53 protein-coding genes (1 of these 53 only partly in view) are annotated in these 57,165 nt (G+C 61.7%); 24 read left to right on the top strand and 29 right to left on the bottom strand.

Annotated elements, in window-relative coordinates; translation table 11 throughout:
- Positions 1 to 154, bottom strand: partial view of a DUF3010 family protein gene (locus C8K58_RS05460; RefSeq protein ID WP_027606005.1) — the 5' portion only. 263 nt of this gene lie to the left of the window's left edge; the window shows 154 of its 417 coding nt (coding positions 1-154); the start codon lies at positions 152 to 154; the stop codon falls past the left edge of the window.
- A 40-nt stretch (positions 155 to 194) separates the two neighbouring features.
- A complete protein-coding gene (locus tag C8K58_RS05455) occupies positions 195 to 596 on the bottom strand; it encodes a lysozyme inhibitor LprI family protein (RefSeq protein ID WP_027606004.1) in 402 nt (133 codons plus the stop codon).
- 221 nt (positions 597 to 817) lie between these two features.
- Between C8K58_RS05455 and C8K58_RS05450 the strand changes: the two genes are divergently transcribed.
- From C8K58_RS05450 to C8K58_RS05425, 6 genes are all read left to right on the top strand, one after another.
- Positions 818 to 1,795: a dipeptidase gene (locus C8K58_RS05450; RefSeq protein WP_010207105.1), complete on the top strand. Its 978-nt coding sequence runs from the start codon at positions 818 to 820 to the stop codon at positions 1,793 to 1,795.
- A gap of 52 nt (positions 1,796 to 1,847) precedes the next feature.
- A complete protein-coding gene (locus tag C8K58_RS05445; RefSeq protein ID WP_027606002.1) occupies positions 1,848 to 2,378 on the top strand; it encodes a DUF5943 domain-containing protein in 531 nt (176 codons plus the stop codon).
- Between the two features lie 15 nt (positions 2,379 to 2,393).
- Entirely contained in the window at positions 2,394 to 4,454 is a 2,061-nt protein-coding gene (gene dgcA / locus C8K58_RS05440; protein ID WP_027606001.1) for a dimethylglycine demethylation protein DgcA, read from the top strand.
- A gap of 156 nt (positions 4,455 to 4,610) precedes the next feature.
- Positions 4,611 to 6,554, top strand: coding sequence for a dimethylglycine demethylation protein DgcB (gene dgcB, locus C8K58_RS05435; RefSeq protein WP_027606000.1), 1,944 nt, complete (start codon positions 4,611 to 4,613; stop codon positions 6,552 to 6,554).
- Entirely contained in the window at positions 6,554 to 7,774 is a 1,221-nt protein-coding gene (locus C8K58_RS05430) for an electron transfer flavoprotein subunit alpha/FixB family protein (RefSeq protein WP_092355610.1), read from the top strand. Before dgcB ends, C8K58_RS05430 begins: the two co-directional genes overlap by 1 nt.
- Before the next feature lie 10 nt (positions 7,775 to 7,784).
- Positions 7,785 to 8,555, top strand: coding sequence for an electron transfer flavoprotein subunit beta (locus tag C8K58_RS05425; RefSeq protein WP_108573349.1), 771 nt, complete (start codon positions 7,785 to 7,787; stop codon positions 8,553 to 8,555).
- Between the two features lie 119 nt (positions 8,556 to 8,674).
- Here C8K58_RS05425 and C8K58_RS05420 read toward each other — a convergent pair whose 3' ends face one another.
- The 14 genes from C8K58_RS05420 to gbcA all read right to left on the bottom strand — a co-directional run bounded on the left by C8K58_RS05420 (position 8,675) and on the right by gbcA (position 21,904).
- Entirely contained in the window at positions 8,675 to 10,600 is a 1,926-nt protein-coding gene (locus C8K58_RS05420; protein WP_092355604.1) for a secretin N-terminal domain-containing protein, read from the bottom strand.
- A gap of 18 nt (positions 10,601 to 10,618) precedes the next feature.
- On the bottom strand, positions 10,619 to 11,110 hold the full coding sequence (locus C8K58_RS05415) for a hypothetical protein (RefSeq protein WP_027605996.1): 492 nt from the start codon (positions 11,108 to 11,110) through the stop codon (positions 10,619 to 10,621).
- A complete protein-coding gene (locus C8K58_RS05410) occupies positions 11,107 to 11,643 on the bottom strand; it encodes a hypothetical protein (RefSeq protein ID WP_092355598.1) in 537 nt (178 codons plus the stop codon). Before C8K58_RS05410 ends, C8K58_RS05415 begins: the two co-directional genes overlap by 4 nt.
- A gap of 6 nt (positions 11,644 to 11,649) precedes the next feature.
- Positions 11,650 to 12,207 carry a hypothetical protein gene (locus C8K58_RS05405; protein WP_166655291.1) on the bottom strand — a complete coding sequence of 186 codons (558 nt, stop codon included), beginning with the start codon at positions 12,205 to 12,207 and terminating at the stop codon, positions 11,650 to 11,652.
- The gene (locus C8K58_RS05400; RefSeq protein WP_256592518.1) at positions 12,204 to 12,929 is read right to left on the bottom strand and encodes a hypothetical protein; all 726 of its coding nucleotides are present in this window, start codon (positions 12,927 to 12,929) and stop codon (positions 12,204 to 12,206) included. The genes C8K58_RS05405 and C8K58_RS05400 overlap by 4 nt, the downstream gene beginning before the upstream one ends.
- A complete protein-coding gene (locus tag C8K58_RS05395; RefSeq protein WP_108573345.1) occupies positions 12,910 to 14,547 on the bottom strand; it encodes a GspE/PulE family protein in 1,638 nt (545 codons plus the stop codon). The genes C8K58_RS05400 and C8K58_RS05395 overlap by 20 nt, the downstream gene beginning before the upstream one ends.
- A gap of 4 nt (positions 14,548 to 14,551) precedes the next feature.
- Positions 14,552 to 15,736 carry a type II secretion system F family protein gene (locus tag C8K58_RS05390; protein WP_108573343.1) on the bottom strand — a complete coding sequence of 395 codons (1,185 nt, stop codon included), beginning with the start codon at positions 15,734 to 15,736 and terminating at the stop codon, positions 14,552 to 14,554.
- Positions 15,733 to 16,197: a transglycosylase SLT domain-containing protein gene (locus C8K58_RS05385; RefSeq protein ID WP_108573341.1), complete on the bottom strand. Its 465-nt coding sequence runs from the start codon at positions 16,195 to 16,197 to the stop codon at positions 15,733 to 15,735. The genes C8K58_RS05390 and C8K58_RS05385 overlap by 4 nt, the downstream gene beginning before the upstream one ends.
- 1 nt (position 16,198) lies before the next feature.
- Complete coding sequence (gspG, locus tag C8K58_RS05380) at positions 16,199 to 16,630, bottom strand: type II secretion system major pseudopilin GspG (RefSeq protein ID WP_074847788.1); 432 nt, start codon at positions 16,628 to 16,630, stop codon at positions 16,199 to 16,201.
- 283 nt (positions 16,631 to 16,913) lie between these two features.
- Positions 16,914 to 18,401, bottom strand: coding sequence for a lytic polysaccharide monooxygenase (locus C8K58_RS05375; protein WP_108573339.1), 1,488 nt, complete (start codon positions 18,399 to 18,401; stop codon positions 16,914 to 16,916).
- A 72-nt stretch (positions 18,402 to 18,473) separates the two neighbouring features.
- Positions 18,474 to 18,980: a hypothetical protein gene (locus C8K58_RS05370; RefSeq protein ID WP_027605987.1), complete on the bottom strand. Its 507-nt coding sequence runs from the start codon at positions 18,978 to 18,980 to the stop codon at positions 18,474 to 18,476.
- Complete coding sequence (locus tag C8K58_RS05365; RefSeq protein ID WP_027605986.1) at positions 18,967 to 19,347, bottom strand: type II secretion system protein; 381 nt, start codon at positions 19,345 to 19,347, stop codon at positions 18,967 to 18,969. Before C8K58_RS05365 ends, C8K58_RS05370 begins: the two co-directional genes overlap by 14 nt.
- Entirely contained in the window at positions 19,322 to 19,816 is a 495-nt protein-coding gene (locus C8K58_RS05360; RefSeq protein ID WP_027605985.1) for a prepilin-type N-terminal cleavage/methylation domain-containing protein, read from the bottom strand. Before C8K58_RS05360 ends, C8K58_RS05365 begins: the two co-directional genes overlap by 26 nt.
- Before the next feature lie 792 nt (positions 19,817 to 20,608).
- Complete coding sequence (gene gbcA, locus C8K58_RS05355; protein ID WP_027605984.1) at positions 20,609 to 21,904, bottom strand: glycine-betaine demethylase subunit GbcA; 1,296 nt, start codon at positions 21,902 to 21,904, stop codon at positions 20,609 to 20,611.
- 281 nt (positions 21,905 to 22,185) lie between these two features.
- Between gbcA and gbcB the strand changes: the two genes are divergently transcribed.
- Positions 22,186 to 23,286 (top strand): glycine-betaine demethylase subunit GbcB, encoded by a 1,101-nt coding sequence (gene gbcB, locus C8K58_RS05345; protein WP_027605983.1) that lies wholly within the window; start codon positions 22,186 to 22,188, stop codon positions 23,284 to 23,286.
- 86 nt (positions 23,287 to 23,372) lie between these two features.
- On the opposite strand, the gene C8K58_RS05340 is transcribed toward gbcB, so the two are convergent.
- Complete coding sequence (locus C8K58_RS05340; protein WP_027605982.1) at positions 23,373 to 24,413, bottom strand: low specificity L-threonine aldolase; 1,041 nt, start codon at positions 24,411 to 24,413, stop codon at positions 23,373 to 23,375.
- Between the two features lie 90 nt (positions 24,414 to 24,503).
- Between C8K58_RS05340 and C8K58_RS05335 the strand changes: the two genes are divergently transcribed.
- From C8K58_RS05335 to C8K58_RS05290, 10 genes are all read left to right on the top strand, one after another.
- On the top strand, positions 24,504 to 25,232 hold the full coding sequence (locus C8K58_RS05335) for a TraX family protein (protein ID WP_108573337.1): 729 nt from the start codon (positions 24,504 to 24,506) through the stop codon (positions 25,230 to 25,232).
- A 175-nt stretch (positions 25,233 to 25,407) separates the two neighbouring features.
- On the top strand, positions 25,408 to 26,661 hold the full coding sequence (glyA, locus tag C8K58_RS05330) for a serine hydroxymethyltransferase (protein ID WP_027605980.1): 1,254 nt from the start codon (positions 25,408 to 25,410) through the stop codon (positions 26,659 to 26,661).
- Positions 26,662 to 26,683: 22 nt separating this feature from the next.
- Positions 26,684 to 27,934 carry a sarcosine oxidase subunit beta gene (locus C8K58_RS05325; protein ID WP_010207084.1) on the top strand — a complete coding sequence of 417 codons (1,251 nt, stop codon included), beginning with the start codon at positions 26,684 to 26,686 and terminating at the stop codon, positions 27,932 to 27,934.
- Between the two features lie 15 nt (positions 27,935 to 27,949).
- The gene (locus C8K58_RS05320) at positions 27,950 to 28,252 is read left to right on the top strand and encodes a sarcosine oxidase subunit delta (RefSeq protein WP_003194855.1); all 303 of its coding nucleotides are present in this window, start codon (positions 27,950 to 27,952) and stop codon (positions 28,250 to 28,252) included.
- The gene (locus C8K58_RS05315; protein ID WP_108573335.1) at positions 28,249 to 31,266 is read left to right on the top strand and encodes a sarcosine oxidase subunit alpha; all 3,018 of its coding nucleotides are present in this window, start codon (positions 28,249 to 28,251) and stop codon (positions 31,264 to 31,266) included. Before C8K58_RS05320 ends, C8K58_RS05315 begins: the two co-directional genes overlap by 4 nt.
- A 123-nt stretch (positions 31,267 to 31,389) precedes the next feature.
- Entirely contained in the window at positions 31,390 to 32,022 is a 633-nt protein-coding gene (locus tag C8K58_RS05310) for a sarcosine oxidase subunit gamma (RefSeq protein WP_027605977.1), read from the top strand.
- 10 nt (positions 32,023 to 32,032) lie between these two features.
- Positions 32,033 to 32,890, top strand: coding sequence for a formyltetrahydrofolate deformylase (gene purU, locus C8K58_RS05305; RefSeq protein WP_065925438.1), 858 nt, complete (start codon positions 32,033 to 32,035; stop codon positions 32,888 to 32,890).
- A 120-nt stretch (positions 32,891 to 33,010) separates the two neighbouring features.
- Complete coding sequence (gene fdhA, locus C8K58_RS05300) at positions 33,011 to 34,210, top strand: formaldehyde dehydrogenase, glutathione-independent (RefSeq protein ID WP_005792122.1); 1,200 nt, start codon at positions 33,011 to 33,013, stop codon at positions 34,208 to 34,210.
- 303 nt (positions 34,211 to 34,513) lie between these two features.
- Positions 34,514 to 35,086, top strand: a complete 573-nt coding sequence (locus C8K58_RS05295) for a DUF2780 domain-containing protein (protein WP_092355568.1) — start codon at positions 34,514 to 34,516, stop codon at positions 35,084 to 35,086.
- Between the two features lie 203 nt (positions 35,087 to 35,289).
- A complete protein-coding gene (locus C8K58_RS05290) occupies positions 35,290 to 36,105 on the top strand; it encodes a hypothetical protein (protein WP_133822108.1) in 816 nt (271 codons plus the stop codon).
- A 22-nt stretch (positions 36,106 to 36,127) separates the two neighbouring features.
- On the opposite strand, the gene C8K58_RS05285 is transcribed toward C8K58_RS05290, so the two are convergent.
- The gene (locus C8K58_RS05285) at positions 36,128 to 37,006 is read right to left on the bottom strand and encodes an acyltransferase (protein ID WP_027605973.1); all 879 of its coding nucleotides are present in this window, start codon (positions 37,004 to 37,006) and stop codon (positions 36,128 to 36,130) included.
- A gap of 173 nt (positions 37,007 to 37,179) precedes the next feature.
- Between C8K58_RS05285 and C8K58_RS05280 the strand changes: the two genes are divergently transcribed.
- The 4 genes from C8K58_RS05280 to creD are packed head-to-tail and all read left to right on the top strand — an operon-like array spanning position 37,180 to position 41,222.
- Positions 37,180 to 37,680, top strand: a complete 501-nt coding sequence (locus C8K58_RS05280) for an ATP-dependent zinc protease (protein ID WP_027605972.1) — start codon at positions 37,180 to 37,182, stop codon at positions 37,678 to 37,680.
- Between the two features lie 9 nt (positions 37,681 to 37,689).
- The gene (gene creB / locus C8K58_RS05275; protein WP_027605971.1) at positions 37,690 to 38,358 is read left to right on the top strand and encodes a two-component system response regulator CreB; all 669 of its coding nucleotides are present in this window, start codon (positions 37,690 to 37,692) and stop codon (positions 38,356 to 38,358) included.
- Positions 38,358 to 39,797 (top strand): two-component system sensor histidine kinase CreC, encoded by a 1,440-nt coding sequence (gene creC, locus C8K58_RS05270; protein WP_108573331.1) that lies wholly within the window; start codon positions 38,358 to 38,360, stop codon positions 39,795 to 39,797. Before creB ends, creC begins: the two co-directional genes overlap by 1 nt.
- A 51-nt stretch (positions 39,798 to 39,848) precedes the next feature.
- Positions 39,849 to 41,222: a cell envelope integrity protein CreD gene (gene creD / locus C8K58_RS05265; protein WP_027605969.1), complete on the top strand. Its 1,374-nt coding sequence runs from the start codon at positions 39,849 to 39,851 to the stop codon at positions 41,220 to 41,222.
- Positions 41,223 to 41,408: 186 nt separating this feature from the next.
- Here creD and C8K58_RS05260 read toward each other — a convergent pair whose 3' ends face one another.
- The 8 genes from C8K58_RS05260 to C8K58_RS05225 all read right to left on the bottom strand — a co-directional run bounded on the left by C8K58_RS05260 (position 41,409) and on the right by C8K58_RS05225 (position 50,294).
- Positions 41,409 to 42,038, bottom strand: coding sequence for a glutathione S-transferase (locus tag C8K58_RS05260; protein ID WP_092355559.1), 630 nt, complete (start codon positions 42,036 to 42,038; stop codon positions 41,409 to 41,411).
- Between the two features lie 169 nt (positions 42,039 to 42,207).
- The gene (locus C8K58_RS05255; protein WP_092355556.1) at positions 42,208 to 42,390 is read right to left on the bottom strand and encodes a hypothetical protein; all 183 of its coding nucleotides are present in this window, start codon (positions 42,388 to 42,390) and stop codon (positions 42,208 to 42,210) included.
- A complete protein-coding gene (locus tag C8K58_RS05250; protein WP_027605966.1) occupies positions 42,387 to 43,490 on the bottom strand; it encodes a PepSY domain-containing protein in 1,104 nt (367 codons plus the stop codon). The genes C8K58_RS05255 and C8K58_RS05250 overlap by 4 nt, the downstream gene beginning before the upstream one ends.
- 62 nt (positions 43,491 to 43,552) lie before the next feature.
- Positions 43,553 to 45,985, bottom strand: coding sequence for a TonB-dependent siderophore receptor (locus tag C8K58_RS05245; protein WP_027605965.1), 2,433 nt, complete (start codon positions 45,983 to 45,985; stop codon positions 43,553 to 43,555).
- Positions 45,986 to 46,071: 86 nt separating this feature from the next.
- Positions 46,072 to 47,052: a FecR domain-containing protein gene (locus tag C8K58_RS05240; RefSeq protein ID WP_027605964.1), complete on the bottom strand. Its 981-nt coding sequence runs from the start codon at positions 47,050 to 47,052 to the stop codon at positions 46,072 to 46,074.
- Positions 47,049 to 47,567 carry an RNA polymerase sigma factor gene (locus tag C8K58_RS05235; protein WP_027605963.1) on the bottom strand — a complete coding sequence of 173 codons (519 nt, stop codon included), beginning with the start codon at positions 47,565 to 47,567 and terminating at the stop codon, positions 47,049 to 47,051. The genes C8K58_RS05240 and C8K58_RS05235 overlap by 4 nt, the downstream gene beginning before the upstream one ends.
- Before the next feature lie 100 nt (positions 47,568 to 47,667).
- Complete coding sequence (locus C8K58_RS05230) at positions 47,668 to 48,375, bottom strand: PolC-type DNA polymerase III (RefSeq protein ID WP_027605962.1); 708 nt, start codon at positions 48,373 to 48,375, stop codon at positions 47,668 to 47,670.
- A complete protein-coding gene (locus tag C8K58_RS05225; RefSeq protein WP_043293577.1) occupies positions 48,372 to 50,294 on the bottom strand; it encodes a putative nucleotidyltransferase substrate binding domain-containing protein in 1,923 nt (640 codons plus the stop codon). The genes C8K58_RS05230 and C8K58_RS05225 overlap by 4 nt, the downstream gene beginning before the upstream one ends.
- 246 nt (positions 50,295 to 50,540) lie before the next feature.
- Between C8K58_RS05225 and C8K58_RS05220 the strand changes: the two genes are divergently transcribed.
- A complete protein-coding gene (locus C8K58_RS05220) occupies positions 50,541 to 50,987 on the top strand; it encodes a response regulator (protein WP_027605960.1) in 447 nt (148 codons plus the stop codon).
- Positions 50,988 to 51,117: 130 nt separating this feature from the next.
- Positions 51,118 to 51,510, top strand: a complete 393-nt coding sequence (locus tag C8K58_RS05215; protein ID WP_027605959.1) for a hypothetical protein — start codon at positions 51,118 to 51,120, stop codon at positions 51,508 to 51,510.
- A gap of 252 nt (positions 51,511 to 51,762) precedes the next feature.
- On the opposite strand, the gene C8K58_RS05210 is transcribed toward C8K58_RS05215, so the two are convergent.
- On the bottom strand, positions 51,763 to 53,940 hold the full coding sequence (locus tag C8K58_RS05210) for a malate synthase G (protein WP_108573329.1): 2,178 nt from the start codon (positions 53,938 to 53,940) through the stop codon (positions 51,763 to 51,765).
- A 266-nt stretch (positions 53,941 to 54,206) separates the two neighbouring features.
- Between C8K58_RS05210 and C8K58_RS05205 the strand changes: the two genes are divergently transcribed.
- Positions 54,207 to 54,719, top strand: a complete 513-nt coding sequence (locus C8K58_RS05205; protein ID WP_027605957.1) for a glycine cleavage system protein R — start codon at positions 54,207 to 54,209, stop codon at positions 54,717 to 54,719.
- A gap of 222 nt (positions 54,720 to 54,941) precedes the next feature.
- On the opposite strand, the gene rarD is transcribed toward C8K58_RS05205, so the two are convergent.
- Both rarD and C8K58_RS05195 read right to left on the bottom strand, forming a co-directional pair.
- Positions 54,942 to 55,826, bottom strand: a complete 885-nt coding sequence (gene rarD / locus C8K58_RS05200; RefSeq protein ID WP_027605956.1) for an EamA family transporter RarD — start codon at positions 55,824 to 55,826, stop codon at positions 54,942 to 54,944.
- Positions 55,827 to 55,948: 122 nt separating this feature from the next.
- The gene (locus tag C8K58_RS05195) at positions 55,949 to 56,923 is read right to left on the bottom strand and encodes a serine/threonine protein kinase (RefSeq protein ID WP_015886213.1); all 975 of its coding nucleotides are present in this window, start codon (positions 56,921 to 56,923) and stop codon (positions 55,949 to 55,951) included.
- Between the last annotated feature and the right edge of the window lie 242 nt (positions 56,924 to 57,165).

Below are 57,165 nucleotides of genomic sequence, written 5' to 3'. Positions count from 1 at the left end.
GGGCGGCAAAGGCTTTGACGTTGGCCGCTTCATCATCGTCTTCAAGGGCGATTTTCTTGGTAGCCAGGGCGACGTGGCCCAGCGCCTGGTTGTCCAGGGAGGCGACAGCGATGATGGCTTCGCTGCCTTTGATTTCGATGCCACAGATAGTCATGAAGGGCCTTGGTTCAAAGAGAAAGTGGCGGGATTGTCGCTTATTCCTGCCCAATCGACTCCAAAAACTCCGACCGCTCATCACTCATCCGCGCCAGGCAGTCATTTTGCGCAATCGCATAGGCTTTGGTGCCGGTCACTGCCGGGAAGGTGTCCACCGCGCAGTCGGCGTCACGCAGTTTTTCCCATTTCTGCTGGGCATCCTTCAGACGAGCGGTAATGTCGGCGAGCTTGGTCTTGTCGCTGCCATAGGTGGAATGCATGCGTTCCAGCAGGCCTTGATAATTATCCTTGAGCAATTGCTCGGCAGTGGTTTTGTTATAGGTGGCGCATTCCAGGGTTTGCTTGTCGTTTTCGATGCCATCGCACGGCGTGCTGTCGGTGTCTTCGGCCGCGTGGACGCCGGTTGCGATGAGTGCCAAAGCCAGGAAAATCGATTTCATTGCGCCGTCTCATATCAGGTGATGCGGGAATTCTGGCTCAAGCGTAAGACAAATAACAGCCGCCAGTCAGACCACTCATAACAGCCTTTGTCGTGGATTGACGCTTTCGGCAATTCCCCTGTCGTTTTTGCACCCGGCTCGGTCGGCCCCTGGGCATATGCTGGCCCCAAAGCGCCGGCAGACGATTCGGCGCATGAATCGCCAAAATAAGGGGACGCCTGATGAGCCCAGCCGAATTGCACGCCGACAGCATCGTTATCGACGGGCTGATCATTGCCAAGTGGAACCGCGACCTGTTCGAGGACATGCGCAAAGGTGGCCTCACCGCCGCGAACTGCACCGTGTCGGTGTGGGAAGGGTTCCAGGCCACGATCAACAACATCGTCGCCAGCCAGACCCTGATCCGCGAGAACAGCGACCTGGTGATCCCGGTGAAAACCACGGCCGACATCCGCAAGGCCAAGGAACAGGGCAAGACCGGCATCATCTTCGGCTTCCAGAACGCCCATGCATTTGAAGACCAGCTCGGGTATGTGGAGATCTTCAAGCAGCTCGGCGTCGGTGTGGTGCAGATGTGCTACAACACCCAGAACCTGGTCGGCACCGGTTGCTACGAGCGCGACGGCGGCCTGTCGGGCTTCGGGCGCGAGATCGTCGCCGAGATGAACCGCGTCGGCATCATGTGCGACCTGTCCCACGTCGGCTCCAAGACCAGCGAAGAAGTCATCCTCGAATCGAAAAAACCGGTGTGCTACTCCCACTGCCTGCCGTCCGGCCTTAAAGAACACCCGCGCAACAAGTCCGATGAAGAGCTGAAGTTCATCGCCGACCACGGCGGTTTTGTCGGCGTGACCATGTTCGCGCCGTTCCTGGCCAAGGGCATCGATTCGACCATCGACGACTACGCCGAAGCCATCGAATACACCATGAATATCGTCGGCGAGGACGCCATCGGCATCGGCACCGACTTCACCCAGGGCCATGGCCAGGATTTCTTTGAAATGCTGACCCATGACAAGGGCTACGCCCGCCGCCTGACCAGCTTCGGCAAGATCATCAACCCGCTGGGCATCCGCACCGTCGGCGAGTTCCCCAACCTGACAGAGACCCTGCTCAAGCGCGGCCACCCCGAGCGTGTGGTGCGCAAGATCATGGGCGAGAACTGGGTCAACGTCTTGAAGGACGTTTGGGGCGAATAAGCCAAGCACCCACGGGCAACATCACAACGAATTTTTCTGGAGTTAAGTTTCCATGGCCAAGATCGCCCCGCAATTGCCTATTGAAGTCGACAGCGAAACCGGTGTCTGGACGTCCGACGCCCTGCCGATGCTGTACGTGCCGCGTCATTTCTTCGTCAACAACCACATGGGCATCGAAGAAGTGCTGGGCGCCGAGGCCTACGCCGAGATCCTCTACAAGGCCGGCTACAAATCCGCCTGGCACTGGTGCGAGAAAGAAGCTGAATGCCATGGCCTGGAAGGCGTCGCGGTGTTCGAGCACTACATGAAGCGCCTGTCGCAACGCGGCTGGGGCCTGTTCAAGATCCAGGACATCGACCTGGATAAAGGCACCGCCAGCGTCAAGCTCGAACACTCGGCCTTCGTCTATGTGTACGGCAAGGTCGGGCGCAAGGTCGACTACATGTTCACCGGCTGGTTTGCCGGCGCCATGGACCAGATTCTGCAAGCCCGTGGCAGCCAGATCCGCACCGTGGCCGAACAAGTCTACGGAGGCTCCGAAGAGGGCCACGATGACGGCTTGTTCACCGTCAAGCCGTTGTAAGCCGAGGACCGTGCCATGGCTTTCGAAGCAATGTTCCAGCCGATCCAGATCGGCAAACTGACCATCCGCAACCGCGTGCTCAGTACCGCCCACGCCGAGGTGTATGCCACCGACGGCGGCATGACCACCGACCGCTATGTGAAGTACTACGAAGAGAAAGCCAAGGGCGGTATCGGCCTGGCGATCTGCGGCGGTTCCTCGGTGGTCGCCATCGACAGCCCCCAGGAATGGTGGAGCTCGGTGAACCTGTCCACCGACCGCATCATCCCGCACTTCCAGAACCTGGCGGATGCCATGCATAAGCATGGCGCCAAGATCATGATCCAGATTACCCACATGGGCCGTCGCTCCCGTTGGGATGGCTTTAACTGGCCGACCCTGATGTCGCCGTCCGGCGTGCGCGAGCCGGTGCACCGCGCCACCTGCAAGACCATCGAGCCGGAAGAAATCTGGCGCGTGATCGGCAACTATGCCCAGGCCGCGCGGCGTGCCAAGGCCGGTGGCCTGGACGGTGTGGAACTGTCCGCCGTGCACCAGCACATGATCGACCAGTTCTGGAGCCCACGGGTCAACAAGCGTACCGACGAGTGGGGCGGCACCTTCGAAGGCCGCATGAAGTTCGGCCTCGAAGTGTTGAAGGCCGTGCGTGCCGAAGTCGGTGACGACTTCTGCGTGGGCATGCGCCTGTGCGGTGACGAGTTTCATCCGGACGGCCTGTCCCACGAGGACATGAAGCAGATCGCCAAGTATTACGACGACACCGGCATGCTCGATTTCATCGGCGTGGTGGGCTCGGGTTGCGACACCCACAACACCCTGGCCAACGTGATCCCCAACATGAGCTATCCGCCGGAGCCGTTCCTGCACCTGGCGGCCGGTATCAAGGAAGTGGTCAAGGTCCCGGTGCTGCACGCACAGAACATCAAGGACCCGAACCAGGCCACGCGCATCCTCGAAGGCGGCTATGTGGACATGGTCGGCATGACCCGTGCGCACATCGCCGACCCGCACCTGATCGCCAAGATCAAGATGGGCCAGATCGACCAGATCAAACAGTGCGTCGGCGCCAACTATTGCATCGACCGCCAGTACCAGGGCCTGGATGTGCTGTGCATCCAGAACGCCGCGACGTCCCGTGAGTACATGGGCGTGCCGCATATCATCGAGAAGTCCACCGGGCCGAAACGCAAGGTGGTGGTGGTCGGTGCCGGCCCTGCCGGGATGGAAGCCGCGCGGGTGGCCGCCGAACGTGGCCACGACGTGACCCTGTTCGAGAAGAAAGAATTTATCGGCGGGCAAATCACCACCGCCTCCAAGGCGCCGCAACGCGACCAGATCGCCGGTATCACCCGCTGGTTCCAGCTGGAGCTGGCGCGTTTGAAAGTCGACCTGCGCCTGGGCGTGGCCGCCGATGCCGAGACCATCCTGGACCTGCGTCCGGACGTGGTGGTGCTGGCGGTCGGCGGGCATCCGTTTATCGAACAGAACGAACACTGGGGTGCCGCCGAAGGCCTGGTGGTGAGCAGCTGGGACGTGCTCGACGGCAAGGTCGCACCGGGCAAGAACGTGTTGGTGTACGACACCATTTGCGAATTCACCGGCATGTCGGTGGCGGACTTCCTGGCCGACAAAGGCTGCCAGGTGGAAATCGTCACCGATGACATCAAGCCGGGCGTAGCCATCGGCGGTACGTCGTTCCCGACCTACTACCGCAGCATGTACCCCAAAGAAGTGATCATGACCGGCGACATGATGCTGGAAAAGGTCTACCGCGAGGGCGACAAGCTGGTGGCGGTGCTGGAGAACGAATACACCGGCGCCAAAGAGGAGCGGGTAGTGGACCAGGTGGTGGTGGAAAACGGCGTGCGTCCGGACGAAGCCATTTACTACGGGCTCAAGGAAGGTTCGCGCAACAAGGGCCAGATCGACGTCGAAGCCCTGTTCGCGATCAAGCCGCAGCCGTGCCTGAGCGAGACGGGCGAGGGGTACTTGCTGTTCCGCATCGGTGACTGTGTGGCGCAGCGCAATACCCACGCTGCCATCTACGACGCCCTGCGCCTGTGCAAAGACTTTTGATGAGGTGAACGCGGTCAAATGTGGGAGGGGGCTTGCCCCCGATAGCGGTGGTTCAGCGACAACTGTACCAACTGACAGTCCGCCATCGGGAGCAAGCCCCCTCCCACATTCGGGCCAGTTTCACAGTAGACCTGTGCGGTCTGTGGGAGCTTCACCATGTTGAACACCTTGCTGCCTATTCTCTTATTTACCGCCCTGGGCCTTGCCGTCCTCGGCGCCCTGCGCCGTGTGAACATGTGGCGCCGCGGCCGAGCCTCCAAGGTCGACCTGCTGGGCGGCCTGCTGGCCATGCCCAAGCGCTACATGGTCGACCTGCACCACGTGGTCGCCCGCGACAAATACATCGCCAACACCCACGTCGCCACGGCCCTGGGCTTTGTGCTGTCGGCGCTGCTGGCAATCCTGGTGCACGGCTTCGGCCTGCATAACCGTATCCTCGGCTACGCCTTGCTGCTGGCGTCAGTGTTGATGTTTGTCGGCGCCACCTTCGTTTACCTGCGGCGGCGCAATCCACCGTCGCGCCTGTCCAAGGGCCCGTGGATGCGCCTGCCGAAAAGCCTGATGGCGTTCTCGGTGAGTTTCTTCCTGGTGACGCTGCCGGTGGCGGGGATCCTGCCCGCCGACTTCGGTGGCTGGCTGCTGGCCGCGCTGCTGAGTGTGGGTGTGCTGTGGGGCGTGTCCGAGATGTTCTTCGGCATGACCTGGGGCGGCCCGATGAAACACGCCTTCGCCGGTGCCCTGCACCTGGCCTGGCACCGTCGCGCCGAACGCTTTGGCGGTGGTCGTTCCACTGGTTTGAAACCCCTGGACCTGAGCGACAAGAGCGCCCCCCTGGGCGTGGAAAAACCCAAGGATTTCACCTGGAACCAACTGCTCGGTTTCGACGCCTGCGTGCAGTGCGGCAAGTGCGAAGCGGCGTGCCCGGCCTTCGCCGCCGGCCAGCCGCTGAACCCGAAAAAGCTGATCCAGGACATGGTGGTCGGCCTGGCCGGCGGCACCGATGCCAAGTTCGCCGGCAGCCCTTATCCAGGTAAACCGATTGGCGAGCACAGCGGTAACCCGCACCAGCCGATCGTCAACGGCCTGGTGGACGCCGAGACCCTGTGGTCGTGCACCACCTGCCGCGCCTGCGTGGAAGAGTGCCCGATGATGATCGAGCACGTCGACGCCATCGTCGACATGCGCCGCTACCTCACCCTGGAAAAAGGCGCGACCCCGAACAAGGGCGCCGAAGTCCTGGAAAACCTGATCGCCACTGACAACCCCGGCGGCTTTGCGCCGGGCGGTCGCCTGAACTGGGCGGCGGACTTGAACCTGCCGTTGCTCAGCGAAAAAGGCAGTGCCGACGTGGTGTTCTGGGTCGGCGACGGTGCCTTCGACATGCGCAACCAGCGCACCCTGCGGGCGTTCGTCAAAGTGCTCAAGGCGGCCAAGGTCGACTTCGCCGTACTGGGCCTGGAAGAGCGCGACAGCGGTGACGTCGCACGGCGCCTGGGCGATGAAGCAACGTTCCAGCTGCTGGCCTCGCGCAATATCCAGACGCTGGCCAAGTACAGCTTCAAGCGCATCGTCACCTGCGATCCCCACAGCTTCCATGTGCTGAAAAACGAATACGGCGCCTTCAACGGCAACTATCTTGTGCAGCACCACAGCACCTTCATGGCCGAGCTGATCGGCGAAGGCGCGCTGAACCTGGGCCAGCACAAAGGCAACAGCGTGACCTACCACGACCCGTGCTACCTGGGCCGCTACAACGGTGAGTACGAGGCGCCGCGCCAAGTGCTGCGTGCCTTGGGCATCGAGGTCAAGGAGATGCAACGTTCGGGTTTCCGCTCACGCTGCTGCGGCGGCGGTGGCGGCGCGCCGATTACCGACATCCCCGGCAAGCAACGTATCCCCGATATGCGCATGGAAGACATCCGCGAGACCGGCGCCGAACTGGTAGCGGTCGGTTGCCCGCAATGCACGGCGATGCTCGAAGGTGTGGTTGAACCGCGCCCGTTGATCAAGGACATCGCCGAGCTGGTGGCCGATGCATTGCTGGAAGACGTCGCACCGGCCAAAGCTCCCAACAAGCGTGAACCTGCGGAGGTGCACTGATGAGCGACATTATCCGCCGCGACCCACGGGCCGAATGGATCGCCCGCAACCGCCTGCACCCGCTGCATGCGGCGATGCAGCCGCTGCAACACAGTTGGATGGGGCCTAACGGCGTCATCCGCAAGAACGTGCATGGTGTCGGTTTTATCGGCCCCAACGGCATCAAGCGCATCGACCGCAGCGGTGCCCAGCAGGGCGGTGCGGCCAAGCGTACGGCGGCGATTGAAGTGCAGTTGCCGCTGCATCAGGTGCCTGCGCCTGCGTTCTACATCAACGTAGTGCCGGACATGGTCGGTGGCCGCTTGAGCAGCCACGACCGCGACCTGCTCGGCCTGGCGCGGCAACTCGCCGGCAACGACGGCGCGGTGCTGGTGGTGGTGTTTGGCGAACACAAGGAAAGCGCGTTTGCCACGGCCGGTGTCGATCGCCTGCTGGTGCTCGACGGCCACGAATTCGACGGTTATTCACCGGAGCAACGCGTGCAGGGTTTGCGCGCTGTGGATAACCAGTTCAACCCGCGCCACTGGTTGCTGCCCGACAGCCGCAGTGGTGGCGGCGAGTTGGGTCGGCGCTTTGCCGCCAGCCTCAAGGAACGCCCGGCCACTCGCGTCTGGCAGATCAAGGGCGATGAGTGCATCGGCCGCGCCGGTGCGGGCCGGGAAGACTTGGCGCGGCCGCTGCCACGCCTGATTCTGGCCGCCGCCGAATGCGCCGATCCGGTCAGCGACACACGCCATGAAGTGCTGCCCGTGGAGTTATCCACAAGCCTGGCGCGCAGCCTGCCGCGTATCGAGGATCTCGGCGCGGTGGCGGTGGACCCGGCGGCGATTCCCATGGCCGAGGCCGAATTTATCTTCTCCGGCGGCAACGGCGTGAAGGACTGGGCGCTGTTCCACCAGACCGCCGCGGCATTGGGGGCCACCGAAGGCGCCTCGCGGGTGGCGGTGGACGATGGCTTCATGGCGCGTGATCGCCAGGTCGGCGCCAGCGGTACCTGGGTGACGGCGCGGGTGTATGTGGCCGTGGGGATTTCCGGGGCGATCCAGCACCTGCAAGGCATTGGCGCCTGCGACAAGGTGGTGGCGATCAACCTCGACCCGGGCTGCGACATGATCAAGCGTGCCGACCTGTCGGTGATCGGCGAAAGCGCCGCGATTCTGCAAGCCTTGATCGCTGCGGTCGAGGCCTACCGCAACGGCGCCAAGCGCGATGCGGCTTGAGGACATGACCATGACCACGAATGTAATCAGCCTGGTGTCCATCGGCGCCCACCCCACCTCCGGCCGGCCACGCCGCGCCGAACAGGATGCGCGCGCCGTCGAACTGGGTCTGCAGGTGGCTGGGGATAAGTTGCAGGTGCTGCACGCCGGCAATATCGCCGAACCGACCTTGCGCAGCTACCTGGGCATGGGCCTGCCACAGTTGCACGTGCTGGAACAACCGGAGGGCAGCGATGCGTTGCCGGTGCTCGGCGAGTACCTGCGCCACGCCGGTGCCCAGGTGGTGCTTGCCGGCAGCCAGGCCGAAACCGGTGAAGGCTCGGGCATGTTGCCGTTCCTGTTGGCGGAGCAATTGGGCTGGCCGCTGATTGTCGGGCTGGCCGAGGTGGAGTCCATCGACGGCGGCGTAGCCCATGTGCTGCAAGCCTTGCCCCGTGGGCAGCGCAGGCGCTTGAAGGTGCGCCTGCCATTCCTGGCGACGGTGGACAACGCCGCGCCCAAGCCTCGGCAGAGTGCCTACGGCCCGGCACAGCGCGGTGAGCTGGCGGCCCATGAGGTCGAGGTTGAAGACGATGAGTTATTCGCCAGCGCGCTGTTGCAACCGGCCAAGCCCCGGCCCAAGCGCCTCAAGGTGATCAAGGCCAAGAGCGGCGCCGACCGCATGAAAGCCGCCACCGCCAAGGCCAGTGGCGGCGGTGGGCAGGTGCTCAAGGGTGTGAGCGCCGAGGAAGGTGCCCAGGCAATCTTCAAGTTGCTCATAGAAGAAGGCGTCGTGCGCTAACCCACCAACACTGCAAAACAAATGTGGGAGGGGGCTTGCCCCCGATAGCGGTGCTTCAGTTAAAGATACTGAGACTGACACATTGCAATCGGGGGCAAGCCCCCTCCCACATTGGATCTTCATTGGGGCGCAGGTTCGGGCGCAGGCTTGGGCACCAGATCCGGCAGCGGTGGCGGCAGGGGTTGCCAGGTGGCATCCGGCTGTTGCATCGGCGGTGGCAGCGCCGGCGTGGGGTCGCCGCCAATCGGCTTGAGGATCATTTTGTCGGTGGTGTCGCGCAGGATCATGCCCTGGGTCGAACTGCGCGCCTCGGTGCCGCTGTGGAAGGTACTGATCTGGGCAATCGGCAGGTCCAGGTTGCGTTCGATCCTCGGGGTCAGCAGCAGAATGATCTCAGTCTTCTGCTGGGTATTCTGGTTGGTGCCGAACAGCTTTTTGCCGATCCACGGGATCTGGCTCAACCACGGCAAACCCGAGCCCTCGTCGACGTCCGCCGTGCGGATCAGCCCCGAGACGATCTGGGTTTCATTGTTGCGCGCGGTCAGCAGGGTCTTGGTGGCCCGTGAGCCGAGTTCGAAGGTGGCCGGTACGTTTTCCGAGCCGGGAATACGCTTGGTGATATGGCTCATTTCCACGTTCAGCTCCAGGTTCACCTCATCGCTCAGGCTGATATTCGGCTTGACCGTAATCTGCAGCCCGACGTCCTGGTAGGACACCGACGAGGTGGTGATCTGGTTGGCGGTGGTGGTGGTCACCACGGGGATCTTGTCGCCGATGTTTACCTGGGCTTCTTCGCGGTTGCGCACCCGCACCCTGGGGTTGGCCAGGGTCACGGTGTTGCCGCTGCGTTGCAGCATATTGATGCGCGCCGAGGTACTGCCCGCGTCGAGCAGGATGTTGTCGCCATTGATCCCGCGCAATGCGCTGAGCGGGATGCCTGCCAGCCCGGCAGGCACGTTGGCCAGGTTGCCCACGGACAGGCCGATGCTCTCCGGGTACTGGATGCCCAGGTTCAACTCGTCGGTCAGGCTGACCTCCAGCACCTGGATGTCGATGGTCACTTCCGATTGTGCGATATCAATGGCTTCCACCAGTTTTTCCACCGCGCTCAGGGTGTCCAGTCCATCGCGCACGATCACCGCGTTCAGGCGTTCGTCCACCAGCACCTCCTTGGGCTTGAGCACCTGTTTGATCTCGGCGGCGATGACCTTGGGGTCGCCATGGCTGAGGTAGAAGGTGCGCACGGCCAACTCGCGGTATTCCCGTTCCTTGTCCGGGCGGCGGGGGTAAACCAGGATGGTGTTGGCGTTGAGGACCTTCTTGTCCAGCCCCTGGGTGGTCAGCAGCAGGTTCAGCGCGTCTTCGGCGGTGGTTCGGCTCGCGGTCATGCTCGCCGAGGCACTGGGATTGACGTCCTTGTCGATGACGAAGTTGACCCCCGACAGGCGCGCAATGGTCTCGAAAATCGTGGTCAGGCTTTGGGCGCTGAACTCCAGGCTCAGGGGTTTGCGCATGGCCTCGGAGAGGTCGGCGCTGAGGTAATCGGCGCTCACCAGTTCACGGGTCAGGGCATTGCGAAAGTCCAGGGCCTCTCGGTAGTTGGGCTTTTGCGCGATGATCCGGCGCACCAGGTTGAGGGCTTCCACCGGGTTGGAACGCTTCATTTCGTAGGCCTGGGCCAGTTGCGGGCGCAGTTGTTTCATCGCCTGGATGCTCTGGATTTCCTGGCGCGCGCCGAGGTTGCTGGGGTCGTATTTGAGGATGGTTTCCAGGGCGCGGATGGCAGCGGCATCGTCGCCACGCATCAGCGCGGTGCTGGCTTCGCGGCTGTATTGGGCCACCAGCAATTCCAGCTTGCTGAAGTTGGCGGTGCGCAGTTGCACATCGTCGGGGGCCTGTCTGGCTTCGGCTTGCAGCACTTCGACCGAACGGATGATGTCGCCCTTCTGGCGCAACTCGTCGCTCTCCTTGATCGCCCGTTGGGTCTGGCAGGCGCTGAGCAGGGCCACGGCCAGGCTCAAGGGTATCCACGTGCGTATGGCCATGATCGTGTCCTGCGCCGGTCAGTGGGTGTCCAGCCGCAAGGTGCTGACATGCTTGAGGGGCATGTAGGTCAGCACCACGGCGGTGTCGGTGAGTTTGTCCAGCCGGTAGTGCGCGTCGAGCATCTTGCCGGGCACGATGCGCCCGGGTACCGAGCAACGGTTGCACAGGGTGTACTGGCTGCCATTGCCGCTGAGCACGACGATTTTCGCCTGGTTCTCGTAGCGCCATTGCGCGCTCACGGTGAAGGGCAGGGGCGGTGGCTTGGGCGCTGAGGTGTCGACCGGTATGGGCGGCGGTGCAGGTGTCCAGGTCTGGGCGGGGAACAGGTCGATGGCTTCGGCCACCGCCGGCGCAGGTGCTGCGACCGGTGCCGAGGGCACCTGTACAGGGCGGGCGATCACTGGCACCGGCGAGGGCGTGGGAGTGTCCGCAGTGTCCTGCCAGAACAGCCAGCCGCAGCCGATCAAGGTCAGCAACAACAGCACGCGCAGATACAGCGGCAGCGTCATTCCACCACCCCCAGCACACTCACCTTGAGGCTGATGTTCAACATGCCGCTGGTGATTTCCTTGCGCTCCAGGGCCAGGCGTTCGATGCGTACGGCCGGCTCGTTGGCGACGTCGTCCAGGGCATCGCGCAGCAAGGCGTAGGGGCCGACGAGGGGAATGTCCACGTCCAGCCGTTGCAGCCCGGTGTCGCCGGGCGCGGAGTAGGCCAGGGTGGTCTGTTCGATGATAAAGCCGCGCCGGGTGAGGACGTCCAGCAGCTTTTCCAGGCGTGGGGCGAAGTCCTGTGCACTGGGCAGGCGTTCGACCACGGCCGGTTCGGTCACCTGCACATCCTGGGGCTGCTCGGCGATACCGGCCTCCAGTTCCTGGCGCCGCAGGCTGTCGGCAATGCCTGCCGGATGAATCACTGTGACTTCGATCAGCAACGTTGCCGCCATCAGCCCTAATGCCAGCAGCCCCCAAAAGCCCAGGCGCTGTTGCCATTGCATCAAGTGCCAGCGCACGCGCGGGAGGTGGCGGGTCAGTGCGTCCATGGGCGACTACCCTGCACCAACCGCAAGTTTGACCTGCACCGGGTGTTGCGGGTCATTGGCCTTGCGTGCGCTTTGTTGCAGGTTCACGTGCACCCCTGGCTGGGCCTTGAGCCGTTCGACAAAGCGAAAGGCATCCCCCAGCACCTTGGCTTCCAACTCCAAGTGAATCAGCCGGGCCTGGGTGTCGACCTCCACGCGCGTCAGCGCGACTTCCGCGGACCAGGCCCGGGCCACGGCGTCCATCAGCGCGAAGGGCGTGTCCTGCTGTCGGGAAAAGGCGGCCAGTTGTTGTTTCTGCTGGGGTGACAAGCGAATGGCGGCCTGGATCAATTGCTCCTGGCGACGTGTCAATTCGATAAAGCGCTGCTCCAGTGCGTCGGTCTGTTGTTGCTGATGCTCCATGCGCTGCCAGTGTTGCCAGGTGACGAAGACAAGCCCGGCGGCGACCAGCCACAACCCACTCACCAGCGGCCGATAGACGGCGTTGGGGTGCAGGAAGTCGACGCCCGGCGCCTGCCGCTGTCGCCAGGCACCGGCGAGTTGTGATTTCAGCTGAGCGATCATGCCAACGGCTCCCCCAGCCAGGGATGCAGTGGCCCCAGCCAATGTTCAGTGGGGTGATTGGCGACGACCCATGTGGCCGCCGCGTGCCGTTGCGCCAGCAGGTCGGCGGTGAACAGGTTGTCGCTCAAGTGGCTGCCGGGTGGGGTTTGCAGCACGCAGACTTGTTGAGCCACACCCCGTTGCCGGTAAAGGCAACTGAGACCTCGCGCCTCAGGTACCGCCAGCACGCAATCGTCAGGCAATTGCTGCCAATACCGTTGGGCCACGGCCGTCAACAATGGCGTGCATGTCACCAGCGGCAGGTGCTGTTGCTTGAACAACTCCCGCAGGTCTTGCAGCAAATTCCGTGGCGTCGCGACCGCCAGGCGTTCATCTCCAAAGGTGCTGTTGGCGACTTGCACTTGCCACTGTCCGGGGTCGATGCCTGCCTGTTGGTTGAAGGTCACTTCGGCCAAGCCTTGCCAGTCGGCCTGGCTGTACAAACCGGTTTGCCACGCCAGCATCAGGTAGTGCACATGGGGGAAGCCCAGCAGCACCGTGGCCGGGTCCAGAAACCCGACGCGGCCGCGCGGCGCCTGTTCCAGCAGTTCGGCACAGGCGGCCAATGGTTCGCCAGCCTGTTGCGCACGCGATACTGCTGCACCGCGCCAGCGCGGTCGTGCGGCCCATTCGGCGCCGTCGCTGTGCAGCCACACCACATGCTCAATAAAGGGAAATGACACGGTGGATCTCCTTGAGCGTGGTGTCGCCCTGGGCGGCGTGGGCCAGGGCGATGTCGCGGATAAACACGTGGCCGGCTTCACGGGCCAGTTCGCGCAGGGTGGAGGCCGAACTGCGGTTGAGCAGGCCCTCCTTGATGCTGTCGGTCAGTGTCAGCACTTCGGCCAGGGCGAGTCGGCCGCGATAGCCGGTGTGACGGCAGGCCTCGCAGCCTTTGCCCACGCGGTAGTGACCCTGTTGGAGTTGAGCCTCGGCGAGTTGGGCGAGCTGGGTGATCTCGGGGTCGGGGGCGGCATCCGTGCCGCAGTCCGGGCAGATGCGCCGCACCAGGCGCTGGGCGACCACGCCGTTAAGGGCTTCGACAAAGCTGGCCGGATCCACGTCCATGTAGGTAAAGCGCTCCAGCACACTGAACGCGCTGTTGGCGTGTACCGACGACAGCACCAGGTGCCCGGTCAACGCTGCCTGCACCGCAATGCCGGCCGTTTCACCGTCGCGTATTTCCCCCACCAGGATGGTGTCCGGGTCGTGGCGCAGGATCGAGCGCAGGCCACGGGCAAAGGTCAGGCCCTTCTTGTCGTTCACCGGGATTTGCAGGACCCCGGGCAGTTCGTATTCCACCGGGTCTTCGATGGTGATGATCTTTTTCTCGCCGGTATTGGTCTCCGACAGGGCGGCATACAGCGTGGTGGATTTGCCGCTGCCGGTGGGGCCGGTCACCAGCAACATGCCATAGGGTTCGCCGGCCAATACACGGATGCGCGCGATGGTCTCGGCGTTCAACCCCAGGGTTTCCAGGCTCAGGGACTCGCCGCGCTGGGACTTGTCGAGAATCCGCAGCACCGCATCTTCACCGTGGATGCTGGGCATGATCGACACGCGAAAGTCCACTTCGCGACCCTGGATTTTCATCTTGAAACGCCCGTCCTGGGGCACCCGCCGCTCGCCGATATCCAGCTCCGACAACACCTTGATCCGCGACAGTGCCTGCTCGGCCATGTCCATGCCGCTGGCCTGGCCCATCTGCTGCAACACGCCGTCGATGCGGTACTTGATCACCAGGCCCTGGGGGGTGGTTTCCACATGGACATCGCTGGCGCGGCTTTGCAGGGCATCGAACAGCATGGAGTTGACCAGGCGCACCACCGGGTTGTCGTCGCGGGCGATGCTGCTCAGGGAAATTTCCTGGGCGGCCTGGCCGACGCGGGCATGCTCGTCGTCCTCACCGAAAGGTTGCATCACCCGTTGGCTGGCTTCGGCCAGGCTCAACTGGGCCTTGACCGCGCCGGGCAGGCTCATGGCCAGGGGCAGTTGACGCAAGGTTTTCGAGGATTGCAGCCAGTGCCGGCTGGCCAGGGTGAAAGGGTCTCCCAGTACCAGGCACGGCTGGCCGTGGTTATCCACCGGCAGCACGTTATGGATCAGCGCCTGGGGCAGTGCCAGCAGGTCGAAGCGCCAGTGTTCACTGAGGTTTTCCGGGGGGATGGCAAGCAGGCCCAGGGGCTGGGCGATCGTGCTTAATTGGTCGGGCGCCTTCTCCAGCACCTCCAGCAGGTAATTGGACAAGCTCAGCCCGCGTTGCTCTGCAAGGGCCTGCCATTGCCGTGTCTGTTCGCTCATCGCACTACCCCTGGATGGAGCCCGCCAGTTCGAAAATCGGCATGTACAGCATGAACACGATCAGGCCGATCAGCCCGCCCACCACCAGCATCAACAAGGGCTCGAAGACCTTGCTGAACAGCTCGATGGCACGCTCCAGCGCTTCATCGTGGAACTGCGCGATGCGCTCGCACATCGCCGCCAGCTCGCCGCTTTGTTCACCCACGCGTAGCAGGCGTTCGGCGACGGCGGTGGTCAATCGATGGCGGGCGAGGGCAGTGGACAGTGGCTGGCCGGCCTGGATGTCGGTCATGGCCTGGCGCAGGTCCGCCTGGTGTTCCACGGGCAGCAGCGCACCGGACAGCTCCACCGCAGTAACCACCGGCATGCCGCCCATCAGCAACATGCCGGCGGTGCGATAAAAGCGCGCGAGGATAAACAGCGTGCGCTGGGCGCCCAGGCTGGGGATCTTCCAGAACAGCTGGGCGATGCGGCGCTTGAAGCCGGCGCTGCGCAACAACAGCACCAGCGCGGCAATCGCCAGCACCAGGCCAAGCAACAACTCCATGCCGTGCGCGTCTACCAGTGCGCCCCACCACACCATAAAGCGTGCCGTGGCCGGCAGGTCGGCCACGGCGTCGAACACCGAGGCAAAGCGCGGGATCACGAAGAACAGCAGGAACAGCAGGATCAACGCGCCAACGCTGAGTACCACCAAGGGGTACATCAGGGCGCCGCTGACGCGCTTCTTCACGGTTGCCAGGTGGGCTTCAAAATGATGGTAACGGCGCAGGGCCACGGCCAATTGGCCGCTGTGTTCCGAGGACGCCACCGTGGCAATCAACAGCGGCGGGAAGGTCTGCGGCTTGAGCAGCATCGCCCTGGACAGCGAGTTGCCCTCATACATCGAGGCGAGCAGCTCGCTCATGACCTGCCGGTTGATGCCGGCGGGCGCCTTGTCGCGCAGGGTCTCCACGGCTTCCACCAGCACCAGGCCGGCATCGAGCAGGACTACCAGCTCCTGGATAAACAGGCCGAGGGCGAACGTACTGCGGCGGCTGGGGAGTTTGAGTGGGCGGCGGGCTTTCAGCGAGATGACCTGGGCGCCGTCGGCCTGCAGTTGCTGGCGCGCCTGGGCGACGTCAACGGCTTGCAGGCGCAGGGTCTGCACATGGCCGTCACGGATGATGCGCACGTCAACGTCGATCATGGTATTTGCCCCGCCCGTTGTTGGCGCTGTTGCAACAACACCGCGTAGTAACGCCACACCGCCAGGGCGTAGCGTGAGCGCCGTGCTTCCCGGTCCGGCTTGGCCCCGGCGTTATAGGCGCCCACGGCCTGCCAGCCATAACCCTGCTCGCGAATAAACCCGGCAAGAATCCACGCGCCCACCATGACGCTGGTGCAGGGCTGGGTGATCAAGTGCTGCTCGGTGATGCCGAACCGGGCCAGTGCGGGCAAGTGGCGGCTGTTGATTTGCATCAAGCCGATATCCTGGCTGCCATCGCTGTTGAGGTTGCGTGCGCTGGGGTTGAGGCCGGATTCGACCTTGGCGATGGCGTACAGCAACAGCGGGTCGACGTGGTAGCGGCTGGCTGCCAGTTGCCAGCAGTTGGCCTGTGCGGTACCCGTGAGGCACAGCAGTATCAGGACCCGCCGCAGCGTGTGCATGTCACAGGCCGTACACAATGTCGGCGTAGGTATTCACCCCGCCGGCCTTGCCGTCACGGCCCAGGCAGATGATCTCCGCATCGTTGGGCGGTGTACCGGGGTTCTTGTAGAGATACGGGTTGCCCCAAGGGTCTGGCGGCAGCGTCTTCACATAGGGGCCCTGCCAATGGCTGGCGTTGGCGGGCCGGGTGGTGAGGGCGTCGAGGCCAAGGGTTTCGTCGGGGTAGTTGCCGTTGTCCAGGCGGTACTGGTTCAAGGCATCGGCAAGGGCTTTCATCTGGCCCTGGGCGGTTTGTACCTTGGCCAGTTCCAGGCGGTCGAACATCTTCGGGCCGACGTAGCCGGCGAGCAGGGCGATGATCAGCAGGACGACCAGCAGCTCCAGCAAGGTGAAGGCACGCTGGGGGCTGTGGATAAATGAGTGAATACGCATGGAAATACCCTGTTGGGAGTGCCAAGGTACGGCGGTTGTGTATAACTCTCCCGGCCCGCTGTGAAGCGGGCACCGCCGGTAGGACTGCTTCAGTTAATAATTGCAAATGCCTGTGAGTGCATAAAAAATGCTAACTGCTAGATCAAATATAGCGTTGCTTGATATGGCTTGTGGAGCAGTCAAATATAACGTTTAGCACTTTGGTTTAGAGGCTAAGAGAATAATAGCCAAAAAAACGCCGCACATTATGTGCGGCGCAATGTGCATTGGTTAATGATGAATACTATTGTTCATCCCAGGCTTCACGCCACGCCAAGCCTTTGCCGGGTTCATAATATTGGACCGAGCCAGAACACCATGATGTGTATTTACACTTATAGTTTTTTCCATTGTGAGTGTAGGTCTGTCCTGCCTCATGTGCGCCTCCAGGTACATAGGGTGGATGTTCCCCACCGCCACTGGAAGGCGTCACGATAAAGGTCTGCTGCGCCAGGCCGGTCTTGCCATTCTGCTCGTCCCGTACCAGCAATCGCACCTCATGCTCCGTTGGCTCACGAACGGTAACCGCCACACCGTTTACAGTCATCTGGTTGTAGGGCTTATTCATCCCGATAACAGTCCAGCTGTAGAGCAATGGACCGTTGTGCCCCACGGACTGACTGGCGCTGAAGGTAAACGGCCGGCCGGATTGCATGGTGGTGGGCCCGGTTATTTTCGCGACAGGCGCCGTAGGGTTTGTCGGGGTTTCGCTGCCAGGGATGATCGCCATTGCACGGCTGTAACCCTTCGCCAATGTGTAAACCGAGTTGGCGCTGGCATCGCTGGTATTGAATACAATATTGCCGGTTTTTTTCTCTCCTACCTTGGCAATGCTTGGGTTGATCTGATTCGCCAATTGCTGGCCCCATATGTTCGGGTCGAGGTTGCTCGCGGTAATGGGCAGGGTAATGTCCACCACTTCCCTGGCCGCCGGTGTGTTGTCGAGGATGCGGAAGTGGACTGAGTCACCCGGTTTGAGGGTCTCCATGACCTGATCGATGAATTGGCCGATATCGACCCACTGCTCCGGGATTCCGGCACCGACGATGTTGATGTCACTGCAGTTATAGAACCCTTCACCCGCTGGATCGATACGCTGCCACTGCACGAACAGCGTGGCTTTGCCCGTTTGCCCCGATGGGATAGGTACAGCGAACTTGAAGTACCCCGTGGCCCCCGCAATGATGGGTGGATCATTGCCCCAGTCGGTTTGCGCGATCTGGAACGGCTGAGTGTGGATGAGTGTCAGGTCATTCCAGGTCAGCGGCGACCTGGTCGGGTCAAAGCCCGGGTTTGTGAGAAAGACCTTTGCGAAACTGGGCACGTGTGGCGCAGTGCCGATGATGCGCACATCCATCATGCCATTGGTGGGCGTAACGTCGGTGCGATGCCACTGGTCCGACACAATGTTCAGGCCATCTTTCTTGCTGTCAGCCGCCGAACAAAGTTTGCCATCGGGCACTTCTCGTTTGACGATTTCAGGGTCGTTGTAACCCGGTTGCCTGATCAAATGGGCCACTTCATTCCATTGCTGGCCTGGATACTGCTTACTCACTTTAGACAGGGCCGCGCACCCTGCATCACTGGGGCTGCCTGACCAGAAATCCGGGAGTGCCCTGCAATAGACCTGTCGTGCGACGGGCGTGTCCACCGCACCGTGGGCCATGACCAGCGTCGGTGCCAACAAGACCGCCGCCAACAACCATTTCATTAAGCGCTGTAAGTTACTCATGCTTGATCCACCTCAATTCAGATAAACAAGTTCCGAACGGCTGGAACGATCAGTGTGCTTATTCAATCGGCATCATTTGCTCAGTTGATCTCCCTTGGGAGCGATGCGGGTTGCAGGGTTGTTCTGCCCAGGGCCAAACAGAAACACCCACCCTTGATAACTGCCTTGTCCTGTAAAACTCTGGTTGATGACTGAAAAGTTGCCTTGTTTGAACGGTGTGCCCTTTGCCGTGCTGAACACACCCATGATGCTTTCGCCGGGCCCGGCCACCACGCCCCACTCGGCGTCGCCGGTCAGCGGGTCGGTATAGGCGCGGCGCAGATAGCGCTGGGGGGTGGGCTGGCGACGGTCGAGCAGCAGGTCTTCGAGGGACCTGGGGTAGGTATTGCCGGCGGCGTAGTACAGGCCGATCGCCCGGCGGATTTCATTGCCCCGCGCCAGCAGTTCCAGCTCGCGTTCGCGCTGCAGCACGCTGGACCACAGGGTGCCGACTTCCATCAGCATCACGGCCACCACCGCCACTGTCACCAACATGCCCATGAACACCGAGCCCTGCTGGCTGTGCTTACCAGTCGGCATAAGCGTTCCCGTTCGTGTCGGTCCCCGTGGCACCGCTGCGTACATCGCCCAGGCCTTGTTCGTCCGAAGGTTGCAGTTGCCAGGTATCACGCCTGCCGGTCAGCGGGTCCATGGGGATCTCGCGCAGGTAGCGGCGGTCGACCAGGGCTTGCAGGGACTCGGGGTTGGCGCCGTGGTCCTCGCGGTATTGGTCCAGGGCCTGGCGAATGGAAGACAGGTTGTGGCGCAGCACGGTTTCCTGGGCCTTGGTGTGCTGGCGGAAGTACTGCGGGGTGACCAGGGTCATGAGGGTGGCGATGATCGCCATGACCACCAGCAACTCAATCAGGGTAAAGCCCCGATCACCATTGGCTGTATGACGTTCCATTCAAGCTCTCCCGGGTGCTTCGGGATGAAACGTCGAATACATCTTCTCCCTCTTGTGGGTTATCCGCAGTGCTCTTGTAGCTGCGCAGTTGCCAGGTTTCTGCGGGCGCACGTTCAGGGCACTCGCACACGGGATCGCGGGGAATACGTCGCAGGAAATAGAGTTTGTTGCCCTGAAGGTTGGTCTTGTCCGTCACCCCCTCGACCAATACGTGCAGGGAGGGTGGATAACCGCTGTCAGTGATGCTCTTTTCAATGCGGCCATCGTCACTGGCGTCTTTGTAGGCATCGATCGCACGCCGGATTTCCCGCAGCGAGCGTTGCAGGTCCAGTTCTCGATCACGTTTACCCATCAATGCTGTCAGCGGATAAGCCACTGTCGCAAGCGTGGCCAGCAGGGCCAGCGTCAGTAGTAATTCAATCAGCGTAAAACCTTTGGCGCAGTGATGGCTGGGCTTGCCCTGCCACATCACCGTTCTTCCTCCCGATCAGGCTGCCAAGGACTTCCGCGTTAACCCAGGCCATGGAATTGACTGCAAGGATGAGTGTAGATGCTGGGTGTTTTTTGTACAGGTTGTGGGTTTACCCACAAACGCTGTGAGCGTAGCTGTGGATAAGATGTTCGTGAGTCTCCACAACCCCCGTAAATCAACGTCTGTAAGCCGTTGTACGAAAAATAACCAAGCTAAGTCACGGTTTTTAGGTGCTTTTTCGTGTGGATAAGGTTGAAGCGGTGTTCGGACTTGCCCCCAAAGTCTGTTGGCGCTTCTGTGGATAAGATGTTTGCTATCCGCTACAGGCCTTATGAATAGAGGCTTTCCGTCGTCTGGTTGTTTATTGATCAAATTGCCGTTAAACCCCAGGAATATAGCTGAAACCCTTGGTATATGAAGGTTTGACGCGGTTTTCCACAGCGCTGCCGAAGTTGCCCCCAAAGTCTGTTGGCGGTTCTGTGGATAAGGTGTTTGCGTACCGCTACAGGTCACGTTCTACGTGGCTTTTAGGGTTTTGATCAATAAATGATCAATATGCCGCTGGAACCGTCAACTTGAATAAGTCACGGATTTTCTTCAATTAATTTTGATGGGATAGCGCAGTTGCCCACAATTGCTGTGGGTGGCTTTGTGGATAAGTTGTTGGGTAAAGGCTGGAGGGCAGGCTGGCAGTGGTCTGCGAGACAGTCGATCAAATATTAAGCAGTGTGAGGTTCAAGTGTGGGAGGGGGCAAGCCCCCTCCCACAGTTTTGAGCTGTGGGTATCGGTTACTCGTGCGCAGCCACGCCTTTCAGGTAAGGCGCCGGGGCTGCGCCGAGGTTGTTCAACATGCGTTCGCTGTACCAGTCCACGAAGTTCACCACGCCGAACTCATAGGTCTTGGAGTACGGGCCAGGCTGGTAGGCGGTGGAGTTGATCCCGCGCTGGTTCTCTTCGGCCAGGCGACGGTCCTGGTCGTTGGTGGCGTCCCACACCTGGCGCATGCGCTCCACGTCGTAGTCCACGCCTTCCACGGCGTCCTTGTGCACCAGCCACTTGGTGGTCACCATGGTTTCCTGGGCGCTGATCGGCCACACCGTGAACACGATGATGTGATCGCCCATGCAGTGGTTCCAGGAATGCGGCAGGTGCAGGATGCGCATCGAGCCGAGGTCGGGGTTCTTGATGCGGCCCATCAGCTTGGCGCAGCCCTGCTTGCCGTCCAGGGTCATCGACACGGTGCCCTTGAGCAGCGGCATGCGCACGATACGGTTACGCAGGCCGAAGCTGGCGTGGGCGTAAGGGATCTTCTCGGCATCCCAGGCAGCGGCCGAAGCGGCGACATGGTCCTTGAAGGCCTGGTCGGCGCGTGGGTCGGTGACGTCGTCCCATTCCAGCAGGGTTTTCAACAGCTCGGGGTGCGACGCATTGCAGTGGTAGCACTCGCGGTTGTTTTCCAGCACCAGCTTCCAGTTGGCCTTTTCCATCAAGGTGGTTTGCACCGCCACCTTGGTGTTCTCCATGTCGTAGGGTTCCATGTAGTGGTTCAGCGTCGACAGGAAATCATCGATGGCCGGCGGGTTCTCGGCCAGGCTGATGAAGATGTAGCCGCCGGCGGTCTTCACGTTCACCGGCTTGAGGCCGTATTGCTTCATGTCGAAATCGGCGCCCATCTCGGTGCCGGCGAACAGCAGGCGACCGTCCAGCTCGTAGGTCCACTGGTGGTAGTGGCACACCAGCTTGGCAACCTTGCCCTTGTCGCTGGTGCACAGGCGCGAGCCACGGTGGCGACACACGTTATGGAACGCATGCACCACGCCTTCGGCGCCACGGATCACGATGATCGGGTTCTTGCCCACTTGCAGGGTCAGGTAGTTGCCCTTGCTGGGGATCTCGCAGGTCATGCCGGCGATCAACCACTCTTTCTGGAAGATCTCCTGCATGTCGATATCAAACAGCCGCTCATCAGAGTAGAACGGCTGCGGCAGCGAAAACGTGCGCTCGCGCTCTTGCAGCATTTGCGCGGTGGCCTTGCGTGCGGGTTCCAGCGGATCGCCCAAGCTTAAGGTTGCGGTGACGTCCATCGTGTGTGTCCTCATGGCCATTCTGTGTGGCCGACGAATAGTGGCTGATCAGGTTTGCAGCAAGGCGTAAAGAAAACGTCGTTGTTGGGAGCGAGTGTGGGGCTGCTGATGCGCCGAACCTTATCCATGAGCGACATGGCCCACTCTGTTCCCGACGCGCAACCCCCGTGGCATGGGGGCTGGTCGCGATAAGTATGTGAATGTCGCAGATAGGTAAATGGGCGGTTCCCGCGTTACGCAGAATCGCCACCATAAGGCCGACGTCGGCGGTGGAGAACAACATGTCCAATAATTTCCTGAATCCGGTAACCACCCAGACCTGGGCCAATGGTCGGCACATCGTCCGTTGCGTCAAAGTCATCCAGGAAACCTGGGATGTGCGCACCTTCTGCTTTATGGCCGACCAGCCGATCCTGTTCTTTTTCAAGCCGGGGCAGTTCGTCACCCTGGAGCTGGAAATCGACGGCCAGCCGATCATGCGCTCGTACACCATTTCCAGTTCGCCGTCGGTGCCCTACAGCTTCTCGGTGACCATCAAGCGTGTGCCGGGCGGCAAGGTGTCCAACTGGCTGCACGACACCCTGCATGAAGGCCAAGAATTGGCGGTGCACGGGCCGGTCGGGCTGTTCAATGCCATCGACTTCCCCAGCCCGAAAGTGCTGTACCTCAGTGGCGGCGTGGGGATCACGCCGGTGATGTCCATGGCCCGCTGGTTCTACGACACCAACGCCAACGTCGACATGACGTTTATCCACAGTGCCCGTTCGCCCAAGGACATCATCTACCACCGCGAGCTGGAGCATATGGCGTCGCGGATCGACAACTTCAGCCTGCACCTGATCTGTGAGAAGCACGGCCTGGGTGAGCCCTGGGCGGGTTATCGCGGTTACCTGAACCACAAGATGCTCGAACTGATGGTGCCCGACTTCCTTGAGCGCGAAGTGTTCTGCTGCGGCCCGACGCCCTACATGAATGCGGTGAAACGCCTGTTGGAAGTCGCCGGTTTCGACATGGCGCGCTACCACGAGGAATCCTTCGGCGCCACGCCGCCGGAAGCCCGCGCCGACGCGGTGGAGCAGGCCGAGCAAGCGGCGGATGCCCCGGAAATCGATCTGGCGGATCTGCACCAGGTGGAGTTCATCGCCTCAGGCAAGAGCATTCGCGTCGCACCTGGCGAGACCGTCCACGCAGCGGCGGCCAAGCTTGGGCTGTTGATTCCGAAAGCCTGCGGCATGGGGATTTGCGGAACGTGCAAGGTGATGAAGCTGGGCGGTGAGGTCGAGATGGACCACAACGGCGGGATTACCGAGGAAGACGAAGCCGAAGGCTACATCCTGTCGTGCTGCAGCGTACCGAAGGGCGATGTGCGCATCGAGTTCTGATCGCTCGAGCAGGCACAACACAATCCAAATGTGGGAGGGGGCTTGCTCCCTCCCACATTTGTTTTATGTACATCAGTGAGTCATTGTCAGGCGCCCATGACTTCGCGGATGTCCGCGGCCAATTCCCGTACTCGCTCTTCGTCGGTATCCCACGCGCACATGAACCGCGCCCCGCCTTTGCCGATGAAGGTATAGAAGCGCCAGCCCTTGGCCGTCAGCGCGGCAATCGCCGGTTCCGACAGTTGCAGGAACACGCCGTTGGCCTGCACCGGGAACATCAGCTCCACACCGGGAATATCCGCCACCAGGCTACTGAGCAATTGCGCGCAGTGGTTGGCGTGGCGCGCATGTTTGAGCCAGGCATCGTTTTCCAGTAAGCCCACCCATGGGGCGGAGAGGAAACGCATTTTCGAGGCCAGTTGGCCGGCCTGTTTGCAGCGGTAGTCGAAGTCTTCGGCCAGCTTGTGGTTGAAGAACAGGATGGCTTCACCCACGGCCATGCCGTTCTTGGTGCCGCCAAAGCACAACACGTCCACTCCGGCTTTCCAGGTCAGGTCGGCGGGTGAGCAGCCGAGGAACGCACAGGCGTTGGAAAAGCGTGCGCCGTCCATGTGCAGGTTCAGCCCCAGTTCCTTGCAGGTCGCACTGATGGCGCGGATTTCTTCCGGGGTGTAGACGCTGCCGACTTCGGTGGCTTGGGTCAGGGTCACTACGCGGGGTTTGGGGTAGTGGATGTCCTGGCGCTTGAGGGCGATCTCGCGGATCGATTCCGGGGTCAGCTTGCCGTTTTCGGTGCGGGCGGTGAGCAGCTTGGAGCCGTTGGAGAAAAACTCCGGCGCGCCGCATTCGTCGGTTTCGACGTGGGCGGTTTCCGAGCAAATCACGCTATGGTAGCTCTGGCACAAGGAGGACAGCGCCAGGGAGTTGGCGGCCGTTCCGTTGAAGGCGAAGAACACTTCGCAGTCGGTTTCGAACAGGTTGCGGAAACCGTCGGCGGCGCGGTGGGTCCATTCATCATCACCGTAGGCACGTTGATGACCCTGGTTGGCTTGTTCCATGGCGGCCCAGGCTTCGGGGCAAATGCCCGAATAGTTGTCACTGGCGAATTGTTGGCTCTTGTCGGTCATGGCCCATTCCTGTGGTCGATGTTGGTGCGCACTGTAACCAAGAAGGTTGGCGCTGCGCACGCACTGTAAATGCAAAGTCACTGGGGAATTATGCACGGTTCTGAAACGATGCCTGTCGGACGCGTCCGTGATGGCGCTTTGGATTTGCTCAAGTGGCTGGCGCTGCTGAGCATGGTGCTCGACCACCTGCGTTATGTCGGTTTGAGCCTCGATGGCCTGTATGTGCCGGGGCGCCTGGCGTTCCCGTGGTTTTGCCTGGCGATTGCGGCGAACCTGCACCGGGCCCGAAATGCGCCGGTGACCGGGCAATGGCGCTACCTGGGCTGGCTGTTGCTGTTCAGCGTGATCAGCGAAGTGCCGTATCGGCTGTTTATCGAGGATGCCGATACGTTGAACGTGCTGCCCACCTTGGCGCTGGGGCTGCTGGTTGCCCGAGGATGGCAGCAGAAGGCGTTTGTTGATCGAGGATTGGCGTTGATCGCCGTCACGATAGCGGCGGTATTTTCGTCGCACTTAATGTTCGGTTTCTTTGGTGTGTTGCTGCCACTGGCGATGTTGCTGGTGTTTCGCCGGCCTTGGTACTTCAGTGTGTTGCTAGGATCGGTCTGCGTGGCCGCCAACCAATGGCAGATCCTGCTCAATAGCGCCACGCCGGTGGCGCACCTGGGATTGGTCGCGTGTCTGATCGCGCCATTGGCGGGCCTGGTCTTATTGCGACATGCCCATAGCACCTCGCCGCCAGCAATGCGCCGCTGGGCCTACGCCCTTTATCCGCTGCACTTCCTCCTGCTCCTGCTCCTGCGCCACATCATCGCCTGACACACCGCTGTCCGGAGCAAGCCCCCTCCCACATTTGTTTCGTGTTGTTCCGGCAATGTCGTAAACGCACCTTTGCGTGGCGTGCGCAGGCATTTGACCTGTCTGCGCCAGCCCTACCATCGCATCAAAGGGCCCTGCACGGGCCTCAACAATACGAAAGGCTGGGAGAGACGCGATGTTCAGCAAACAAGACCAGATCCAGGGATATGACGACGCACTGCTGGCGGCCATGAACGCCGAGGAGCAGCGTCAGGAAGATCATATCGAGCTGATCGCGTCGGAGAACTACACCAGCAAGCGTGTGATGGAAGCCCAGGGCAGCGGCCTCACCAACAAATACGCCGAAGGCTACCCGGGCAAGCGCTACTACGGTGGCTGCGAGCACGTGGACAAGGTCGAAGCCCTGGCCATCGAACGCGCCAAGCAGCTGTTCGGCGCCGATTACGCCAACGTACAGCCACACTCCGGTTCGTCCGCCAACAGCGCCGTGTACCTGGCGCTGATCAATGCGGGCGACACCATCCTGGGCATGAGCCTGGCCCACGGCGGTCACTTGACCCACGGCGCCAAGGTGTCGTCCTCGGGCAAGCTGTACAACGCGGTGCAGTACGGCATCAACACCGATACCGGCCTGATCGACTACGACGAAGTCGAGCGCCTGGCGGTGGAGCACAAGCCGAAAATGGTCGTGGCCGGTTTCTCCGCCTACTCCAAGACCCTGGATTTCCCACGCTTTCGCGCTATCGCTGACAAAGTAGGCGCGCTGCTGTTCGTCGACATGGCCCACGTCGCCGGCCTGGTCGCTGCCGGCCTGTACCCGAACCCGCTGCCGTACGCCGATGTGGTCACCACCACCACCCACAAGACCCTGCGCGGTCCCCGTGGCGGTCTGATCCTGGCCAAGGCCAACGAAGAAATTGAAAAGAAACTCAACGCCGCCGTCTTCCCCGGCGCCCAGGGCGGTCCGCTGATGCATGTGATCGCCGGCAAGGCGGTGTGCTTCAAGGAAGCGCTGGAGCCTGGCTTCAAGGCGTACCAGCAGCAAGTGATCGACAACGCCCAGGCCATGGCCAGCGTGTTTATCAAACGCGGCTACGATGTAGTGTCCGGCGGCACCGATAACCACCTGTTCCTGGTCAGCCTGATCCGTCAGGGCCTCACCGGCAAAGAGGCGGATGCCGCCCTCGGTCGCGCCCACATCACCGTCAACAAGAACGCCGTGCCGAATGACCCGCAGTCGCCATTCGTGACCTCGGGCCTGCGCATCGGCACCCCGGCGGTGACCACGCGCGGTTTCAAGGTGCCGCAGTGCATCGAGCTGGCCGGTTGGATCTGCGACATCCTCGACAACCTCGGCGATGCCGACGTCGAGGCCAACGTGGCCAAGCACGTGTCTGCCCTGTGCGCTGATTTCCCGGTTTATCGCTGAGCGCGGTTTTGGAGTAATGACTATGCAACGCTACTCGGGCTTCGGCCTCTTCAAGCACTCCCTCAGCCACCACGAAAACTGGCAGAAGATGTGGCGCACGCCGACCCCCAAGAAGGTCTACGACGTGGTCATCGTCGGCGGCGGCGGGCATGGTCTGGCGACCGCCTACTACCTGGCGAAAGAGCACGGCATCACCAACGTGGCCGTGGTCGAGAAAGGCTGGCTGGGCGGCGGTAACACCGCGCGCAACACCACCATCGTGCGTTCCAACTACCTGTGGGACGAGTCGGCGCACCTGTACGAACACGCGATGAAATTGTGGGAAGGCCTGTCCCAGGACCTGAACTACAACGTGATGTTCTCCCAGCGTGGCGTCTACAACCTGTGCCACACCCTGCAGGACATCCGTGATTCCGAGCGTCGCGTCAGCGCCAACCGCCTGAATGGCGTGGATGGCGAGCTGCTGAATGCCAAGCAAGTGGCCGACGAGATTCCGTACCTGGATTGCTCGAAAAACACCCGTTACCCGGTACTCGGTGCCACCGTGCAACGGCGCGGCGGCGTGGCCCGTCACGATGCCGTGGCCTGGGGCTTTGCCCGCGCCGCCGACGCACTCGGCGTGGACCTGATCCAGCAGACCGAAGTGATCGGTTTCCGCAAGGAAAACGGCGTGTGCATCGGTGTGGAAACCAACAAAGGCTTCATCGGCGCCAAGCGCGTCGGCGTGGTGACCGCCGGTAACTCCGGCCACATGGCATCCCTGGCGGGCTTCCGCCTGCCGATCGAATCCCACCCGCTGCAAGCGTTGGTGTCGGAGCCGATCAAGCCGATTATCGACAGCGTGATCATGTCCAACGCCGTGCACGGTTACATCAGCCAGTCCGACAAGGGCGACCTGGTGATCGGCGCCGGTATCGACGGCTACAACGGCTACGGCCAGCGCGGCTCGTACCCGGTGATCGAACACACCATCCAGGCCATCGTCGAGATGTTCCCGGTGCTGTCGCGGGTGCGCATGAACCGTCAGTGGGGCGGCATCGTCGACACCACGCCGGATGCGTGCCCGATCATCTCCAAGACCCCGGTACCGAACATGTTCTTCAACTGCGGCTGGGGCACCGGTGGCTTCAAGGCCACGCCGGGCTCAGGCAACGTATTTGCCGCCAGCCTCGCCAAGGGTGAAATGCACCCATTGGCCGCACCTTTCTCCATCGACCGTTTCCACAACGGTGCGTTGATCGATGAACACGGCGCTGCGGCCGTCGCCCACTAACAGGAGAAATTCCCTATGTTGCATATCTTCTGTCCTCACTGTGGCGAACTGCGCTCCGAAGAGGAATTCCACGCGTCCGGCCAAGCGCACATCCCGCGCCCGCTGGACCCGAATGCCTGCACCGACGAGCAGTGGGGCGACTATATGTTCTTCCGCGATAACCCGCGCGGCCTGCACCACGAACTGTGGATTCACGCCGCCGGTTGCCGCCAGTATTTCAACGCGACCCGCGACACCGTGACCTACGAAATTCTTGAAACTTACAAGATCGGTGAGAAGCCTCAGTTCACCGCCAAGGCCTCTGGAGAGAAGGTATGAGCCAGATCAATCGCCTGTCCAACGGTGGCCGGATCGACCGTAACAAAGTCCTGACCTTCAGCTTCAACGGCCAGAGCTACAAAGGCTTCGAGGGCGACACCCTGGCCGCTGCTTTGCTGGCCAACGGCGTCGACATTATCGGCCGCAGCTTCAAGTACTCGCGCCCACGGGGCATCTTTGCCGCCGGTGCCGAAGAGCCGAACGCCGTGCTGCAGATCGGCGCTACCGAAGCCACGCAAATTCCTAACGTGCGCGCCACGCAACAGGCGCTGTACCAGGGCCTGGTCGCCACCAGCACCAACGGCTGGCCGAGCGTCAACAACGACATGATGGGCATCCTCGGCAAGGTCGGCGGCAAGCTGATGCCGCCGGGGTTCTACTACAAAACCTTCATGTACCCGCAATCGTTCTGGATGACCTACGAGAAGTACATCCGCAAGGCCGCCGGCCTGGGTCGCTCGCCGACCGAGAACGATCCGGACACCTACGACAACTTCAACCGTCACTGCGATGTGCTGGTGGTCGGCGCCGGCCCTGCCGGCCTGGCTGCCGCATTGGCCGCCGCCCGCAGCGGCGCGCGCGTGATCATCGCCGATGAGCAGGAAGAGTTCGGTGGTTCGCTGCTCGACTCCCGCGAAAGCCTCGACGGCAAGCCGGCCACCGAGTGGGTTGCCAGTGTCATTGCCGAATTGAAAGCCCTGCCGGACGTGGTGCTGCTGCCCCGCGCCACGGTCAACGGCTACCACGACCATAACTTCCTGACCATCCACGAGCGCCTTACCGACCACCTCGGTGACCGTGCGCCGATTGGCGTGGTGCGCCAGCGTATCCACCGTGTACGTGCCAAGCGCGTGGTCCTGGCCACCGGTGCGTGCGAGCGTCCGCTGGTGTACGGCAACAACGACGTGCCGGGCAATATGCTGGCCGGTGCGGTCTCCACTTACGTGCGCCGCTACGGCGTGGCACCGGGCAAGAAACTGGTGCTGTCGACCAACAACGACCACGCCTACCGCGTGGCATTGGACTGGCTGGATGCGGGCCTGCAAGTGGTGGCAGTGGCCGATGTGCGCCACAACCCACGCGGTGCACTGGTTGAAGAAGCCCGCGCCAAAGGTATTCGGATCCTCACCGGCAGCGCCGTGATCGAGGCCCGTGGCACCAAGCGCGTGACCGCTGCGCGTATCGCCGCGATCGACGTCAAGGCGCATAAAGTCACCAGCCCCGGCGAATGGCTGGACTGCGACCTGGTGGCCAGCTCCGGCGGCTACAGCCCGGTGGTTCACCTGGCCTCGCACCTGGGCGGCAAGCCGACCTGGCGCGAAGACATCCTCGGCTTTGTACCGGGTGAAGCCCCGCAGAAACGCGTGTGCGTCGGTGGTATCAACGGCGTCTACGGCCTTGGCGACTCCCTGGCCGATGGTTTTGAAGGCGGCGTGCGCGCCGCCAGCGACGCCGGTTTTGCCCCGGTGGAAGGTACGCTGCCAAAAGCCTTGAGCCGTCTGGAAGAGCCGACCCTGGCGCTGTTCCAGGTGCCTCACGAGAAAGTGACCGCACGGGCGCCGAAGCAATTTGTCGACCTGCAAAACGACGTTACCGCCGCCGCCATCGAACTGGCCACCCGCGAAGGTTTCGAGTCGGTGGAACACGTCAAGCGCTACACCGCGCTGGGCTTCGGCACCGACCAGGGCAAGCTCGGTAACGTCAACGGCCTGGCGATTGCCGCGCGCTCGCTGAACGTGACCATTCCGCAGATGGGCACCACCATGTTCCGCCCCAACTACACGCCGGTGACCTTCGGCGCGGTAGCGGGCCGGCATTGTGGGCACATCTTCGAGCCGGTGCGCTACACCGCCCTGCAAGCCTGGCACGTGAAAAACGGCGCCGAGTTCGAAGACGTCGGCCAATGGAAACGTCCATGGTACTTCCCGCGCAACGGTGAAGACCTGCACGCCGCGGTGAAACGCGAATGCCTGGCCGTGCGCGACAGCGTCGGCCTGCTGGATGCGTCCACCCTCGGCAAGATCGATATCCAGGGCCCGGATGCCCGTGAGTTCCTCAACCGCATCTACACCAACGCCTGGACCAAGCTCGACGTGGGCAAGGCGCGCTACGGCCTGATGTGCAAGGAAGACGGCATGGTCTTCGACGACGGCGTTACCGCCTGTCTCGCCGACAACCACTTCCTGATGACCACCACCACCGGCGGCGCCGCCCGTGTGCTGCAGTGGCTGGAAATCTACCAACAGACCGAATGGCCGGACCTCAAGGTGTACTTCACCTCGGTCACCGACCATTGGGCGACCATGACCCTGTCCGGCCCCAACAGCCGCAAGCTGCTGGCGGAAGTCACCGACATCGACCTGGACAAGGACGGCTTCCCGTTCATGACCTGGAAAGAAGGTTTGGTGGGTGGCGTACCGGCGCGGGTGTTCCGTATCTCGTTTACCGGTGAGCTGTCGTACGAAGTCAACGTGCAGGCCGACTACGCCATGGGCGTGCTGGAGCAGATCGTCGCGGCCGGCAAGAAGTACAACCTGACCCCGTACGGCACCGAAACCATGCACGTACTGCGGGCCGAGAAGGGCTTCATCATCGTCGGCCAGGACACTGACGGCTCGATGACCCCGGACGACTTGAACATGGGCTGGTGTGTCGGTCGCACCAAGCCGTTCTCGTGGATCGGCTGGCGCGGCATGAACCGGGAAGACTGTGTGCGTGAAGAGCGCAAGCAACTGGTGGGCTTGAAGCCGATCGACCCGAACGTGTGGCTGCCGGAAGGCGCGCAACTGGTGTTCGATCCGAAGCAGACCATTCCGATGAAGATGGTCGGTCACGTCACCTCCAGCTACGCGCATAACTCCCTGGGTTATTCGTTTGCCATGGGCGTGGTCAAGGGCGGCTTGAAGCGCATCGGTGAGCGGGTGTTCTCGCCCCAGGCGGATGGCAGCGTGATCGAGGCGGAGATTGTGTCCTCGGTGTTCTTCGACCCTAAGGGTGATCGGCAGAACATCTGATAGACCCAGTCGCCTGCATCGGGGGCAAGCCCCCTCCCACAGGGGAATGCATTCCAAATGTGGGAGGGGGCTTGCCCCCGATGAGGCCAGAACAGTCACCACAGAATTCAAGACAGGTGCTTTATGACAGCAGCCAATGTTTACCAGCAACGCCCCACCTCCGGTGCCAAGGCCGAGTCGTCGCTGCACCATGCCGACCTCGCCAGCCTGGTCGGCAAGGGCCGCAAGAACGCCGGCGTGACCGTGCGCGAAAAGAAATTGCTTGGTCATCTCACGATCCGTGGCGACGGCCATGACGCCGCTTTCGCGGCTGGCGTGCACAAGGCCCTGGGCATCGAACTGCCCGGCGCCCTTCAGGTCATCGTCAAAGGCGAAACCAGCCTGCAATGGCTCGGCCCGGATGAGTGGTTGCTGATCGTGCCAGGCGGTGAGGAATTCGCCGCCGAACAAAACCTGCGCGCCGCCCTGGGTGACCTGCATATCCAGGTCGTCAACGTCAGCGGCGGCCAGCAGATCCTCGAACTCAGCGGCCCGAATGTGCGCGATGTGCTGATGAAGTCCACCAGCTACGACGTGCACCCCAACAACTTCCCGGTGGGCAAGGCGGTGGGCACAGTGTTCGCCAAGTCGCAGCTGGTGATTCGCCATACCGCTGAAGACACCTGGGAGCTGGTGATTCGCCGCAGCTTCTCGGATTACTGGTGGTTGTGGTTGCAGGATGCCTCGGCCGAATTTGGCCTGAGCGTTCAAGCCTGAGGAATGACCCATGAGCCGCGCACCCGATACATGGATTTTGACCGCCGACTGCCCCAGCGTGCTCGGCACGGTGGACGCGGTTACCCGCTATCTGTTCGAGCAGGGCTGCTACGTCACCGAGCACCATTCGTTCGATGACCGCCTCTCGGGCCGGTTTTTTATTCGCGTGGAATTCCGTCAGCCGGATGGCTTCGACGAGCAGGCGTTTCGCGATGGCCTGGCCTCGCGGGGTGAAGCCTTTGGCATGATCTTCGAGCTGACAGCGCCGAACTACCGGCCAAAAGTGGTGATCATGGTCTCCAAGGCCGATCACTGCCTCAACGACCTGCTGTACCGCCAGCGTATCGGGCAACTGTCGATGGACGTGGTCGCGGTGGTGTCCAACCATCCCGATCTCAAACCTTTGGCCGACTGGCATCAAATTCCCTACTACCATTTCCCCCTCGACCCTAACGACAAACCGTCCCAGGAGCGTCAGGTGTGGCAAGTGGTGGAAGAGACCGGCGCCGAACTGGTGATCCTTGCGCGCTACATGCAAGTGCTGTCGCCGGAGCTGTGCCGCAAGCTGGACGGCAAGGCCATCAATATCCACCACTCGTTGCTGCCGGGGTTCAAGGGCGCCAAGCCGTATCACCAGGCGTACAACAAGGGGGTGAAGCTGGTGGGGGCCACGGCGCATTACATCAACAACGACCTGGACGAAGGCCCGATCATCGCCCAGGGCGTGGAGGTGGTGGATCACAGTCACTATCCCGAGGATTTGATTGCCAAGGGGCGGGACATCGAAGGGCTGACATTGGCCCGGGCGGTGGGGTATCACATTGAGCGGCGTGTGTTCTTGAATGCCAATAGGACTGTGGTGCTCTGACTGCCGCCGATGAGGCCCTCACAAACAACACAAGAAACAGCATCTGTACCCGAGCACTTAAACGCGCTGCCCACCCAAAAGGGCAACGCAGTTCCATAAAAACAACAGCGAGGTGAAAGCATGTCTGGTAATCGTGGTGTCGTGTATCTCGGCAACGGCAAGGTCGAAGTACAGAAAATCGACTATCCCAAAATGCAGGACCCCCGTGGCAGGAAGATTGAGCACGGCGTCATCCTGCGCGTGGTCTCCACCAACATCTGCGGCTCCGATCAACACATGGTGCGCGGCCGTACCACCGCCCAGACCGGCCTGGTGCTCGGTCACGAGATCACCGGTGAAGTGATCGAGAAGGGCAGCGACGTCGAAAACCTGAAGATCGGCGACCTGGTTTCCGTGCCCTTCAACGTCGCCTGCGGCCGCTGCCGCTCGTGCAAGGAGCAACACACCGGCGTGTGCCTGACCGTCAACCCGGCCCGTGCCGGTGGCGCCTACGGCTATGTCGACATGGGCGACTGGACCGGCGGCCAGGCCGAGTACGTGCTGGTGCCGTACGCCGACTTCAACCTGCTCAAACTGCCGGACCGTGACAAGGCCATGGAGAAAATCCGTGACCTGACCTGCCTCTCCGACATTCTCCCCACCGGCTACCACGGCGCCGTCACTGCCGGCGTTGGCCCTGGCAGCACCGTGTACATCGCCGGTGCCGGTCCGGTCGGCCTGGCGGCTGCCGCGTCTGCACGCCTGCTGGGTGCCGCGGTGGTGATCATCGGCGACGTCAACTCCATCCGCCTGGCCCACGCCAAGGCCCAGGGTTTTGAAATCGTCGACCTGTCCACCGATACGCCATTGCATGAACAGATCGCCGCGCTGCTCGGCGAGCCGGAAGTGGACTGCGCCGTCGACTGCGTGGGCTTTGAAGCACGCGGTCATGGCCACGACGGCGTCAAGGCCGAAGCCCCGGCCACAGTGCTCAACTCACTGATGGGCGTAGTGCGCGTGGCGGGCAAGATCGGTATCCCTGGCCTGTACGTTACCGAAGATCCGGGTGCCGTGGATGCCGCCGCAAAAATGGGCAGCCTGAGCATTCGCTTCGGCCTGGGCTGGGCCAAATCCCACAGCTTCCACACCGGCCAGACGCCGGTGATGAAGTACAACCGCCAACTGATGCAGGCGATCATGTGGGACCGCATCAACATTGCCGAGATCGTCGGTGTGCAGGTGATCAGCCTGGATGACGCGCCACGTGGGTATGGCGAGTTCGATGCGGGCGTGCCGAAGAAGTTTGTGATTGATCCGCATAAGTTGTTCAGCGCGGCATAAATCCCGGGCACAAGAAACCCAAATGTGGGAAGGGGCTTGCTCCCTCCCACATTTGGGTTTTCGTGTTTGGGATATCTACGGTTGGCCAACGCACTTGGTATACGGTCGTGCCCGTTGGCCGCTTACTCACTGATCCTCCTTTGCTTTCCGAGCTCACTATCAGTCCCCCGGGGTTGCTGATCGATTGCTGCTGACGCGGATTCAGGCCGGCTTATTCCGATGGGGTTGCAGAGGTGCCTGGAACAACCGACGGGATACCCAGTCCAACGCCTGCGTTCACCCCTACATCCAGAGGTTGCTCCAATGAAGATTTCACGCGGTTTCGCCCTTTCCTGCCTGATGAGCCTGGCCGCCACTCCGGTGTTTGCCGCGGGGTTCAGCCTTGGCGATGCGGCCAATGCCATCGCAGGCATGCAAGGGGGCAATAACAAAGCCGCAGCTGCCGCACCGTCGTCTGAAACGGCTGGCCTGCTCAGCGCCCTGACCTCGCAACTGAACATCACCCCCGAGCAGGCCGTTGGCGGTACTGGTGCCATGCTGGGCCTGGCCAAGAACAAATTGAGTGGCAACGACTATTCGCAACTGGGCAACAGCGTGCCGGGCCTCGACCAACTCTCGGGTAACAATGCATTGGGCAGCCTCGGGGCCTTGAGCGGGATGCTCGGCCAGGCCGGCGGCAGCAAGACCAGCGGCCTGGATGGTTTGCTGGGTAACGTGAAGAACACCAATGACCTGAACACCGCGTTCAGTGCGCTGGGGATGGACAGTGGCATGGTCGGCCAGTTTGCCCCGGTGATCCTGCAATATCTGGGCGGGCAGGGTGCCAGTAGCTCCGTGCTCGGCAAGCTGGCGCAAGCGTGGGGCACCGGTAGCTGATACATCCGTCGAAGTCGACGCAATGGCGCTCCTACAATCAGGACGCCTTTGTTTGTCTCGAAATGCCGAGTTTTCCCGCGAAACGTTTTCTGATGAGAGGGCAGGAACCGTAGGAAAGAAGAGCACCACCCAGGACTGTCCTTACTCGCTGTCTCAACAAGCGACTGTTGGACGCCAATCCAACTGACTTCAATGGTGCTCTCATGAATTCAACCGCCACGCCGGGACTGTCCCTGCCCTCTCACTTTACCTATGAACGTTATGAGCCGAACCACACAGTTGACGTTGCCAAGAATCAGCGGCTTGGCCTGCCGTCCGGGTTGATCTCGGATTTACGCAATGCTCTGGATGCTGTGATGCATGGCAAGAACCCTGAGCAGGCCTCGAAGCATTTGCTCGCAGACTTGCGCCGTTTACATCAGCACTTCGTGCCGGAAAGGTCGCCTGAACATCCGCGCAACCAGCCACACCAACCGCTCATCATGACGGTCGATGATCTGAAGGCGCAGGCCAAATTGGCGGAGCAACTGCAAAACGATCCGAACCTCAAGCTTGAGAGTTTGCCTGGCAATAGCGGGAAAAAAGGCGTGACGGTCGATGATCTGAAGGCGCAGGTCAAGTTGGCGGAGCAACTGCAAAACGATCCGAACCTCAAGCTTGGGATTTTGCCTGGCAATAGTGGGCAAAAAGGCGTGACCGACGATGATCTGAAGGCGCAGGCCAGGTTGGCGGAGCAACTGCAAAACGATCCGAATGTAATAAGAGACCTGGAAGGACGAAAGGTGGATCTGGCCAGCTGGGACGCACTGACAGAGCATGCGAGCTTCCTTCATGACCATCCAGTCGCGGATAAGGTAATTTGCGAGCTGCGGGCTTTCCTCGATGCTGACCGTTCGGGAAAGGATATTGATCGGTTCGTTGCGGCCCTGCGGACCGACCTGGAAGCGTTCCTTGCGAACACCCAGCGCAGTGATGCTGACTTACAGCTGGAACTCATGGCAGCCCTCAGGAATACTTAAGACGCAGGCACCTTCGGAACGTTTAGCCACGCAGTCGCCGAATACGCTGATCCTTTTCGCTCCAGAGCTGGTTGACCCAGTTCTGGACGGTCTGGCGAAACGCCGGATCATTCTCGTAATCCCCCTGCCACAACGCCGGGTCCAGCTCACGGGTCTGGATGTCGATGATCACCTTGGGCACCGCGCCGCTGATCAACTCCCAGAACCCCGGAATCTTTTGCTGCGGATACACCACGGTCACGTCGAGCACGGCGTCCAGTTGTTCGCCCATTGCCGCCAGCACAAACGCCACGCCGCCCGCCTTGGGCTTGAGCAAGTGAGTGAATGGCGAAGCCTGCTGCTTGCGCTTGGCCTCGCTGAACCGCGTGCCTTCGAGGTAATTGACCACGGTCACCGGCTGGCGCTTGAACAGCTCGCACGCCTCCTTGGTGATCTTCAAGTCCTGCCCTGCCAGCTCCGGGTGTTTGGCCAGGAACGCCTTGGTGTAGCGCTTCATGAACGGGTAATCCAGGGCCCACCAGGCCAGGCCCAGGAAGGGCACCCAGATCAGCTCTTTTTTCAGGAAGAATTTGAAGAACGGTGTGCGGCGGTTGAGGGCCTGGATCAGCGCCGGGATGTCCACCCAGGATTGATGGTTGCTGATCACCAGATAGCTGGTGTCTCCGCGCAGCTCATCACCGCCGCGAATGTCCCATTGGGTGGGGATGCACAAGGCGAAAATAAGCTTGTCGATCTCGGCCCAGGTCTCGGCGATCCACATCACCGCCCATGAGGCGTAGTCCCGATAGCGACCGGGCGCCACCAGTTTGAGCAGGGCAAACACCAGCAGTGGCCCGATCAGGACGAGGGTGTTGAGCAACAGCAGCAGTGAAACCAAACAGCCGGTGAGCAGGCGGCGCATAAGTAACTCTTGGAATCGTGTGGGCGGGCCATCATAAGCAAGCTGAGTCTAGAGGCCAAATCGCAAATGGCCGTACGAATGTTTCACAATGTGCCGGTTATGGTGGGCGTGACTAACTAAGTGCTGTCTTTGCGGTCTAGAATCCGCCTACTTCTTTCCGAGGAAATCACTTCGTGAAACTGCTTCTTGCCTCCCTCGCCCTGGTTGCCCTGCCTGTCATGGCCGCCGAGCCGACCCTTTACGGTCGCTATGAATACATCCAGTTGCCGGAGATCGGCGAAACCTTCAAGGCCAAGATGGACACCGGCGCGCTGACCGCTTCGCTGTCGGCCCGTGACATCGAGACCTTCACCCGTGACGGTGACGACTGGGTGCGCTTCCGCCTCGGCGGCAAGGACGCCACCAACAAGGTCTACGAACACAAGGTGTCGCGCATCAGCAAGATCAAGAGCCGCGCCGATGAAGACGACGACAAGGACGAAGCCACTGTGGCCAAACGCCCGGTCATCGACCTGGAAATGTGCCTGGGCAACGTCAAGCGTACCGTCGAGGTCAACCTCACCGACCGCAGCAGCTTCAATTACCCGTTGCTGATCGGCGCCAAGGCCTTGCGTGAATTTGGCGCAGCAGTAAACCCGGCCCGTCGCTACACTGCCGACAAACCGGACTGCTGATTTGAACCCATGCCCCACATCCTGATTGTCGAAGACGAAGCGGCGATAGCCGACACGCTGATATTCGCCCTGCAAGGCGAGGGCTTTACCACCACCTGGCTGAGCCTCGGCCAGGAGGCGTTGGCCCATCAGCGCCAGACCCCCGCCGACCTGATCATCCTCGACATCGGCCTGCCGGACATCAGCGGTTTTGAAACCTGCAAGCAATTGCGCCGTTTCAGTGAAGTGCCGGTGATGTTCCTCAGCGCGCGGGATGGCGAGATCGACCGCGTGGTGGGGCTGGAGATCGGCGCCGACGATTACGTGGTCAAGCCGTTCAGCCCACGGGAAGTGGCGGCGCGGGTGCGGGCGATCCTCAAGCGCGTCGGCCCCGGTGTGGCGCCGGCGCTGTTCCAGGTCGATCTGGAGCGCATGCAGATCAGCTATCGCGGCCAACCCCTGAGCCTGACCCGGCATGAATTCCGCCTGCTGCAAAGCCTGCTGGAGCAACCCGAGCGGGTGTTCAGCCGCGAGCAGTTGCTGGACGCGGTGGGCGTGGCGGCCGACGCCGGTTACGAGCGCAATATCGACAGCCATATCAAGAGCCTGCGCAGCAAGTTACGCAGCGTGGCCGCCGATGCCGAGCCGATCCAGACCCATCGCGGCCTCGGCTACAGCTACAGCCCGAGCAACAGCTGATGCGCCTGGGGCTGCGGATTTTCCTGGTGTATGCGCTGTTTATCGGCCTCACCGGTTATTTCGTGCTCAGCACCGTGATGAAGGAAATCCGCCCCGGCGTGCGCCAGTCCACCGAAGAAACCCTGGTGGACACTGCCAACCTGTTGGCCGAAATCCTGCGCGAAGACGTGAAGAACGGCACCCTCGGCCAGAGCCACTGGCCCGAATTGCTCAAGGCCTATGGCAACCGCCAGCCCGGCGCGACCATCTGGGGCTTGCCGAAAAACCAGGTCAACCACCGTATCTACGTGACCGACGCCAAGGGCACCGTGCTGCTCGACTCCACGGGCGAAGCCGTGGGCCAGGACTACTCGAAGTGGAACGACGTCTACCTGACCCTGCGCGGCGAATACGGCGCGCGCTCCACTCGCAGTGCAGCGGATGACCCCACCTCATCGGTGATGCACGTCGGCGCGCCGATCCGCGATAACGGGCAGATCATCGGCGTGGTCACCGTGGCCAAGCCCAACAGCTCGTTGCAGCCGTATGTCGACCGCACTGAACGCCGCCTGCTGTGGTACGGCGCGGGCCTGGTTATCCTCGGCCTGTTGCTCGGTGCGTTGCTGTCGTGGTGGCTGAGCGTTGCGCTGCGTCGCCTGACCGCCTACGCCGAAGCCGTCAGTGAAGGTCGAAGGGCGGAGCTGCCGCATTATCGCGGCGGCGAGCTGAAGCAGCTGTCCACCGCCGTCGAGCACATGCGCACGCAACTGGAGGGCAAGGCCTACGTCGAACATTACGTGCACACCCTGACCCATGAATTGAAAAGCCCGCTGGCCGCGATTCGCGGCGCGGCCGAGCTGTTGCAGGGCGAGATGAGCCGCGAACAGCAGCAGCGCTTCGTCGGCAATATCGACAGCGAAAGCGCGCGCCTGCAGCAGTTGATCGAACGCCTGCTGAACCTGGCGCAGGTCGAGCAACGCCAGGGTTTGGAGGCGCAGGCGAGTATCCCGCTGGCGGCCTTGGTCGACGCTGTACTCAACGCCCAATGTGCGCGAATCGAAGGTGCCGGGTTGCACGTCGAACAGACGATTGCCGCTGATGTGAAGGTGTTTGGCGAACCCTTCCTGCTGCGCCAGGCCCTGGGTAACGTGCTGGACAACGCGCTGGACTTCACTCCGCCCGGTGGCGTGTTGAGATTCAGCGCACAGACGCTGCACAACGACGTGCAGGTGAGCCTGTTCAATCAGGCCGCACCGATCCCGGATTACGCCCTGCCGCGCCTCAGCGAGCGCTTCTATTCCTTGCCACGTCCCGGCAGCGGGCGCAAGAGCACCGGCCTGGGCCTCAACTTTGTCGAGGAAGTCATGAAGCTGCACGGCGGCGCCTTGCAGATCGGCAATGTGCCGGGCGGTGTGCACGTGGTGCTGCATCTCCACACAGTCTCCACATTGCCCACATAAATCCCCCACACAGGCTGCCCAGACTCTCCCCATCAAAACAGGGAGATACCCATGAACCGCAGCCTGCTTTTCAAACTTGGCGCGATTGCGCTGCTGATCCTGCTGTTGCTGATTCCGTTACTGATGATCAACGGCATCATCAGTGACCGCCAGCAACTGCGCGACGGCGTCCTGATGGACATCGCCCGCAGTTCCAGCTACGCCCAGCGCCTCACCGGCCCGGTGATGGTGGTGCCGTATCGCAAGACCGTGCGCGAGTGGAAGCTCAATGAAAAGCTCAACAAGCGCTACGAGGTCACCCGTGAAGAGCGGGGTCGCCTGTATTTCCTGCCGGACCGTTTTGAGCTCGACGGCAAGGTGCAGACCGAACTGCGCGCACGGGGGATTTACCAGGCGCGGCTGTTCCATGCCGACAACCGTATCAGCGGGCGTTTCGAGCTGCCTGCGCAGTTGGGCATCACCGAAGACTTTGCCGATTACCGCTTCGAACCGGCGTTTCTGGCGGTGGGGATCAGCGATATTCGCGGCATCGAAAATGCGCTGAAGCTGGAGCTGGGCAGCCAGCGCCTGGAGTTCGAACCGGGCTCCCAAGTGGACTGGCTGGGGGAGGGCGTGCATGTGGCATTGCCGGAGCAGGACAGCAGGAAACCGGCTGTAGTGGACTTCGCCTTCGACCTGCGCCTGCAAGGCACCGAGCAACTGCAAGTGGTGCCGGTAGGCAAGACCAGCCAGGTGTCCCTGGCCTCCAACTGGCCGCACCCCAGCTTTATCGGCAACTTCCTGCCGGCCCAGCGCGAAGTGACTGACAACGGCTTCACGGCCAACTGGCAGACCTCATTCTTTTCCACCAACCTCGAACAGGCCCTGCAAACCTGCCTGGACGGCCAGGGCTGCAACGACTTCAACAACCGCAGCTTCGGCGTGAACTTCATCGACCCGGTGGACCAGTACCTCAAGAGCGACCGCGCGATCAAATACGCGCTGCTGTTCATCGCCCTGACCTTTGCCGGTTTCTTCCTGTTCGAAGTGCTCAAGAGCCTGGCGGTGCACCCCGTCCAGTACGCATTGGTGGGCGTTGCCTTGGCGTTCTTCTACCTGCTGTTGTTGTCGTTGTCCGAGCACCTGGGTTTTGCCTTGGCCTACCTGATTTCGGCGAGTGCCTGCGTGCTGTTGATCGGCTTCTACGTGTGCCACGTGCTGCGCAGCGTTGCCCATGGCCTGGGGTTTTCGGCGGGGCTGGCGGCGCTGTATGGCTTGCTGTACGGGCTGTTGAGTGCCGAGGACTACGCACTGCTGATGGGCTCGCTGCTGCTGTTCGGGCTGCTGGGTACGGTGATGGTGCTGACGCGCAAACTGGATTGGTATGGCGTGGGCAAGCGCAAGGCGGCCGAGCCGCTGCAGTTCGACCTGGAGGCGGTGCAATGATCGGGTTGCGGGAGGATCAGCAAGTGGGGGCGCAGTTAGCCGCAAGGATCGTTACATTCCTCAATACCACCACCGTCCAATGTGGGAGTGGGCTTGCCCGCGATAGCGGTGGTTCAGAAACAGCTGTGCTGAATGACATACCGCGATTGCGGGCAAGCCCGCTCCCACATTGGGTCGGTGTGAACGTCACACGGGCGGCTGGGTCTCCAGCATCGAAGGTCGCTGGCTGACCTCGGCGTACCAGGCGGCCAGCTTGGGGTTGTCCGAGCGCCAGTGCATGTCCGGATGGCGGAAGTCGAGGTAACCCAAGGCGCAGGCCACGCTGATCGAGGCGATATCGAAGTGGCTGGTCAGCTCGGCGATGGCGTCCTGTTCCAGCTCGGCGAGGGCGCGGTGGATCTTGTTGCGCTGCTCGTCGAGCCACGGCGCCCAGTGTTTTTCCACCGGGCGCAGGGCGGTCTCGTAGCGCACCAGCACGGCGGCATCCATGATGCCGTCGGCTATCGAAGCCAGGGTCAGGCGCCGCCAGCGGGCCGAGCCATCGCGGGGGATCAGCGGGTTGCCGACGTGCTGGTGGTCGAAGTAATCGAGGATCACCCGGCTGTCGTGCAGCACGCTGCCGTCGGCCAGGCGCAGAGCCGGGATCTTGCCCACGGGGTTGTCTTGCACCAGCTGCGCATCGGGGTTGACCGGGGTCGGCATGCAGCCATGCAGGGCGACGCGGTCCTGCTGGCCGGTTTCAGCCAGCAGCACGCGGACTTTACGCACGAACGGTGACGCGGGGTTGTGGAATAAGGTCATGCTGGGAGCGGACATGGGCGAACCTCACAATGGACTGTGGCTAGCCTAGAGGGTTGCGCGGTGGCTGGCGAGGGGGAGTGCGGGTGTTTTTGAGGGCCTCATCGGGGGCAATCCCCACATGTGTCCCGCGTTCGTCATAACCACGCGGTCAACTGTGGGAGGGGGCTTGCCCCCGATAGCGCCCTCAGCCACGCCGCTTGAACAACGCCCAAATGCCAATGGCGGCCGGGATACCCAACCCCACCCAACTCAACGAATCCCACAGCCCATCCCCCAGCAACGCCGCAAACAACCCGGCGGCGCTGAGCAGGCCAATCCCCAGGGGAATGCCAAATACCTTCCAGAAACTCGACTGCCTTGGCTTCATGCCTTGCCCGCCTTGCGCCGCACGATCCACAAGTAAATCCCACTCACCAGGACGACGATGGTCAGCACATCCAGCGCCGCCCAGAGGATCTTCATCGGCATGCCGCCGTAGTCACCGAAGTGCAGTGGCTGCGACATGCCCATGGCGTCCATGTACCACGGCCGTTCGGCGATGGCGGTGACGGCCAGGGTGCTGGCGTCGATCAGGACCGGCGTGAGCAGGTGCGAGGTCAGGTGTGTGCTGCCCTTCATGAACACCGCGTAATGGTGCTCGCTGGAAAAGCGTGTGCCGGGGAAGGCGATAAAGTCCGGCTGCATGCCGGGCGCGGCCTTGGCGGCGATGCTCAGCAGCTCGCTCGCGGGGGCGCGTTGGGTCAGAGGCGGGGCGTTTTTGTAGGGTTCGATCATCGCGCTGAGGCTGTCGGTGCGCCAGGCGGCGATGATCAAGTCGGCACAGGCGCTGATCACGCCGGTCACGCCCACCACCAGCGCCCAGGTCAACGTGACCACGCCAATCAGGTTGTGCAGGTCGAGCCAGCGCAGGCGCGTGGACTTGTCCTGGCGCACGGTGGCGAACTTCAAGCGGCGCATGAACGGCAGGTACAGCACCGTGCCCGAGACAATCGCCAGCACAAACAGAACGCCCATGAATGCCAGCAGCAACTTGCCCGGCAGGCCGGCGAACATATCCACATGCAGGCGCAGCAGGAACAGGGTGAACCCGCCATTGGCCGACGGCATCTCGACCGCATCACCGGTGCGCGCGTCGAGCATGAAGGTGTGGGACGAGTTGGGCTCGGTCCCCGCTGTGGCGGCCATGATCGCGATCACGCCGTTCTTGTCATCTTCATCCCACGCCAGGTATTGCATGGCCTCGCCCGGGCGATGGGCCTGGGCCTTGCTCACCAGTTGCTCAAGGTCGAGCTGTGGCGTATCGGCAGGCATCTGCGCCAGCTCGGGCTCGTTGCCCAGCAGGTGGTCGATCTCATGGTGAAACACCAGCGGCAGGCCGGTGAGGGCGAGCAGCAGCAGGAACACCGTGCAGATCAGGCTGGTCCAGGTGTGGATGAAGGACCAGCGGCGGATGGTTTTGCTTTTCATGTTCTAGCCTTCAGACACGCCAAAGCCGCCCACAAGGGCGGCCCGATGGTTAACTCAGCCGATTACCATTGGTAGGTGGCGCTGGCGACGACGCTGCGCTGGTCGCCGAAGTAGCAGTAGTTGCCATCACAGGTCGACAGGTAGTCCTTGTTGAACAGGTTGGTGGCGTTCAACTTGACTGATGCACCCTTAAGGCTGTTGTCCAGGCGGCCCAGGTCGTAATGCACCGCACCGTCAAACACGGTATAGGCGTTGGCCTTTCCCAGCCAGGTGTTGGCCTGGTCGCCATAGGTGTTGCCGGTGTAACGGGCGCCAAAGCCGATGCCGAAACCGTCAAGCACACCGGTGTGCCAGGTGTAGTCGGTCCACAACGAGGCTTGCTGGTTGGGCATCAGTGTCAGGCGGTTGCCTTTGTAGATGCCTTTCTGCACTTCGGATTTTGCCAAGGTATAGGCGGCGATGACCTTGAGGTTCTCGGTCACATCGGACACGGCTTCCAACTCCAGGCCCTTGACCTTCACTTCGCCGGTCTGGCTGTTGATTTGCTGGCCCCCAGCGCCGAGGGTGGTCACCTGCACATTCTTCTGGGTCAGGTCGTAGACCGCTGCACTGAGCAACGTATTGGAGCCGGGCGGCTGATACTTGACCCCCATTTCCCACTGCTTGCCTTCGGTGGGCTTGAACGTCTTGAGCGCGTTTGTATCGGCGTTGCTCGCCGGTTGAAACGACTCGGCGTAGGACAAGTAGGGTACGAAGCCCGAGTCGAATACATAGCTCAGCGCCGCGTTGCCGCTGAAGTGTTTGATGCGGTCAGTGTTGGTCGCATCGCTGTCGTTGAAGTAGGTGGTGCCCTGATGCACCCAATCTTCACGCCCGCCCAGGGTCAGGCGCCACTTATCCAGGGCCATCTGGTCCTGCACGTAGAGACCGGTCTGCACGGTTTTCTGGTTGTAGTCGTAAAAAGGTCGGACATCGGTCGGGCGCAGGGTTGGCTGGGTATTGATCGGGTTGAAAATATTGGTGCCCGAGGCCGTCCCGAATATCGCGCGATAGGAGGTATCGGTGCGCTGGTGGTCCAGGCCGAGCAGCAGGGTGTGGATGACATCGCCAGTGGCAAAGTCTGCCTGGAAGTTGTTATCCACCGCGAACTGGCCGATGTCCTCGTCGACGTTGGTGGTCGAGCGGCTGATATTGCCCGCTGCATCCGCGGGGGAGAACGCGTAGGAACCCACGGTCAGTTGCTGGAACGACAGATCCGACTTGGTATAGCGCAGGTTTTGCTTGAACTGCCAGGTATCGTTGAAACGATGCTCGAAGGCATAGCCCAGCGCGTAGTAGGTGCGATCGTAGAACTCGTAGTCCGGGTCGCCCAGGTTCTTGTGGTGGGAGACCTCGCCCAGCGGCGATTTGATCTTGGTGCCCTGGATCGGCATGAACTGGCTGGTGGTCCCGGTATCGTCACGGGTGAACTGCGAGAGCAGGGTCAGCTTGGTGTCGGTATCGATGTTCCAGGTCAGGCTCGGCGCAATGTTGTAGCGTTTGTTGTCGATGTGATCGACCTGGGTGCCGGCATCGCGTACCACGCCGCTGAGGCCATAGAGGAATTGGCCTTCATCATCGATCTTGCCGGTGCTGGCGAAGTTGATCTGGCGGTAGTTGTCGCTGCCGTATTGCACCTGGATGGCGTTGCTCGACTCTGCGCTGGGGCGTCGGCTGACCATGTCCAGCAGGCCGCCCGGTGGGGTCTGGCCGTACACCGACGAGGCCGGGCCACGCAGCAGCGCGAGGCGGTCGAGGTTCCAGGTTTCCGCTTTGGGGTTGGCGTACACACCGCGCGGCAGTGGCAGACCATCGAGGAACTGGGTGGGCTCGAAGCCGCGCACGCGCATCCAGTCGTAGCGGGTGTCGCTGCCATAGCTGGCGGACACGATGCCGGGCATGTATTTGACCGCGTCGTCCAGGTTCTGCACGTTGCGATCCTGCATTTGCTCGCGGGTGGCCACGGAGATCGAACGCGGGGCCTCCACCAGGGCGGTGTCGGTCTTGGTGCCGGCGGCGGTCCGTGTGGCCAGGTAGCCTTGTACCGGGCCCCAGGCACTTTCCTGGTTGCCATCTTGCCCTGTGATGTTAGTCACCGGCAGCGCCATCACCCCCTCCGGAACCGCCACCAGCGTGTACGTGCCCGCGCTGCTCTGCTCCAGCTGCAACCCGGTGCCACGCAAGGCTTCACGCAGTGCACCCGGTGCATCGAACTGGCCCTGGACCGGGGCCGAGGTCTTGCCTGAGGCCAACGCTGGGTTGAGGGTCAGCGCCAGGCCGGCCTGGCTGGCGATCTGGTTCAGGGTGCTGGCCAATGAAGCGGCCGGCAGGTTGTAGGCGCGCACGCTGGAGGCTTGTTCGGCGGCAATCAGCGCAGTGCTGGCCAGCGGGGCGCTGAGGGCAATGGCCACGGCTAACAGGCTGGGGCGCAACAAGGTGTCTAGCGTGCGGGACATAGGGCGGCTCCTGAATGGAAGTAATTCGCAATTGCCTATGTGCCGAGCGAGATTTCAAAAGTGATAGGGCCGGTGGAAAATATTTTTTATTTGGCCTCAGGTGTCTTGGCGACAACCGTCACCCACCACGGCGTGTGCTGTTCGATCTGCACCGGCAGGGTGGGCAGCAGCGCGTTGAGCGCCAGGGTGGTGTCGTGCAGCGGGAAGCTGCCGGTGATGCGCAGGTCCGCCACGGTTTTATCCACACCCAGATGGCCGCTGCGGTAGCGACTGAGTTCCTGCACCACATCGCCCAGACGGGCGTTGTCGACCACCAGCATACCGCGCGTCCAGGCATCGCTGGCGGGGGTGACGGCCAGTGCGGGGCCGAGGCCGTCACTGCGCATCAACACTTGTTGGCCTGCCTTGAACACCTGTTCCCGTTGCAGCGCTTCGGGCTGGGCGCCCACCGCCGATTGCAGCACGCTCAGGCGCGTCGCGTCGTCTTCGCGCTTGACGATAAACCGCGTGCCCAGCGCGCGCAGGCTGCCGTCGCGGGTTTGCACATAAAACGGGCGCGCATCGTTGTGGCCGGTTTCGACGAGGATTTCGCCTTCCTGCAACACGATCAGCCGGCGCTTCTCATCGAAGCGCACGTCGATGGCGCTGTGGGTGTTGAGGTTGATCAACGTACCGTCCGCCAGTTTCAGCGTGCGCTGCTCCCCGGTGGCGGTGCGCTGGTCGGCCAGCCAATAGTGGATCGGCACGTAGCGCTCGCCGGCAAACAACGCCAGGCCGCACACCAGGGCAATGCTCGCCAGGCCGCTGCCGAGCTTGCGCACGCGCTGGCGAATGCCTTCGCGCGACTGCAACAACGCCGCCCGCGCCGGGCCCGAGGCCACGCTGAAACGCTGGTCGAGCATGCCCAGTTGACGCCAGGCACGGGCGTGCTCCTCATCGCTGGCCAGCCATTTGCTGAATTCTTCGCGCTCTACCGCGCTGCCATCACCCGAATCGAGGGACAACTGCCAGGCAATGGCCGCATCCAGGACACGGGCCGACACGGGCTTGGAGCTGATCACGTTCACAGCGGCTCGCCATACAGGGCGATGTAGCACTGGCGAATGCCCTGGGCCAGGTACTGGCGCACACGCGGCACCGACACCCCCAGGCGCTGGGCAATTTCGGCATGGCCCAGGCCGTCGAGGCGGTTATACAGGAAGGCGGCGCGGGCCTTGCTCGACAGCTTGCCGAGCAGGCGGTCGATGGCCTTGAGGTCTTCGAGGATCAGTTGCTGTTCTTCCGGCGATGGGTGTTCGCTTTCCGGGATCAGCATCAGTTCGCTGAGGTAGGCCTGTTCAAGGGCCGCGCGGCGGAAGTAGTCGAACAGCAAACCCTTGGCGATGGCCACCAGAAATGCCCGTGGTTCGCGGGGCTCGCGCAACTCGTCACGCCCGAGCAGGCGCATGAAGGTGTCCTGGCTCAGGTCTTCGGCACGGCTCGGGCAGGCCACATTGCGCCGCAGCCAGGCCAACAGCCAGCCACGATGGTCGCGATACAACGCACCAACAAGCTCACTGTGTGGGTTCTGGACCGACGACAAGGCATCACCGAATAAACAAAAGGTTTAAACTAACGAGAATTATTCGCGATTGTGTCAGAGGCGTGGAGCGGGCGCAATTGGCGTCCGTCGGGAGATGACATTAAAACGATGGCGCGTGTTTACGCCGTTTCCATTGGCTCAAACGCTCCTGCAGCGCCTGAGGCGTGTCGATCTGCTGCTGACGCGCGCGGCTGAACAGGATCAGCATCAGCTCCGCCGTGGCCAGGGCATCGGCGCTGGCGTGATGGCGTTCGCCCACGTGCAGGTTGAAGTGGTTGATCCAGTCGTCCAGGCCGGCCTCGCGGATATGCGCCTCGGGGCACAGCAGCGGGGCGATGTCGGCTACATCGAGGAACGGATGGGCCAGGCGATACCCCAGGCTGTCCTTGAGCGCGCGGCCCAGCATGTGTTGATCGAATGGTGCGTGGAAGGCGAGCAGCGGGCTGTCGCCGACGAACTCCATGAAGTCCAGCAGGGCCTCGGCCGGGTCGCTGCCCGCCGCGATGGCGCTGGGGCCGAGGCCGTGGATCAGCACACTGGGGCTGAGTTTGGTGTCGGCGCGGTGCAGGGTGCGCTCGAACAGTTGGGAAAAATCCACTGCGCCGTCCTCGATCACCACCGCGCCGATGGACAGCACCTGGTCACGGTTGAGATTCAGGCCGCTGGTTTCCAGGTCCACCACCACCCAACGCTGGCTGCGCAACGTGCTGTCGCCCAACACTACGGGCCTGGGTAATTGCTCCAGGCGCCGTTGTTGCGTTGTATCGAGTCTGGGCTTGGCCGCGCGCAGCCAGTCAAACAAGCTCACAGCTGATACCGCAAGGTCAGGCTGCTTTGCAGGCGCTGGGCCTGGCGCAGGGATTCGCGCAGGATGCGGCGGTCCAGGTGGTTGAGGCTGTCGGGGTCGACGCGGTTGGAGTACGGCTGGTTCTCGCGGGTCTGCAACTGATGCTGCTGCATACGGGTTTGCTGGATAAAGTGATAGGCCTCTTCATAGGCGGCGCCGTCCAGGGGCTCGATCACTTCCTTGACCACCAGCTGGCGCAGGCGCTCCAGGGTATTATTGGCGTGGATGCCGTTGGCCAGGGCCAACAGGCGTGCGCCGTCGACAAAGGGGGTCAGGCCCTGCACCTTGAGGTCGAGGGTGGCCTTTTCCGCGCCTTTGCGGGTCAGCACAAAATCGCGGAAACGCCCTACAGGCGGGCGCTGGCGCAAGGCATTCTCGGCCAGCATGCGCTGGAACAGCCGGTTATCCCCGACCTGGTCGAGAATGCCCTGGCGCAGTTGCTCACAGCCGCGTTCATCGCCCCACACCACGCGCAGGTCGAAATAGATACTCGAGCCCAGCAGGTTCTCCGGCGTCGCCTCGCGAATAAACGCCGCAAACCGCCGCGCCCATTCCGCCCGCGAGAGGCACAGCTCGGGATTACCGGCCATGATGTTGCCCTTGCACAGGCTGAACCCGCACAGCGCCAGGCTCTGGTTGATCTGCTGTGCCAGGGGCAGCAACCGCCCGCGAATCTCGGCGGCTTCCACCGCGTCCCTGGCTTCGAACAGGATGCCGTTGTCCTGGTCGGTGTACAGCGTCTGCTCGCGCCGGCCTTCGCTGCCGAAACACAGCCAACTGAACGGCACGCCGGGGTCGCCTTTTTCGGCCAGGGTCAGCTCGATCACCCGGCACACGGTGTGATCGTTGAGCAGGGTAATGATGTGGGTGATCTGGGTCGACGACGCGCCATGGGCGAGCATGCGCTCCACCAGTTGGCCGATCTCACCGCGCAGCGCTACCAGGTTCTCCACCCGTGGCGCATTGCGGATGGTGCGGGCCAGGTGCACCAGGTCGACCCGTTGCAGGGAAAACAGGTCGCGCTCGGACACCACGCCGCACAGGCGCTGGTCCTTGACCAGGCAGACGTGGGCGATATGCCGCTCGGTCATGGCGATGGCCGCATCGAAGGCGCTGTGGTCCGGCGTTAAAAAGAACGGCGCCTGGGTCATATGGCCTTCAATGCCCTGGCTGAAGTCGCCGGTGCCGTCGGCCACCACCTGGCGCAGGTCGCGCAGGGTGAAAATGCCCAGGGGCGCCTTGTGTTCATCGACAATCACAATGCTGCCCACCTGCTGCTCATGCATCAGCGTTACCGCTTCACGCAACGGTGTCTGCGGGCTGCAGGTGACCGGATGGCGCATCGCCAATTCGCCCAGGCGGGTATTCAAGGAATATTGGGTGCCGAGGGTTTCCACGGCTTTTTGCTGCACTTGCTGGTTGACCTGGTCGAGCAGGCTGCTGACACCGCGCAGGGCGAAGTCGCGGAACGGGCTGGACAGCGCGAACAGCTTGATAAAGGCCGGCTTGTTCAGTTGCAGGCAGAAGGTGTCTTCGGCGGCTTTATGCTCGGTGCGGGTGGCACGTTCACCTAACAATGCAGCGAGGGGGAAACACTCGCCGGTGGTGATTTCGAAGGTGGCTTGCGTGGCGTCCGGCCGTTCACCCACGACGCGGCCCTGCTTGACGATGTAGAAGTGTTCCACCGGCCCGCCCGACGGCTTGAGGATGCTCTCGCCGGGGCCGAAGAAGCGCAGTTGGCACTGTTCCACCAGAAACGCCAGGTGCGCGTTTTCCATCTGGTTGAACGGTGGGAAGCGTTGCAGGAACTGCAGGGTGCCGTGGATGTTCTGCAAGACAGCAGTTTTTCCCGCCTGGGCGAAGGCATCAGCTTTACTCATAACCATGACCGCAATTTTTTTGTCGTTATCGTCCTGCATGGTCGACTCCTGAGCGGCGGGTGCCCATTGGACGTAAGTCTAGGTCGATGAAAACGCCGCAGAACTAGGGAAAAACCTTACACGACTATCGTCCAAACCCCGTAGAACACCCACTAGGCAAACTTTCCGACGAAGTGCACATTGAACGCCCTTCCGCAGATGTCTGACGAGTGTGCTGGAAGATTGTCGAAAACCGCTGAGAAACGTATGTCCGACCACGATATTTTGAGTGATGCCGAGCGCGAGGCGCTCAGCGCCGTGATGCTGGAGCCTGATTTACCGCCACAACGCGTGTTGATTGTTGATGACGACAAGGACGCGCGTGAACTGCTGGCGGAGATCCTGGGCTTGGACGGTATTCGCTGCATGACGGCCGACAGTGGCGAGGCCGCGTGGGATTTATTGAAGTCCAGCAGTTCCATCGGTTTGCTGATCACCGATCTGCGCATGAAACCCAGCAATGGTCTGGAGTTGATCAAGCAGGTGCGCGAATCCACCCGCGCGGCGCTGCCGATCATCATCATGTCGGGGGATGCCGAAGCGCCGGATGTGATTGATGCGATGCATTTGAGTGTGGTGGATTTTTTGCTCAAGCCGATCGACAGCGTGAAGTTGGCGAAGCTGGTCAAGCGGGAGTTGGGGATGGCGCAGTAGACGGCTGACACCGTTGGTCGGGACTGTCAGATTTCACAGTATCGGCGTTTTAAGCGTGGCCTGTTTAATCGTTGCGAGGGGGCTGGTTGGGATCGATGCCCCTACTTGATGAGTTAAACAGGAGTTTATCATGAGTACTGAAAAACAAACGGTTAGCAAGATTGAGCAGTCCCATCGTGGCTCCGGGTCATCAACCATCACCGTCGTAACGGACGGGCACTCTGAAGGCTTTCACGCGAATTACTTTTCTGGAGATCGATTTTATATTCATATGGAAGTGAATAGCGTGGAGCTGCGTATTCAATACGGCAAGCGCTTGTCGGATGGACTGAATGAACTGCCAGCGGGGTCTTTTGGTCTCGAGTACAAGAGTCCGGCAGGCGCAGATTTTGACAATGTAACCGGTGGAACAATCAGCGTGACTGTTACCGGTGGAACCTTTAAGGGTGAGCTGAAAAATGTGACCGTTACCGGGTCGGGTGGAACTGCGACGTTCTATGGTAAATATGATATGACGGTCTAGTTATTAGCTTTTTTCAATGTAAATAAAGAGTCCTTATCTTCAGGGCTCTTTATATTCAGCAGTTATTTATGAGGTTTTGGATTAAGCAAGTCAGTTGCTGGGGTTGCAAAGTTTCTAATCGACCTGCGGTCTCTGATTCAAGCTGGTCTTGATAATAGGCAATTCTGATTGAGTGCCGCGATTAAATAATGGTGGATATCAAGACCGAAGCCCTGATCGAGTGATCAGGGCTTCGGCATTGCTAGCTTTTACTCAAAGGCCATTCCTGGCCTTGAACTCCCGACGCCGACGGTGCAACACCGGCTCGGTATAGCCATTCGGCTGTTTGGTCCCTTCAATCACCAACTCCACCGCTGCCTGGAACGCGATATTGCTGTCGAAATCCGGTGCCAGTGGGCGGTACAGCGCATCCCCGGCATTCTGACGGTCCACCACCGGCGCCATGCGCTTGAGGCTTTCCATCACCTGGGCTTCGTTGACGATGCCGTGGCGCAGCCAGTTGGCAATGTGCTGGCTGGAGATGCGCAGGGTGGCGCGGTCTTCCATCAGGCCGACGTCATTGATGTCCGGCACTTTCGAGCAGCCCACGCCTTGGTCGATCCAGCGCACGACATAGCCGAGGATGCCCTGGGCGTTGTTGTCCAGTTCGTTACGGATTTCTTCGTCGGACCAATCGGTGTTGCTGGCCAGGGGAATGGTGAGGATGTCGTCCACCGACGCGCGTTCGCGCTTGGCCAGTTCGGCCTGGCGTGCGAATACGTCGACCTTGTGGTAGTGCAGCGCGTGCAGTGCGGCGGCCGTCGGCGATGGCACCCAGGCGGTGTTGGCGCCGGCCAGTGGGTGGGCGATTTTCTGTTCAAGCATCGCTGCCATCAGGTCGGGCATCGCCCACATGCCTTTACCGATCTGCGCACGGCCTTGCAGGCCGGTGCTCAAGCCGATATCGACGTTCCAGTTCTCGTAGGCGCCGATCCATTTTTCCGCCTTCATCGCCGCCTTGCGCACCATCGCGCCGGCTTCCATGGAGGTGTGGATCTCGTCACCGGTGCGGTCGAGGAAGCCGGTGTTGATAAACACCACGCGCTCGCTGGCGGCCTTGATACAGGCCTTGAGGTTGACCGTGGTGCGGCGCTCCTCGTCCATGATCCCGACCTTGAGGGTGTTGCGTGGCAGGTTCAGCACGTCTTCGATGCGGCCGAACAGCTCGTTGGTGAACGCGGCTTCTTCCGGGCCGTGCATCTTCGGCTTGACGATGTACACCGAGCCGGTGCGGCTGTTCTTGCGTGTGTTGTTGCCGTTGAGGCTGTGGATCGCCGCCAGGCTGGTGAGCAGGCCGTCGAGGATGCCTTCCGGTACTTCGTTGCCGTGTTTGTCAAGGATCGCGTCGATGGTCATCAAGTGGCCAACGTTACGCACGAACAGCAGCGAACGGCCGTGCAGCGTCACGTCCTGGCCGTCGACGCCGGTGTAGACGCGGTCGGCGTTCATGGTGCGGGTGAAGGTCTTGCCGCCCTTGGCCACTTCTTCGGCGAGGTCGCCCTTCATCAGGCCGAGCCAGTTGCGGTAGATCACCACCTTGTCATCGGCATCGACGGCGGCGACGGAGTCTTCGCAGTCCATGATGGTGGTGAGTGCGGCTTCCATCAGCACGTCTTTGACACCGGCGGCATCGGTCTGGCCAACCGGGGTGCTGGCGTCGATCTGGATTTCGAAGTGCAGGCCGTTATGTTTCAGCAGGATCGCGATCGGCTCGGCCGCAGGGCCCTGGAAACCGATCAACTGCGCGTCGTCACGCAGGCCGCTGTTGCTGCCGCCCTTGAGGCTGACGATCAGCTTGCCGTCGACGATCTTGTAGCCGGTGGAGTCGACATGGCTGCCGGCGCTCAGCGGCGCGGCTTCGTCGAGGAAGGCGCGGGCGAAGGCAATGACCTTGTCGCCACGCACTTTGTTGTAGCCCTTGCCCTTCTCGGCGCCGTCGGCTTCGCTGATGGCGTCGGTGCCATACAGGGCGTCGTACAGCGAGCCCCAACGTGCATTGGACGCGTTGAGGGCGAAGCGGGCGTTCATCACCGGCACCACCAGCTGCGGGCCGGCCATGCGGGCGATCTCGTCATCGACGTTTTGGGTCGAGGCCTGGAAGTCTGCGGCTTCTGGCAGCAGATATCCGATGTCTTGCAGGAAGGCTTTGTAGGCCACCGGGTCATGGGCCTGGCCGGCGTGGGTCTGGTGCCAGGTATCGATCCGCTCCTGGAAATCGTCGCGTTTGGCGAGCAGGGCTTTGTTCTTCGGTGCCAGGTCGTGGATGACCTTGTCGGCACCGGCCCAGAACTGGTCGGCAGTGATGCCGGTACCGGGAATGGCTTCGTTGTTCACGAAGTCGAACAGGACTTTGGCGACCTGCAGGCCACCGACTTGAACGTGTTCAGTCATTGCTTGCCTCACTCTGCGGAGCTAATGCGCTGTTTCGGATTTTCATTATGTAGTGCACGGGAGGGCATACTACATGATGACTTGCGGTTGTGAAAATTAGACTAAATACGTCGTTTAGCGACCCACTTTGGTCGTACGGTCACAGCGGAGAACCGGATGTTCTCAAAAAACTATTGGATTGTTCCAGATAAATATAAAAATGGTACACGATTTGTTTTCGCGGGCCCCCGGGTCCACCTTGTAGATTGAATTCAGAGGGCTTCGCCATGGACCATCTTGTACTCACTATTATCGCCGCCGACAAACCCGGCCTGGTGGAACGCATCGCGCAGAATATCGCGGCCCACGGCGGCAACTGGTTGGAAAGCCGAATGGCGCATATGGCCGGGCAGTTTGCCGGGATCCTGCGGGTCAGCGTGCCTGCCGAGAGTCGTCAGGCCTTGGTGGGGGCTTTGGAGGATTTATCCACACACGGTATTCGCGTGCTGGTGGGCGAGGGCAGCAGTGGCCAGGCATCGGCGTCCAAGTCGATCGTGATGACGCTGCTGGGCAACGACCGCTCGGGCATCGTGCGCGAGATCACGGCGCTGTTGAGCAAGCAGGGCGTCAACCTGGAGCGCTTGAGCACCGATGTACGCCCGGCACCGATGAGCGGTGATCCGCTGTTCAGCGCCGAGGCGTTGTTGCAGGTGCCGTCGAGCTTGTCCTTGGAGGCGTTGCAGGAATCCCTGGAAACCCTGGCGGATGATCTGATGGTGGAACTGCACAGCGAGGAATAACCACCCACAAGGTTATGCATGGAAATCTTGCATGGGCCTGTGGATAACCTGTAGAGACCCGGCGCCAGGCCACGCCCACCGGGCTTCTCCGCCAACTGCGCAAAAAACGAGCAATTTCAAGGGCTTGTGCACAAATGGCGGGGACCAGGTTGTGGATAACCTTGGGGTGGATCTCTGCAAGCCAGGCCGGCTGGGGCTTGCAGAGGTTTGTACGTTATTTGATCAGCGTTTGCGCACGCTCAACCAGGCATCGACGCTGTAGACCACCAGCCCGGCCCAGATAAAGGCAAACGCGATCAGCGTGCTTGACGCCAGGTGCTCACCGAACAGCAGCACCGCTTCCAGCAACACCAGGGTCGGTGCCACATACTGCAAAAAGCCCAAGGCGGTGTAGGGCAAATGCCGTGCGGCGGCGTTGAAGCACACCAGCGGGATCAACGTCACCGGGCCGGCCGCCACCAGCCACCAGGCTTCGGATGTGCTCCAGAACGCCAGTTGCGCACTGTGGGCCGACGGGTTGAACAACAACCAGGCCACCGCAATCGGCACCAGCATCCAGGTCTCCACCACCAGCCCCGGCAGCGCCTTGACCGGCGCCTGCTTGCGGATCAGGCCGTAGAAACCGAAGGTCAGCGCCAGTACCAACGATACCCACGGCAAGCTGCCCACCTGCCACACCTGTTGCGCCACACCCACTGCGGCCAGCCCCACGGCCACCCATTGCAGGCGGCGCAGGCGCTCGCCGAGGAGCAGCATGCCCAGCAGCACATTCACCAGCGGGTTGATGTAGTAACCCAGGCTGGCTTCAAGCATACGCCCGCTGTTCACCGACCACACATAGGTCAGCCAGTTACCGGCGATCAACGAACCGCTGAGTGCCAGGATTGCCAGGCGCCTGGGGTTGTCGCGCAGTTCGCGGAACCAGCCCGGGTGCTTCCACACCATCAGCAGCAAACCACCGAACAGCGCTGACCACAGCACCCGGTGCACGATGATTTCGGCGGCGGGCACACTGGCGATGGCTTTGAAGTAGAGCGGGAACAGACCCCAGATGACATAGGCGCTCAGGCCCAGGATGTACCCCTTGCGGGGGTTGGCGGCTTGCATGCGTAATCCTTGCTTAGGCAGCTAACAAAGGGCGATTGTAAGGATATTTGTCAACCAATGGGACTGGCTTGGTAATGCGGTCTGCTTTGTGTGGGAGGGGCTCCCTCCCACATTAAAAGCAATCAGAAGAGTTTCAGCGGCTCTTCGTTGAGCGCTGAGAGTTGCTCGCGCAGCGCCAGCACCTGGTCGCCCCAATACCGCTCGCTGCCGAACCACGGGAAGCTGTGGGGGAAAGCCGGATCATCCCAGCGCCGTGCCAGCCACGCGCTGTAGTGCATCAGGCGCAACGCGCGCAGCGGCTCGATCAGCGCCAGTTCACGCGGGTCGAAGTCGTGGAATTCCTGGTAGCCGTCCATCAGTTCCGACAGCTGGCCCAGGCATTCCTGGCGATCACCGGCGAGCATCATCCATAAGTCCTGCACCGCCGGGCCCATGCGGCAATCGTCGAGGTCGACGATGTGGAACATCTCATCACGGCACATCATGTTGCCGGGGTGGCAATCGCCGTGCATGCGGATGTTCTTGTGCGGCGTGGCTTTGTAGACCTCTTCCACGCGCTTGAGCAGGTCGCGGGCCACGGACTCGTAGGCTGGCAGCAGGCTCTTGGGAATGAAATTGCCTTCGAGCAACGTATTGAGCGAGTCGTGACCGAAGTTCTTCACACCCAAGGCTTCGCGGTGTTCGAACGGGCGGGTGGAACCCACGGCGTGCAAGCGGCCGAGCAGTTGCCCAAGGCGATAAAGCTGGTCAAGGTTGCCCGGCTCCGGTGCGCGGCCGCCACGGCGGGGGAACAGGGTGAAGCGGAAACCGGCGTGTTCGAACAGGCTTTCGCCGTTATGAATCATCGGCGCGACCACCGGCACGTCGCACTCGGCCAACTCGAAGGTGAAACGGTGCTCTTCGAGGATCGCTTCGTTGGTCCAGCGCTGGGGGCGGTAGAACTTGGCGATCAGCGGTTCGGAGTCTTCGATGCCCACCTGATACACGCGGTTTTCGTAGCTGTTGAGCGCCAGAACGCGAGCGTCGCTGAGGAAACCGATGCTTTCGACAGCGTCGAGTACCAGGTCGGGGGTGAGGGTTTCAAACGGATGGGCCATGCGAACTCCTGCGCGCAGCAGGGCGCCGCGTCCGGCCGGGTATGGTACCGCACCAGGCTGGAGATAGGGGGCGCCTGTGCCATTGTCATCGGGGGCAAGCCCCCTCCCACAGGTGACCGCGTTTATCTCCAGTGTGGGAGGGGGCTTGCCCCGGTACAAACCGGGGACATCGTTTACATTTCTAACCGGGGACATGGTTTACAGGCTAATACGCATGATCAGGAGGTAACTGATCATGCCCT

It is taken from the genome of Pseudomonas sp. GV047 (assembly GCF_003058245.1).
Lineage (GTDB): Bacteria > Pseudomonadota > Gammaproteobacteria > Pseudomonadales > Pseudomonadaceae > Aquipseudomonas > Aquipseudomonas marginalis.
The sequence above is the reverse complement of the archived record's forward strand: the minus strand, read 5'-3'. Positions and strand labels throughout refer to the sequence as shown.

Coding starts and splice junctions, on each gene's coding strand:
- C8K58_RS05455 (WP_027606004.1), bottom strand. CDS start 596: ATGAAATCGATTTTCCTGGCTTTGGCACTCATCGCAACCGGCGTCCAC.
- C8K58_RS05450 (WP_010207105.1), top strand. CDS start 818: ATGAGCCCAGCCGAATTGCACGCCGACAGCATCGTTATCGACGGGCTG.
- C8K58_RS05445 (WP_027606002.1), top strand. CDS start 1,848: ATGGCCAAGATCGCCCCGCAATTGCCTATTGAAGTCGACAGCGAAACC.
- dgcA (WP_027606001.1), top strand. CDS start 2,394: ATGGCTTTCGAAGCAATGTTCCAGCCGATCCAGATCGGCAAACTGACC.
- dgcB (WP_027606000.1), top strand. CDS start 4,611: ATGTTGAACACCTTGCTGCCTATTCTCTTATTTACCGCCCTGGGCCTT.
- C8K58_RS05430 (WP_092355610.1), top strand. CDS start 6,554: ATGAGCGACATTATCCGCCGCGACCCACGGGCCGAATGGATCGCCCGC.
- C8K58_RS05425 (WP_108573349.1), top strand. CDS start 7,785: ATGACCACGAATGTAATCAGCCTGGTGTCCATCGGCGCCCACCCCACC.
- C8K58_RS05420 (WP_092355604.1), bottom strand. CDS start 10,600: ATGGCCATACGCACGTGGATACCCTTGAGCCTGGCCGTGGCCCTGCTC.
- C8K58_RS05415 (WP_027605996.1), bottom strand. CDS start 11,110: ATGACGCTGCCGCTGTATCTGCGCGTGCTGTTGTTGCTGACCTTGATC.
- C8K58_RS05410 (WP_092355598.1), bottom strand. CDS start 11,643: ATGGACGCACTGACCCGCCACCTCCCGCGCGTGCGCTGGCACTTGATG.
- C8K58_RS05405 (WP_166655291.1), bottom strand. CDS start 12,207: ATGATCGCTCAGCTGAAATCACAACTCGCCGGTGCCTGGCGACAGCGG.
- C8K58_RS05395 (WP_108573345.1), bottom strand. CDS start 14,547: ATGAGCGAACAGACACGGCAATGGCAGGCCCTTGCAGAGCAACGCGGG.
- C8K58_RS05390 (WP_108573343.1), bottom strand. CDS start 15,736: ATGATCGACGTTGACGTGCGCATCATCCGTGACGGCCATGTGCAGACC.
- C8K58_RS05385 (WP_108573341.1), bottom strand. CDS start 16,197: ATGCACACGCTGCGGCGGGTCCTGATACTGCTGTGCCTCACGGGTACC.
- gspG (WP_074847788.1), bottom strand. CDS start 16,630: ATGCGTATTCACTCATTTATCCACAGCCCCCAGCGTGCCTTCACCTTG.
- C8K58_RS05375 (WP_108573339.1), bottom strand. CDS start 18,401: ATGAGTAACTTACAGCGCTTAATGAAATGGTTGTTGGCGGCGGTCTTG.
- C8K58_RS05370 (WP_027605987.1), bottom strand. CDS start 18,980: ATGCCGACTGGTAAGCACAGCCAGCAGGGCTCGGTGTTCATGGGCATG.
- C8K58_RS05365 (WP_027605986.1), bottom strand. CDS start 19,347: ATGGAACGTCATACAGCCAATGGTGATCGGGGCTTTACCCTGATTGAG.
- C8K58_RS05360 (WP_027605985.1), bottom strand. CDS start 19,816: ATGTGGCAGGGCAAGCCCAGCCATCACTGCGCCAAAGGTTTTACGCTG.
- gbcA (WP_027605984.1), bottom strand. CDS start 21,904: ATGGACGTCACCGCAACCTTAAGCTTGGGCGATCCGCTGGAACCCGCA.
- gbcB (WP_027605983.1), top strand. CDS start 22,186: ATGTCCAATAATTTCCTGAATCCGGTAACCACCCAGACCTGGGCCAAT.
- C8K58_RS05340 (WP_027605982.1), bottom strand. CDS start 24,413: ATGACCGACAAGAGCCAACAATTCGCCAGTGACAACTATTCGGGCATT.
- C8K58_RS05335 (WP_108573337.1), top strand. CDS start 24,504: ATGCACGGTTCTGAAACGATGCCTGTCGGACGCGTCCGTGATGGCGCT.
- glyA (WP_027605980.1), top strand. CDS start 25,408: ATGTTCAGCAAACAAGACCAGATCCAGGGATATGACGACGCACTGCTG.
- C8K58_RS05325 (WP_010207084.1), top strand. CDS start 26,684: ATGCAACGCTACTCGGGCTTCGGCCTCTTCAAGCACTCCCTCAGCCAC.
- C8K58_RS05320 (WP_003194855.1), top strand. CDS start 27,950: ATGTTGCATATCTTCTGTCCTCACTGTGGCGAACTGCGCTCCGAAGAG.
- C8K58_RS05315 (WP_108573335.1), top strand. CDS start 28,249: ATGAGCCAGATCAATCGCCTGTCCAACGGTGGCCGGATCGACCGTAAC.
- C8K58_RS05310 (WP_027605977.1), top strand. CDS start 31,390: ATGACAGCAGCCAATGTTTACCAGCAACGCCCCACCTCCGGTGCCAAG.
- purU (WP_065925438.1), top strand. CDS start 32,033: ATGAGCCGCGCACCCGATACATGGATTTTGACCGCCGACTGCCCCAGC.
- fdhA (WP_005792122.1), top strand. CDS start 33,011: ATGTCTGGTAATCGTGGTGTCGTGTATCTCGGCAACGGCAAGGTCGAA.
- C8K58_RS05295 (WP_092355568.1), top strand. CDS start 34,514: ATGAAGATTTCACGCGGTTTCGCCCTTTCCTGCCTGATGAGCCTGGCC.
- C8K58_RS05290 (WP_133822108.1), top strand. CDS start 35,290: ATGAATTCAACCGCCACGCCGGGACTGTCCCTGCCCTCTCACTTTACC.
- C8K58_RS05285 (WP_027605973.1), bottom strand. CDS start 37,006: ATGCGCCGCCTGCTCACCGGCTGTTTGGTTTCACTGCTGCTGTTGCTC.
- creB (WP_027605971.1), top strand. CDS start 37,690: ATGCCCCACATCCTGATTGTCGAAGACGAAGCGGCGATAGCCGACACG.
- creC (WP_108573331.1), top strand. CDS start 38,358: ATGCGCCTGGGGCTGCGGATTTTCCTGGTGTATGCGCTGTTTATCGGC.
- creD (WP_027605969.1), top strand. CDS start 39,849: ATGAACCGCAGCCTGCTTTTCAAACTTGGCGCGATTGCGCTGCTGATC.
- C8K58_RS05260 (WP_092355559.1), bottom strand. CDS start 42,038: ATGTCCGCTCCCAGCATGACCTTATTCCACAACCCCGCGTCACCGTTC.
- C8K58_RS05255 (WP_092355556.1), bottom strand. CDS start 42,390: ATGAAGCCAAGGCAGTCGAGTTTCTGGAAGGTATTTGGCATTCCCCTG.
- C8K58_RS05250 (WP_027605966.1), bottom strand. CDS start 43,490: ATGAAAAGCAAAACCATCCGCCGCTGGTCCTTCATCCACACCTGGACC.
- C8K58_RS05245 (WP_027605965.1), bottom strand. CDS start 45,985: ATGTCCCGCACGCTAGACACCTTGTTGCGCCCCAGCCTGTTAGCCGTG.
- C8K58_RS05225 (WP_043293577.1), bottom strand. CDS start 50,294: ATGAGTAAAGCTGATGCCTTCGCCCAGGCGGGAAAAACTGCTGTCTTG.
- C8K58_RS05220 (WP_027605960.1), top strand. CDS start 50,541: ATGTCCGACCACGATATTTTGAGTGATGCCGAGCGCGAGGCGCTCAGC.
- C8K58_RS05215 (WP_027605959.1), top strand. CDS start 51,118: ATGAGTACTGAAAAACAAACGGTTAGCAAGATTGAGCAGTCCCATCGT.
- C8K58_RS05210 (WP_108573329.1), bottom strand. CDS start 53,940: ATGACTGAACACGTTCAAGTCGGTGGCCTGCAGGTCGCCAAAGTCCTG.
- C8K58_RS05205 (WP_027605957.1), top strand. CDS start 54,207: ATGGACCATCTTGTACTCACTATTATCGCCGCCGACAAACCCGGCCTG.
- rarD (WP_027605956.1), bottom strand. CDS start 55,826: ATGCAAGCCGCCAACCCCCGCAAGGGGTACATCCTGGGCCTGAGCGCC.
- C8K58_RS05195 (WP_015886213.1), bottom strand. CDS start 56,923: ATGGCCCATCCGTTTGAAACCCTCACCCCCGACCTGGTACTCGACGCT.